Consider the following 57,671-nt stretch of genomic DNA (forward strand, 5'->3'; position numbering starts at 1 on the left):
TTCTGTTCCCCAAAGTGCCCCGGAGGTCGTTAGTATTCTAAAATTAGGATTTTCCTTTTGAGAATACAGAAAATCTACCTTATGCTGTACTTTTTCAAGCGTTTTATACTGCTTTAACTCCTCTAATTCGCCAAAATGATAATCGGTTTTCGCTGTGTCCCATAGCCCCTTTTCCTTTAAAAAATGAATGAATAATCCCGAATAATAATCCAAACGCGGCTCCTCTTTCGCAAAATCCATTTTAGAAATGATATAAAGTCCTCTTACCGCTCTAGTGAGTGCTACGTACAAAATATTAAAGGCGTCTAACTCTAGCTTGCAATGGTCTTCTTGATACATGCCTTCTGCCACTTGCCCGTAGTGCATTACTTCTTGCTTTTTACTTACCAAAACTTCATCAAACCCATGAAATTGACTTGCCTCTACGGGTAACCATAGTTTGGGGTCGGACTCTTCGTAAATGTGGGTATTTGCGTACGGAAAAATAACAATAGGAAATTCTAGCCCTTTTGATTTGTGTACTGTCATTATCTGTACCGCATCTACATTTTCGGGAGCCACAATACTGAGTTTTCCTTGATTTTGATCCCAGTATTCCAAAAAGAGGGGCGCATTTACTCCAAAGCGTTGCTCCACATTGAGTACCTCATCCATTAAAAAGGTAAGGTAGGCATCCGATTCGTCGGCAAGCCTAAATTGCCGTATGGCGTATTCCAGCCCGTCATAAACGGTAGCCTTTGTAAAAAAATCAATATCAAATTGATACTGATTTCGTAGAAAATCCGGTAGTGTCTTGAGATGTTTCTCAATTAAGGTATGGCGCAATGGAGCGACGGAACTGAGGTAAAGCAAGAGTTCGAAGGAAGTTTCAAGGTCTTTGGGGTTGTCGCTATACCGAAGAAGATTAATAAGAAATTTCACTTTTGCATAGCTCGACAGCAATAATGTCTCTGAAGAAATAATGGGGATACCTTCTTGCATAAGCTGTTTTGCCAGTAGCACCCCATGTTTGTTTTTTCTAACTAAAATGCAAATGTCTTTTAGATGATACCCCTTTTTTACCACTTGGCGTATGCGATTCACTACGGCTTCGGCATAAAGATCGTCCTCGTGTTGTAATTCGTCTTTTGGTGTAAATTGAATGCTTACGACTCCACCCTTTAAGGTATTGTACGCTTGTTGATTGCCCTCTAAAAACAATTCCCGATATGTAGTGTCATTTAAAAATTGACTTACCGATGAGAAAAAAGCATTATTAAATTTTATGATCTCTTCATGACTTCGATAATTTTTTGGAAGACGGTTTGTATTTGGAGGCATTACGAAGGAGCTATTTTCATTTTTTGCCAATTTCAGGAACTGTTCGGCCTTACCGCCCCGCCAACGGTAAATCGCTTGTTTGGCATCGCCCACTAGCAATAGAGATCCTGTGTTGCCGTTCTCGTCCAAACTGTCCAATGCATTTCCTATCAGCGGAATAAGGTTATTCCATTGCATCTCTGAGGTATCCTGAAATTCATCTATAAAATAATGGCGGTATTTCTCTCCCAATCGTTCAAAAATAAAAGGCACCGGTTGGTCTTTTATCTCGTTAGCTATTATTGAATTAAACGATGAAATAGGTACTAAATCCTTCTCTTTTTCCAAATGAGACACTTCCTTTTGGATGGCATTTAGCACCGAGAGCGGCACTATATTGCGGTAACTGTTTCTTAGAAACTGTACCTTGTAAAAGGTTGCTTTAATGGAAAGGAATATAACACTAAATTCAGGGTGTAGACGATCTAGAATTGCTTTGGTTGCCGGCGGACACGATTTCGTATAAAGTATGGTAGTCTCAAAATTTTTCTTCCATTCAGAATTAAAATCCAAATCAAATTCTCCTGCCACAATATTTTGCAGAAATTTTGGGAAAGAAGCACGAATAAAATCTGTAAAAACCAATCTGTTTTTGCGAATTAAAGTTAATGCCCGAGACGCATCTGCGGTTAATTGGTTTTCTAAGATTGCTATTTTTTGCTGCAGGGTACGTTTCAGCCGTAGAAAATCTTCTAAGGATTTTGTTTCAAGACGCTTTAAGTGCGGTCGCTGATCTTCTTCAAAAAGTAACTTTCCTACCACATTTAAGTCATAAGCTATATCCCAGCTTTTATCCCCATCTATTTTTTCCAATGCAAAATCGACCAATACTTTTGTAAGTTCATCGGTACTTCCTGCTTTATCTAATAGACCATCAACAGCTTGTCCTAAAAGGGCATTGGTATCTAATACTACCTCAAAATTTTGCGATAATTGTAGATCTCTGGCGAAAGTGCGAATAAGACGATGGGTAAATTTATCAATCGTAGCAACGTCAAAAAAAGAATAGTTATGTAATATTTCCTTGAGCATGATTTTAGAACGCTCTTTTAATAGAACATGCCCTACTTCTAAATCGTTCATGATTTCAAGAAATAAGGCCGGTGCAGTGTCTATTAGGGCCACTTGACTAAAAGTATACAGACTCCCTAAAATACGCTGCTTCATTTCGTTTACAGCCTTATTGGTGAAGGTGATGGCCAGAATTTGACGGAAATTGCTACTATTGTCCGTTGCTAGAATGATTTTAAGATATTCCTTGGTAAGGATATACGTCTTTCCAGAACCGGCAGAAGCATCATATATTTTAAAGGCATTAGACATCCTTATATTTTAACGGGTAAAATACGGAATATTAAAGGGTTCTTAACAAATAATTAGGGGAAATTGTTTGAGAAATGCCGTATTTTTGAAAAACATAATTTTTAACCTAAAAACTCTTTTATTATGCCTTTTGAATTACCAAAATTACCCTATGCGTACGATGCATTGGAACCCCATATTGATGCCCGAACTATGGAAATACATCATTCCAAACACCACAATGGATACACCACAAATTTAAATAACGCTATTGCCGGAACGGATTTGGAAGGCAAATCGATTGAAACAATCTTACAAAATTTGGATTTAACAAATGCAGCCGTACGGAACAATGGCGGCGGGTTTTATAATCACTCCTTATTTTGGGAAATATTAGCTGCGAATGGTGGCGGTGAGCCAACTGGTGAACTAGCCGATGCCATAAAAACCGCTTTTGGATCTTTTGATGGATTCAAAGATGCCTTTTCCAAAGCAGCAGCAACGCGATTTGGTTCCGGATGGGCCTGGCTCTGCGTACACAAAGGCGGCAAGGTAGAAATTTGTTCTACCCCCAATCAAGACAATCCATTAATGCCGGCAACCGGCTGTGGTGGTTTTCCTATATTAGGACTAGATGTTTGGGAACATGCCTATTATCTTAACTATCAGAACAGAAGACCAGATTATATTAGTGCCTTCTTTTCACTCATCAATTGGCCTAAGGTTTCTGAACTATACGCTAAAAACAAATAGTATACTTAAGTACTACTACGGATGCTATTACCATAGCTCCATTTTAAAAAGACCACTGCGTATATGCGCAGTGGTCTTTTTATTTTATTCTATAGAAAAGGGCGGATAAATCCGCCCTTTTCATCCCAAATCTTACCATAAACTTAACCTACTTATGCTATGGCAATGCTAAAATACTTGTATTGCAAGAATTTTCAAAGAAAATTGATGAATTTTACGAATAAACTGACTTTTGCTAATGACTCTACCGAAACAAAATCGTTTAGTATTAGATTTAATTTGCTGTATTTGTGTAGGTTATAAGAACAACGCCCATTTGTATCACAATTTGCTGAATGATGCTATTTCCGGAAAAGCGATATACGTAGTTACCAAAGCACTGGGCAATCGTATTAATTTTGGTTCTACTTACTGGTTTATAGCTACTTAAAAGTTAAAAGAACCTCGGATCTACCTAAGCGGGGATTAGAACTAAAATAAAAGGCGGATAAATCCGCCTTTTTCCCCAAATCTTACCATGAACTTAACCTACTTATGCTATGGTTCTCCAAAAGTAGCGCATTAGTATCGATGAGGTAAAAAGATTTAGATGAGTACCGTTATAAAGCGTTGAAATGCATTTTTGATCCGTATAAAATCGTAAAAAGGAATGCATCAAGGGAAAACCGTAGATCTACTACATAAAAAAGGCGGAGTAACCTCCGCCTTTTTTGCCCCAAATCTTACCATGAACTTAACCTACTTATGCTATGGCAATTCTAAGGTAGGCGTGATTAACGCCTAAATAGTTAAAAATCCGATGAAATGCTATTTTCATCGATAAAATGCATTATTTTAGCTACTACGTACGGCCTTTTTAATAAGCACGCTGGCTCTTACCTTCATAAAAATTGATAAAAGCCCGGTTTACCACCCTATTCCCGCCCGGTGTAGGATAATCGCCTGTAAAATACCAATCGCCTAAATTTTTAGGGCAAGCCAAATGTAAATTAGCCACGGTTTGATAAATAATTTGCACTTGGGCTTTAATGTCAGCGGGGCTCAATAACGTGCCTATCATTTCAGATAATTCATCCGTTGTAAAGGGTTCGTAAAACTCCTTAACGTAATTTACAATGTCTTTATCATTGGTATTTACTTGTGCCTTACATTTTTCATATATGGCATCGATTAAGTGAAGGGAATTATTTTTACGGTGCAATTCGTAAGCTGCCTTAAATGCAATAAAGTCCTCAAGCTTGGCCATATCTATGCCGTAGCAATCGGGAAAACGAATTTGAGGTGCCGAAGAAACTACCACAATTTTCTTGGGTTCTAAACGGTCTAGCATTTTTAGGATACTTTTTTTAAGCGTAGTACCACGCACAATACTATCGTCTATAATTACAAGAATATCGCCTCTTTTTACAGAACCATAGGAAATGTCATAAATATGTGCCACCAGATCGTCTCTGCTACTGTCTTGTGTAATAAAAGTACGCAACTTGGCGTCTTTTATAGCCACCTTCTCTATGCGAGGTCTTATCTCTAGAATTTCTCTCAATTCCTGTGGCGTTATTTTGTCGCCTATAGCGAGTATTTGTGCCTCTTTTAAACGGTTCATATAGTTCTGAGCTTCTTTTACCATTCCAAAAAAAGAAGTCTCTGCGGTATTTGGAATATATGAAAAGACCGTGTTTTTGATGTCATTGTTAATGGCCTCAAGGATTTGTGGAAAAAGCAGTTTTCCGAGATCCTTTCGTTCTTGGTAAATTTCCTTGTCACTGCCTCTAGAGAAATAAATACGTTCAAAAGAACAGGCTTTTCGCTCTCTTGCCGGTAATACTTCTTTTATAGACATTGTCCCGTTCTTTTTTATAATGATTGCATGACCGGGATTTAATTCTTTAATATCTTCGTATTTTAAATTAAATACGGTTTGTATAGCGGGTCTTTCTGAAGCTATAACCACCACCTCATCATCATTATAATAATAGGCGGGTCGTATCCCCGAAGGATCGCGAAGCACAAACGCATCTCCATGTCCCAAAAGACCTGCCATGGCATAGCCGCCGTCCCAGTTCTTGGACGCACGTCTTAATATTTTTGCAATATTGAGTCTTTCGGCAATAAGTGGCGACGCCTCTCTCTTACTGTATCCTTCCTTTTTTATATCCTTATAGAGCTTGGCCACAGCATCATCTAAAAAATGACCTATTTTTTCCATGACGGTAACGGTATCGGCCATTTCCTTGGGGTGCTGCCCCAGTTGCACCAAATTATCGAAGAGCTCATGAACATTGGTCATGTTAAAATTACCTGCTACGATTAAATTTCGATGCATCCAGTTATTTTGCCGTAAGAAGGGATGTACATTTTCAATGCTATTTTTTCCATAAGTCCCATACCGTAAATGGCCCAGCATTACTTCGCCTAAATAAGGGATATTCCGCTTTTGCAAAGCCACATCCTCTCTGAGTTCGGGATGCGCTTCAAAAGCGTTGTTTACTCTTTGGTTAATTTGGTCAAAAATATCCAGAATGGGTTGGGAGGCCACGGAGCGTACGCGGCTCATGTAGCGTTCTCCCGGAGCTACATCTAACTTTATGCTTGCAAAACCGGCGCCGTCTTGCCCCCGGTTGTGCTGCTTTTCCATCATCAGGTACATTTTGTTAAGACCGTACAAAGAAGTGCCGTATTTTTCCTTGTAATAAGATAGTGGCTTTAACAATCGGATAAGTGAAATACCACATTCGTGTTTAATGGAATCGCTCATATGCTTTGCTCATAAAAAAACCCCGATCCCGAGGTCTTGGGACAATGCCCTATTTTAGTTCAATATCAAATTGTGTTAACGCTTTAAACTGAAAAAGCCTGCGCCTAACCTCCTCCTTGTCCAAATACTGCATACGTTCTGTGCCAAATTTTTCTACACAAAACGATGCTAAATTGGATCCGTGTATTACGGCTCGTTTTAAATTATGAAAGGATATATTTTTGGAAGCCGCCAAATATCCAGTAAACCCACCGGCAAATGTATCTCCTGCTCCGGTAGGATCAAAAACTTCTTCTAGTGGCAGTGCCGGCGCAAAAAAGATGTTCTCTTTTTTGAACAGTAAGGCACCGTGTTCCCCTTTTTTGATCACCACATATTTGGGGCCCATTTTTCGAATATCTTCTGCTGCCTTTACAAGAGAATATTGTCCTGTTAATTGTCTTGCTTCTTCATCATTAATGGTAATAACATCTACCTTGGCAATAACCTTCATAAGCGCATCCAAAGCGTGTTCCATCCAAAAATTCATCGTATCTAACACAATAAGCTTTGGTTTTTGTGTCATCTGCCGAATTACACTCATCTGGACATTTGGGTGAAGATTCCCCAACATAACTACGTCTGCATCTTTAAAGTGCACCGGTACTTTGGGACTAAAGTCGGCAAGTACATTCAATTCGGTGGCCAAGGTAGTGCGTACATTAAGGTCGTTCTGGTATTTTCCACTCCAAAAAAAAGTTTTCCCCCCTTGGACAATCTCAATGGCCGATATATCGATGTTGTGATCTCTTAATAAATCAAGATGTTCTTTAGGAAAATCTTCCCCTACAACAGAAACTATGGCAGAACTTGTATTAAACTGCGAGGCAGCGAGACCTATAAAAGTGGCGGCGCCTCCCAAAATCTTTTCCGTTTTTCCGAAAGGGGTTTCAATGGCGTCGAAAGCTACGGTACCAACAATCAATAATTTACCCACTTAACACTAAATTTGGTGCAAATATAAGGGTAACTTTTGGAGTTTTTGATGTCTAAGCCAAAAGAATTAAAGGCTTTGCTTTACCTAGAGACCTGCCGCTTTAAATTGACTAAGCCGCTGTAAACCCAACATCTGTTTTTAAAGTATGTCCTTTGGCGGCTGCCACGGCCAGCGCATCGCAACGTTCGTTTTGCGGATGATTGTTATGCCCTTTAATCCACTTAAAACGAACCCTGTGCTTTTTGGCTTCCGTTAAAAACTTCCTCCAAAGATCTTCATTCTTCTTTCCCTTAAAGCCGGTTTGTTCCCAACGCGATAGCCATTTTTTTTCCACCGCATCCACCAAATACTTAGAATCGGTAAATACGGTAATCGTAAGGTTTTCTTTTTTAAGTTTGGCCAAGGCCTCTATAACCGCCATAAGCTCCATCCTGTTGTTCGTCGTATGCTTAAACCCCTCTGAAAATTCCTTACGGTACGGTTTACCCACCCATTCCATAACAATACCGTAACCCCCGGGTCCGGGATTACCTAAGGCGCTGCCATCGGTATAAATATGTACATCAGACATTGCCATATAACACGTTTTCTATAAACTTTGGATAGTGTACATACTCTAATTGATGTACCTTTTCTGCAATCTGCATGGCGCTATCATTGAGGTCTATTTGGGTGGTAACCTGACCTATTATAGCACCCTCATCATAGTTTTCATTCACGTAATGTACCGTAATTCCGGTTTCATTTTCTTGGTTGTCTTTTACAGCCTGATGCACGTGCATGCCATACATTCCTTTGCCACCATATTTAGGCAACAAAGCCGGATGAATATTGACAATTTTCTTAGGAAATGCTCGAATTATATGTTCCGGTATTTTCCATAAAAAACCGGCCAATACAATTACATCTGGATTAAATGTCTTTACTACAGAAAGGATACAGTCCGACTCGTAAAAAGATGTCCTATTAAAGCACAATGAGCTAATTTTAAGTCTATTGCATCGATCTAAAACTAAGGCTTCTCTATTATTTGTAAAAACACAATCAATAACTACTTCCTTGTTTTTACTAAAATAATTGCTAATGTTTTCAACATTAGATCCGGAACCTGAAGCAAAAAGAACAATATGTTTCATGCATTTGGGTGCTTAAAAGTCAATTTTTTTGTGCTAAATTAGTACTCTTACATTTATATTTATTAAATTACCGTACATTTTGCCGACTAATGGTGTTATTAATCCAAAGTTTTTTATTTTTGCCAACAAATTAAATTTAAAAACCAATAATATTATGTCAGACATTGCATCACGAGTTAAAGCTATCATCGTAGACAAATTAGGTGTAGATGAAAATGAAGTGGTATCAGAAGCTAGCTTTACTAACGACTTAGGGGCAGATTCATTGGATACTGTTGAACTGATTATGGAATTTGAAAAAGAATTCGATATTCAAATTCCGGACGACCAAGCAGAGAACATCGCAACAGTCGGTCAGGCTATCAGTTATATAGAAGAAGCGAAGTAATTTATGTTCTTTTAGTAGAATTTTGAAAATTATCCATGAGGTAATCAGTCCGCATGGATAATTTTTTTTAATTTACGCTGGGCTTGATTATTAATTTAAATGTAGTCTAATGCAATTAAAGAGAGTAGTAGTTACAGGCTTAGGGGCATTAACCCCCATTGGAAACACCGTAAAGGCATATTGGGAAGGGCTAGAACACGGTAAAAGTGGCTCGGCCAATATTACCTATTACGATACCGAAAAGTTTAAAACGAAGTTTGCTTGTGAACTAAAAAACTACAATTCCGAAGATTTTTTTGATCGAAAGGAAGCTCGCAAATTAGATAAGTTTACGCAGTATGCGTTAGTGTCCTCCGATGAAGCCATACGTGATTCAGGATTAGACCTAAATGAACTTGATAAATTTCGTGTAGGTGTCATTTGGGGTGCCGGTATTGGCGGGTTAGAAACCTTTCAAAACGAAATGTTGAACTTTGCTCAAGGAGACGGAACACCAAGATTTAATCCTTTCTTTATTCCTAAAATGATAGCCGACATTGCCCCGGGAAATATCTCCATAAAGCACGGTTTCATGGGGCCAAACTATACTACCGTTTCGGCTTGTGCCTCCTCTGCAAACGCTATCATCGATGCCCTTAACTATATTCGATTGGGATACTGCGATGTTATTGTGAGTGGTGGTAGTGAAGCAGCGGTAACCATTGCAGGTATGGGAGGTTTTGGTGCCATGCATGCCCTTTCTACCAGAAATGAAAGTCCCGAAACGGCTTCGCGACCCTTTGATGCTACTAGAGACGGGTTTGTTTTGGGTGAGGGTGCCGGTGCGCTCATCTTGGAAGAATACGAACATGCCAAAGCTAGAGGCGCAAAAATTTATGCCGAAGTCGCCGGAGGTGGCTTGTCTAGCGATGCCTACCACATGACTGCTCCTCATCCGGAAGGAATAGGGGTAGTTCGCGTTATGGAGAATTGTTTGCGAGATGCTGGACTTAGGCCAGAGGATGTAGATACCATAAATACGCACGGCACATCTACCCCTTTGGGTGATGTGGCAGAACTAAAAGCCATAACGCAGGTTTTTGGGGCACATGCCAAACATATCAATATCAATTCTACCAAATCCATGACCGGACATTTGCTGGGAGCAGCAGGAGCCATAGAGGCTATCGCTTCCATTTTAGCCATGGAACATGGCGTGGTGCCGCCCACCATAAACCATACCGCGGTAGATCCAAATATAGATCCGAGTCTAAATTTAACCCTTAACAAGGCACAAAAAAGAGACGTTACGGTAGCCCTAAGTAATACGTTTGGCTTTGGTGGTCATAATGCGTGTGTCATTTTTAAAAAAATAAGTTAAGGATCACATGAATTTTCCCTCCAATATATTTAATTCCCACTCTAAAGAAGATGGGGATTTTTTTTTGGAAATAAAGAAAATTTTGGGATTTAAACCCAAAAAACTGGAAATATACCAACGTGCCTTTTTGCACCGTTCCTTAAACAAAAAAGATGCACAAGGGATTCCTATGAGTTACGAACGCTTAGAATTTTTAGGAGATGCCATGTTGGGAACAATCATCTCTAAATTCCTTTACAAAGAAGTACCGGAAGGCGATGAAGGTTACCTTACCAAAATGCGATCCAAAATTGTAAGTAGAGAACATCTCAATGAATTAGGGAAAGACCTAAACCTTATTAAGTTTGTGGAGAGCAAAATTCCAAAATCGCACTTTGGCGACAATATATATGGCAATGTGTTCGAGGCGCTCATTGGTGCCATTTGCTTAGATAGAGGTTATGATTATTGCGAGCAATTTATAAACAAAAGAGTCATTGAACCCTATGTCGATATTGAGCAACTTGAAGGAAAAGTGATTAGCTACAAAAGCTTGGTGATAGAGTGGTGTCAAAAACAAAAAAAAAGTTTTCATTACGACATCTATGACGACACGGGCAATGACATTGTAAAGCATTTTGCCGTAAAACTTTCGATTTCTAACAAGATTATCGCAAAAGCTAGAGCTACATCCAAAAAAAAAGCAGAAGAAAGAGCCTCCAAAAGGGCCTATTTTGCACTACAAGATAAAATGAAAAATACCTAACCGCACCAGATGTTAAACTTAGCCCAAATAAAACAACGGCTACCCTATAAGCAGGTAGCACACTAGGCTATTTTCGTTATTAATCCTATCTTTACCTTTTAGATTGTAAAATGGCGGCAATCCATAAAATTTTAACTAATTCACTTACAGTAGACACATCATACGTGCTCATCGCCTTGCATAGTGATTTGGACGATTATGCCATAGCCTATGGATTGAATGCTTTTCTAGGATCTGCCTTAACACGATGTAGAACGGATTTGGATTTAACTGAAGATCTCTCTTTTCCGGCTTTTGAGTGGCACGATCAATTTAATGACACCGTGTGGTATCTGTTTAAAAACGAGAGTATTCAACAACTTAACACTATAGAAACCGGTCTTTTTAAGGATGAAGTATCAGTAAAAAAAACGCCCTTACTACCAGAATTTAAAGTAGCAGACTATTTTTTAAAAATTGAAAATGATGAAACCGATGCCGCAGAAGCCATATTGCAGTCTCTTTTAAAAATTCCCAACATAGTAACCGCATACACCGTACCTTTAAGCAAAATAAAATCAAAAAATAATTTAATTTTTCCATAGAATGCCAAATCAAAAGAAAACCAAAATAGTGGCCACATTAGGGCCAGCAACCAGTTCTAGGCAAGTACTAAAAGACATGATTCTTGCCGGTGTGGATGTGTTTCGCATAAACTTTTCGCACGCAGACTACAACGACGTAGCAGAACGTATTAAAATGATTCGGGAGCTTAGCGAAGAATTAGAAGCGAACACCTCGATTCTTGCAGATCTTCAAGGCCCCAAATTGCGTGTTGGTGTCATGGCAGAAGAAGTTTTTGTTTCCCCAGGTGATGAAATCACCTTTGTAACCGGCAAAGCCTTTGAGGGAAATGCAGAAAAAGTCTATATGAACTATGCTACTTTTCCTAAGGATGTAAATCCCGGGGAACGTGTTTTGTTAGATGACGGCAAGCTTATATTTGAAGTTATTGCTACCAACAGAGACAATGAAGTAAAAGCAAAGGTTATACAAGGAGGTCCTTTAAAATCAAAAAAAGGAGTTAATTTACCCAATACCAATGTATCTCTCCCTGCCCTGACCGAAAAGGATATAAAAGATGCTATTTTTGCTATTTCACAGAAAGTAGATTGGTTGGCGCTTTCATTTGTTCGTTTTAGTCAAGACCTAATAGATCTTCAGAATTTGATTAAAGAACATGCAGATTACAAAATACCCATTATTGCCAAGATTGAAAAACCAGAAGCCGTAGAAAACATTGATAAAATAGTAGCCTATTGCGATGGCCTTATGGTAGCACGAGGAGACTTGGGTGTAGAAGTGCCCGCAGAACAAGTCCCTTTAATTCAGAAACAATTGGTGCTACGAGCCAAAAAAGCAAGAATTCCGGTCATTATTGCGACCCAAATGATGGAAACCATGATTACCAGTTTAACCCCAACCCGAGCGGAGGTGAATGATGTAGCCAATTCTGTTATGGACGGTGCCGATGCGGTCATGTTATCCGGAGAAACATCGGTAGGAAATTATCCTGTTCAAGTAATACAAAAAATGGCAAGCATTTTGGCTGCCGTAGAAAACTCCAGTTTAATTCGCGTTCCTTTAGAGCCGCCACAAATTAGAACCAAACGCTATATTACCAAGTCTGTCTGTTATCATGCAGCCATCATGGCCAATGAAATACAGGCCAAAGCGATATCTACTTTAACCAATAGCGGCTATACGGCCTTTCAAATATCTGCATGGCGACCTAACGCACACATTTTAGTATTTACCTCTAACAGAACCATTTTAACGCAACTCAATCTTTTATGGGGGGTACGTGCCTTTTATTATGACAAATTTGTTTCTACCGACGAAACTATAGAGGATGTAAACGGTATGGCCTGCAAAAAAGGCTTTTTAGAAGTGGGCGATATGCTTATCAGTTTGGCTGCAATGCCAATTAAAGATAAGGGAATGGTAAACACCCTAAGAGTAACCGAAATTGAGACATGTAACTTTTAATTAGGGAAGAATACCGCCCTGTACGAATAGCTCACCTTACTGTAAGGTGAGTTTTTTTTGCTATGCCACTTCCTTTTCAAAAGCAATAAAATTGACCAATTCGCCTGCACTATCAAAAACAGGCTCTCCTTTAATCCAACAATTATAAGAAGTTCCATTTTTTCTATAGTTAAGAATAGTAGCTTCAAAGGGAATTCTATTTCGAACGGCTAACCCAATGCTAGCCAAAGTGGATTTACAGGTTCCTTTGCCTTGAAACAGTTTAGGTTTTTTACCCAATACTTCAGCAGGCCGATATCCGTTCATTAGAAACATATTCTGCGTGGCATACACAATGTCTAGCAATGGGTTGGTTACTACAACAATTTGTTTGCTTTCCAGGAGCTCGGTTTGATTCGGAATAGGATAATCCCATTTGTTCTTTTTTGCCAATTCCGAAAGAAGCACCACATCAGAACCGTGTTTATAAATCTGATCAAGAGTATCCTGATAAAAATCCCATGAAAGCAACGGCAACCCCTTAATATCCTGACGGGCATAGTATTGGTTCGCTGCCAAATTATAAGCATCTAAATTTTTCATTGAAAGCGAAAGGATTACTTAATAAATAAAGATCAAAGGTGAATAAAATATTGGAAACTATAGTTTTTGTTGAAATATTTAACATTAATGTTTAACAAAATAGCGATTTGTAGCCATTTCACCTCGACAAAAATGAATAAAAAAGCGATTTAAAAATCGAATAGCAATTGTACTTGAAGTGGTCTTTCTGCCTCGGAAACCCTTTTACCGGTATTTAGCTGCCCCAAAGAAATTCCCAACAAGCGCACCGAATTATCCATCTTTTCTTGATAGAGCAAATCTTTGGCAGTTTCCAAAATAAGAGCCTCATCCGAGATAAAATAGGGTACGGTTTTGCTTCTGGTTTGCAGGGTAAAATCGCTGTACTTAATTTTTAAGGTCACTGTTTTTCCGGCGATATTGTGCTTCTTTAGACGCTGCGCCAATTCTTTCGCAATCTGCGTCAAGCGTTCTACCATAAAAATCTCGCTGCTTAAATTTACATCAAAGGTTCGTTCTGCGCCTACCGACTTAGGTAGGCTATTTGGTTTTACTTCACTCTTGTGCGTTCCGCGAACAACATCGTAGTAATACATACCACTTTTGCCAAAGTGTGTTTCTAAAAACTTCAAGGACTTCGATTTAAGATCTGCTCCTGTAAAAATACCCAATTGATACATTTTATCTGCCGTTACCTTACCTACTCCGTAAAATTTACGAATATCCAGATTTTCCAAAAACAAAGGCACCTCTTCCGGATTTATAGTTTTTTGTCCGTTGGGTTTGTTGTAATCGCTAGCTACTTTGGCGACAAATTTATTAATTGAAATGCCTGCAGAGGCGGTTAGCCCAATATCTTCATAGATGCGCTTCCGTATCTCCGTTGCAATAAGACTTGCCGAAGGATTCCCCTTTTTGTTTTCGGTAACATCTAAATAGGCCTCGTCCAAAGACAGTGGCTCTACCAAATCGGTATACTCTAAAAATATGCGCCTAATTTGCATAGAAATTTCCTTGTAGCGCTGAAATCGTGGTTTAATAAACAGAAGCTCCGGGCAGTTTTTTCTAGCCAAATAGCCACTCATCGCACTACGTACGCCAAATTTACGCGCCTCATAACTTGCCGCAGCAACAACGCCTCTATGCTCTCCGCCGCCAACGGCGATAGGTTTCCCTTTCAAAGCAGGATTGTCTAACTGCTCTACAGACGCATAAAAAGCATCCATATCTACATGAATAATTTTTCGTATTGGAAAATCAAAAGTCACACCCAAATTTAAACTATATTTAACTATATGAACAAAGTAACCCAAACAGCTATACTCTTGGGAGCCACCGGCCTTACAGGGGGCTTACTTTTGCACAAATTATTAAAAGATAATTCCTTTTCTAAGGTTACCGTTTTTTCTAGAAAACCACTAGCAATAACCCACGGCAAATTAGAAGTGCATCTCATAGATGTGCTACAATTACAAGAATATGCCACAATTTTTTATGCAGATGTCGTCTATTGTTGTATAGGCAGCACGAAGAAAAAAACACCTGACCATGAAGTTTACCGAGCTATTGATTATGGTATTCCGGTAGCGGCCGCCCAACTTTGTAAAAAGAACGGAATTCCTGTTTTTATAGTTGTTTCTGCCCTTGGGGCAGATGTGAAAAGCACCATTTTTTATAGTCGAATTAAAGGTGAAATGGAAGAAAAGGTATTGGCCATGCACATAGAAAAAACACATATATTGCAGCCCTCTTTAATTGCAGGTAATAGAGAAGAGCGCAGAAGCGTAGAATGGATATCTATCCAAATGATGAAATTGTTAAATTACATGTTAGTGGGTTCTTTAAAAAAATACCGGAGCATTTCTCCGGAGGTAATAGCGGATTGCATGCTCTGGCTTACAAAAAATTCATTTCCTTGGAGCCGTATTGCATCAGATCAAATTGGGCACATTGTACAAACACATAAAGAACTGTAGTGATAGAAAACGGATGTCTTTTAAATACTTACTTGTAAATTAAAATACCTTGTGATAGAGATAGAACGTAAATTTTTAGTCCTTTCCGAAGACTATAAGCAACAAGCCACCACTAAAATTTCAATGGTACAAGGGTTTCTAAATACGGATGCCCAACGAACGGTACGTGTTAGAGTAATGGGAAATAAAGGGTTCCTTACGGTAAAAGGGAAATCTTCAGAAAATGGCACCACGCGTTTTGAATGGGAAAGGGAAATTTCGCTAGAAGATGCACGGCAACTTTTACCTTTGTGTGAAGACTTTATCTTAGATAAAACGCGGTATATCGTCCCATTTGGAGGTCATACATTTGAAGTAGATGCGTTTCATGGGGTACATAAAGGTCTTGTAATTGCAGAAATAGAGTTACAGAGCGAGGACGAAGCGTTTGAAAAACCGGATTGGTTGGGACAAGAAGTTACGGGAGATGTTCAATACTACAATTCAGAATTGAGTAAGAGAAAGCATCTTTAATTCATCTAAGCAATATTCTTAATTTATGCCAATTATTGCCATCCTCCACCCAGAGCCCGGTACAAAGTAACAATGGATTGTAATTGCTGTAATTTGTTGTCTACCACATTAAGTTCGGCGTTGAGTGCATTTTGTCTGGCTGTTAATAAGTCTAAATAGGTTCCAAAACCATTGTTTAACAATACTTCAGAATGTACTTCAGCTTGCCTGAGTGCCGCCACTTCTTTTTGACGAAATTCAAACTTTCTGCTTTCGGCATCAAACTCAAATAGCGCATCAGAAACCTCTTTACCCGCCGTCAATAACGTTTTTTGAAAATTTAAAAGACTCTGTTGCTGTTGTGTTTTGGCTTGTTCGTATTGTGTTCTAATTTGTCTTCTGTTAAAAATTGGTTGGGTAATTCCACCGACTAGCGTAGAAAAAATTGAACCCGAACTAAACCATTGATCGAAGCCTAGGCTTTGAAATCCGCTGGTGGCAGAAAATGTGAACGAGGGGTAAAAACTACTCTCCGCTACATTCGTTAATTCAAAAGCATTTACAAGATTATATTCTGCCGCAATTACATCGGGCCTATTTCTCAACAACAGGGCTGAAAATCCAAGGCTCAATTCCGGATTCAGCTGTTGTTCTTCCAATGTACTGCGTTCAATTTCTTGAGAAGGTTTTCCCAATAAGATGCTCAGTAGGTTTTCTGACCAAAATATATTCTTTTCAATATCTATTAAAAGCGCTTGTGCATTATATAGCTGTGCCGCAGTTTGATCTACCGCTACCTGATTAACATTTCCTGCCTCTTTCAACGCTTTAATGGTTTCTAAACTTTTTATTCTATTTTCAATGGTTTCTCTCGTAATTCTTGCCTGTTCATCAAGAGCCAATAGTTGGTAATAAGAGATCGTAATCTGCGCTATCAGTTGCGTTTTTATGGCCTGATGACTTGCCACCTGATGCAAATAATTGGCTTGAGCCGCCCTTTTGGTACTTCGTATTTTTCCCCAAATATCTGCTTCCCAAGACAAAACGCCGGAAAACTCATATTGATCTAAGGCGCCACTAAAAAAGGAACCAAACTGGCTATTTCTTGCCAACTCCAGATGGGTTAGCGTGCCTCTTGTGGTAAGGGAGGGTAAATATCCGGCCTTTCCTTGCTTTACAAGAGCGTCCGCAGCTACGATCTGTTGCAAGGCAATACGAACATCTAGATTATGTAACAAGCCTTCTTCTATATACCCCGAAAGATAGGGGTCTGTAAACAATTGCTTCCAAGAGAGTGACGCCATGGAAATGCTGTCTTTAGGAAGTTGGTCTGTTCGGTATAAATTGTTGATTTCATTTAAACTGGGTCGCTCATAATTTTTAGAAACAATACAAGATTGAACAGTACCTAGGATAAACACCAAGGGAAATGAAAAAAAGAAATATTTCTTCATAAATAGTACCGTCATTTTGAAGGGTTATTTCTAGGTTCTACGGCTTTTGGAACCCCCGTAATGCGCTCTTGAAGATGCTGAAAAACGATAAATAGGACAGGAATTATAAAAAGTCCAAAAATGGTACCTATAAGCATTCCGCCCGCAGCACCGGTTCCTATAGAATTGTTTCCGGCGGCTCCCACGCCTTTTGCGAGAACTAGCGGCATCAATCCTAAAATAAAAGCAAAAGAGGTCATTAAAATAGGCCGTAAACGCGCTTTAGCTGCCTGAATGGCGGATTCTGCCAAAGAGAGTCCCTGGCGTCTGCGCTGCAAGGCAAACTCTACAATAAGAATAGCATTTTTGGCTAGAAGACCAATAAGCATAATAAGCGCTATTTGAAAATAGATGTTATTTTCTTGACCGGAAAATTTTGTGGTTAAAAAGGCCCCCGCAACCCCAATTGGAAGGGAAAGCAACACCGCAAACGGCACTAAATAACTTTCGTATTGGGCAGCAAGAAAAAAGTAAACAAACACAATACTCAATAAAAATATGACGCCTGCCTGTCCTGCTGAGGCAATCTCCTCGCGGGTAATGCCTGAAAAGGCAACTTCATAATTGTTGGGCAAATAGGATTTAGCCACTTCATTTACGGCATTAATGGCGTCTCCGGAACTATATCCGGGGTTTGCTGCCCCATTAATGGTAACGGAGTTAAAAAGATTAAATCGATTTACCGTTTGCGGGCCATACACTCTATTTAAAGTAACAAATTCCGAAATAGGAGCCATTTGTCCTTGGTTATTCTTAACAAACATACTATTGAGGCTTGCCGCATCCTTCCTTTCACTGGGCTCGGCCTGAACCACCACTCTGAATTGTTTCCCGAAACGGCTGAAATCTGTAGCAAAGAAGCCACCGATATAGACCTGTAAGGTAGCTAAAATACTGCTTACACTAACCCCCGCTTCCTTTGTTTTGGGAATATTAATTTCCATTTCCAACTGCGGAAAATTAGTACTGAACGAATTGGATGCGAAGGCAACTTCCGGTCTTTCTACAAGCGCATTTACAAAATCTATGGCCGTATCATCTAATTCCTTTAATGTTCCTGCACTGCGATCCATCAACTGCACTTCAAAACCGTCTGAAGTACCAAAACCTGGAATACTTGGTGGGGTAAAAAAGATAATCTTCGCTTCGGCTAAATTCGCTGTTTTGGAAGTTAATTCCGCAATAATTCCTTGAATGGAAGTATTGTCGGTTTCTCTTTCTGACCAATCTTCGAGAATAATGAACCCCAAGGCATACGAACTGCCTGCTCCCGAAAAAAAGTTTCGTCCATTAATCAAGGAAGCGGTTCGTATTCCTTCTACCGATTTCATTATTTCATACAATTCCTGGGTTACGCTGTAGGTTCTATCCAAAGAAGCGCCTTGAGGAAGGTCTATATTAATAAAAATAACGCCACGGTCTTCCGCAGGAACAAATCCGCTTGGCGTCGTATTGTTTGCCCAAACAATACCGAGAATGGCAATTAATAACCCCAATGCCGTAATCCACTTATGCGTAACAAGAAAATCTAATGATTTAATATATTTCTTTGTAGTAGCATCAAAGCCCGTATTAAAAGCCATATAGAACCGTTGAAGAAAGCCTTTCTTCTTGTCTTCTTCTTTATGTGGTTTTAAGAAGATAGCACATAAGGCCGGACTTAAGGTAAGCGCATTTACGGCGGAAATAAGAATGGCTACGATAAGGGTAACGCCAAATTGCTCATAAAACACCCCTGAAGGCCCTTTGATAAAAGTAATGGGAATAAAAACGGCGGCCATAACCAACGTTATAGAAATAATGGCGCCACTTATCTCGCTCATGGCCGAAACGGTTGCCTCCTTTGCCGAACTGTAACCTTGTTCCAATTTTGCATGTACCGCCTCCACTACTACAATGGCATCATCAACAACAATTCCGATAGCCAAAAGAAGTGCAAATAGGGTAAGTAAGTTGATAGAATACCCTAAAAGTCCGAGAAAAAAGAAGGTTCCAATAATTGCAACAGGAACGGCTATGGCCGGTATAAGGGTAGATTTTAAATCTTGTAAGAATAAAAATACCACTAAAAATACGAGCAAGAAGGCTTCAATTAACGTAGTTTTTACCTTATCAATAGACGCGGTAAGAAATTTATTGGTGTCGTAATTGATGAGATAATCTACGCCTTCCGGGAATCGCTTTTTTAAGCTTTCGAGGGTTACGTACAATTCTTCTATAATTTCCTGAGCATTAGAGCCCGGAGTTTGGAACACTCCGAAATTGATACTCGGGTTTCCCTTAGAGCGCGAAATAGAGGTGTATGAAAAAGCATCCAGTTCAACTTTAGCAATATCCCTTAGAAGTAAGAACTGCCCGTTGTTTAATGCCTTGATAATAATATTTTCATATTCCTCAGCTGTTTTGTATCTCCCTTTATATTTAATTACATACTCAAAAGATTCTCCAATATTTTGCCCCAACGATCCGGCTGCGGCTTCTAAGCTCTGTTCTCCAATGGCACCAATTACATCTGCTGTGGTAACGCCAAATGATGCTAATTTAACAGGATCTATCCATACCCTCATTGCATAGTCTTTTGCTCCAAAGACAGTTAACGCCCCAACACCATTAATACGCTGTATTTCGGGTTTTATGTTAATATTGAGATAATTCTGAATATAGGTATCATCATATTCAGGGTTCGTGGAGAGCAAGGCTACATACATTAATGCCGAACTCTGTTGCTTTTGGGTAATTATTCCGGCGCGAATTACTTCAGAAGGGAGTAAGGCATTAGCCCGCGAAACCCGATTTTGCACGTTTACCGCTGCGATATCCGGATCGGTACCTTGTTCAAAAAACACCGTAATGGTTGCACTACCCGTATTACTGGCAGAGGAAGTAAGGTAGGTCATCCCTTCTACGCCATTAATTTGCTCTTCTATAGGAATAACTACACTTTCTAAAATAGTCTCGGCATTGGCGCCGGGAAAACTAGCGGTAACCTGAACCGTAGGTGGTGCAATATCGGGGTATTGTGTAACCGGAAGCGTACTAAGTCCAAGAACGCCTAAGAGCACAAGAATTATGGATATCACGGTGGAAAGTACCGGTCTCTCTATAAAAGTTTTTAACATCTTTTTTTATTTAAAAACCGTTTGAAAAGAATTGATAATGCTATCCATACTTGTAGGTTGGGGAATAATTTTCATTCCGGGTCTTGCTTTTCCAAGCCCTTTTGCCAATATCTCATCTCCCTCTGCTAATCCTTCAATTATAGATAGCCCATTTACCTCAGCTATTTCTATCACGGATCTTGTGACCAATGAATCTCCTTTAACCAGATACACTAATTTCTTGCCTTGTTGTTCAAAGGTAGACATGGTAGGAATGGCCAAAACGTTTACGTAATTTTTAGGGAGTTTTATAGTGGCGCTACTGCCATTTCTCAAATAGCCTTTGGGATTATTAAATGTTGCACGAAAATTTACCGTTCCGGTACTCGGATTTACTCCTCCTGTGATGGACTCTATGGTGCCGGTTTCCTCATAAAAAGAACCATCGGCTAAAACCAATTGTACCGGCGGAATATGTTTGGCCTTTTCATCCAAAGAACTGCCTTCCAAACTTTTCAAAAAACCAATGACGTCTTTTTCGTTCATGGCAAAGTAAACATATACTTTTTCTATACTTGAAACAGTAGTTAACGGCAGGGGGTCATTGGCACTTACCAGGTTACCTTTTCGATAAGAAATAGTCCCCACTACCCCATCCACCGGACTTTTTATATTGGCATAGTCAATATTTGCCACAACACTTTGGTAGGCGCTTTTTGCCTGCTCAAGATTCGCTTTTGCAGTTTCTAATTGTACGTTGCTAATAATATCTTTTTCAACCAATGGAGCTAATTTGTTTACTTCTACCTGAGCAGCATTAATACGCGCTTTTGCAGCAGCTGCATCTTGAGTTAAGGATTGGGTTTCTAATCTAAATAGCAATTGCCCCTTTTTTACTTGCCGTCCTTCATCTACCAAAACATCAATAATATATCCCGGGATTTTAGCTCTAACCTGACTATTTACAAGCCCCTCCACACTTGCCGGATATGATGTAAAACTTTCAGTGGATGTTTGAATTACCTTGACCGTAGGAAAAGGTGATGCTTTTTGAGTAATATCGCCTTTGTCGGAATTTCCGCAGCTACTCAAAAGGGCTATACAAAAAGAGTATACGAATATTGATGCCGATTTCATTTTGCTTGGTTGTTTATCGCTCTGTGAACAGGAAATCGAAAGGTTAATTGGAACGTACTGTATTTCAAATACTACTTTGATTGTTAAAGCGAACCACAAAAGTACGATTGGCGTTGCTTCTAAATAAAGAAGGATAGTTAATAGAATGTTAAAACCTTATGTTATGGCTCTTGTGTAACAACAGAGGCTTTATTAATTTGGGAATACCCGGTTTAATACTGTATTTTTAAAACAAATTAGAGGCTTATGATGATCCATCATTTGGGTGAAGAAGGTTCCATATTAAATCGATTTATAGCCGAATTGAGAGCTGTTCATACACAAAACGACCCCATGCGATTTCGCCGTAATATAGAACGTGTCGGGGAAATTTTAGGCTATGAAATGAGTAAAACCCTTAACTACAAGACGGAAACTGTTATTACCCCACTGGGAAATAAGGAAATAGAACTGCCCGATTCTAATTTGGTACTCTGCTCGGTGTTACGCGCCGGTTTACCTTTGCACCAAGGGCTTTTAAATTATTTTGATACGGCGGAAAATGGGTTTATATCCGCTTTCCGGAAGCATCGTGGAGACGAGGACGCTTTTGAAGTAATAGTGAATTATTTTGCTGCACCCGTATTAACCAATAAAATATTAATCCTGACAGATCCTATGCTGGCTACAGGAAAAACACTAGAGAACGTGTTGAAAGCCATAAACAAACATGGAACCCCGAAACAAATACACCTTGTTTCGGTCATTGGCTCTACAACAGGAATAGCACACATTACCCCTATTTTCCCGGAAAATACGCACTTGTGGATCGCAGCCATCGATGAAGAACTTTCTACAAAAGGCTACATTGTTCCCGGTTTGGGTGATGCAGGAGATTTGGCCTTTGGTGAAAAGCTGTGATACCCCAGAGTTTTTTCAATAGTTCTAATTGCTATGGCGGCGTTTCATCCATTTTACCCCTTCATACCAGACGACCGAAACAAATCCGGTTGCGATGCTTATCAGCAAGGTACTACCATATAAGGGTTCAAATTGAAAAAATTGCGATAGGGGTCTAACCACTACTAAAAGTACTGTAAGCGCCAAAGTTACCCCAATAATAATAGGTACTAAGGTATTTTTATAGCGCAGCGTGGTTATAATACTGTAGTAAAATGATCTGTTCACCAGAGTTAAAAACAGGTTTGCCGTAATTAATACGATAAATACCATAGTGCGTGTTACATTCTCATTCAAATCGTTATATACAGCGTATTGATAAACCCCTAGAGCGCCTAATGCAATAACCAAACCTTGTACAATACTGGTAACTAATTCTTTCCAATTAAAAAAAGTAGTTGCAAAAGGACGCGGTTTTTGCACCATCGTATTTTTCTCCATAGGTTCGTTTTCATAAATAATAGAGCATGTAGGGCCCATTATCAGTTCTAATAAAATAATATGTGCCGGTGTAAAAATATTGGGGTATAGCCAACCTAAGGTCAAAGGCATCAAAACCGTAAGTATAATGGGTATATGTATTGAGATAATATATTGAATGGCCTTTTTTAGATTTGAATATATTTTCCGTCCCATGGCAATGGCATCGACCATTTTTGCCAAATCATCTTCTACCAAAATTAATGAGGCTGCTTGTTTTGCAATTTCGGTTCCTTTTTTGCCCATGGCAATCCCTATATGAGCCGCTTTAAGTGCCGGCCCGTCATTAATGCCGTCTCCGGTCATGGCTACAATTTCATTATTGGCTTTAAGGGCATTAATGATTCTGAGCTTTGCCTCCGGAAACATGCGGGTAAATACGGACGTCTTGCACACCTTTTCTTGCAATTCAGCATCGCTTAATTGCATGAGTTCATCTCCAGATATAGACGTGTCATAGCCTTTAAACCCTATTTGTTGCGCAATGGCAGAAGTCGTTGCCGCATTATCTCCCGTAATTAATTTTACCACAATTCCCGCAGCATCAAAGTCTTGCAACACCTTTTTAATATTCTGTTTAGGAGGGTCATAGAACGCTACCAAACCCTTAAACTGGAACTGCAAAGCTTGTTGTTCTTTCGGAAAATGAGCACTAGAGTTATGACCTTCGGCAACACCTAATAAACGATACCCCTTTTTACCTAGCTGAGAAATGGCTTCTGTTATCTTATTTTTATCAGTATCAGATACCGGTGCAATGTTTAAAAATGCCTCTGGGGCGCCCTTGGCTGCAATAATCCTTTCACCTGTGCTACCCTGAAAAATATGTGTCATCATTGGTGGTTTTCCTCCCAAAGGATACTCATGGATCATTTTAAAATGTGGTCGCTCATCTTTATTTGCCAATTTAGAATACGCCTCGTGTAAGGCAATCTCCATAGGATCGAACGGGATGGGTTCACTGGCCCACATGGCAAGCGTAACTATTTCTTTTGCAGTAAACGACAAATTGGTTGATGGGTCTACTATTTTATTGGCAGCCAGATCATAGAGTTTCACCAAACTCATTTTGTTTTCCGTTATGGTTCCGGTTTTATCGCTACAAATTACCGTAGCACTCCCTAAGGTTTCTACTGTTTTCATTTGTTTTACTACAATCCCCATTTTCATGAGTCGCCATGCCCCCAATGCCATAAAGGTGGTAAAAGCCACCGGAATTTCTTCCGGTAAAATACTCATGGCCAGCGTAAGTGCTTGCAGTAAACTATGTAAAACTGTTCCGGAATTGAGAAAATTAATCCCCCAAACCAGCAGAAAAACAACACCCCCAATAAAGGCCATTTTCTTTACAAAATTTGAAATTTGTATTTCTAAAGGTGTTTTTTCTTCCTTTATGTCCTCTAAACTTTGCCCTATTTTTCCTAAGGCAGTAGCGTTGCCAACAGCCTTAATGGTTACAATAGCCAAACCACTGGTTACCGTAGTACCGCTAAAGACATTATTTTCTTTACTTTCAGCGTCTTTATATACCGCAAGTGATTCTCCGGTAAGCAAGGATTCGTTTACCGAAAAGTCGTTAGAGTGCACAATAACGCCATCTGCGGAAATAATGACACCTTCTTCTACGATAAGAGAATCGCCCACTACAAGTTCTTCGTTAGCGAGCTCACGGATGTCCCCGTTTCGGATTACCTTGCAGTAAGGTTGTGTAAAGATTTTTAATTTTTCTAAGGCATTTCTGCTGCGAGAGTCCTGATATAAGGAGATGGAAGCCACTAAAAGAATCGCCACCGATAAAAACAAGCCATCTCCTAAATTACCACTAATAAAATATATGGTAGCGGCAACAAACAATAGGACCACCATAGGTTCCTTAGCACTGCTTTTTAGTGCGTTTAAAAAGCTATTTTCCTTTTTATAATCCAGCCGGTTTCTTCCGTGTGTTTCTCGCGATTGAATTACCTCTGCATCGGATAAGCCTTTTATATCGAAATTATGAATAGACATGGTAATTGTTGTTCTTTTACGTACTACATGAGTGGCTTGATACACATAAAAAAGGGGTTCAGGTTCCATTGCCTGACATAGCAGTACCCTCCCATAAAATAAACTTATGACAAAAGCCCAAACGCCTGTTTGGCAATCTCCAGTTCTTCATTGGTGGGCACTACTAAAATCTTTACGCGCGCATCCGTTGCATTAATTTCGCGCAGTGTCTTATGTGGCTCCCTATTTTTACCTTCGTCCAAAATAATTCCTAAATAGTCCATATCCCGACAAATCATAGCCCGCAATACGCTAGAGTTTTCACCAATGCCCGCCGTAAAAATAAGCGCATCTAGGCCGTTAAGTACCGCAACATATGCCCCAATATATTTTTTAACACGGTACGCATTCATTTCCAAAGCCAATCTACACACATCGTCTCCATTGGCCGCATGTGTTTGTATCTCTCTTAAATCGGCATATCCGGTAAGTCCCAGCATCCCGCTTTTTTTTATTAAAAGTGTATTCACCTCCTCCAAACTATAGCCCAATGTGTGTACCAGATAAAAAATGATAGCGTGGTCTATATCGCCACTTCTAGAACCCATAATGAGCCCATTAGAAGGCGTAAATCCCAAACTATGATCTACACTTTGGCCATTGGCTACTGCTGTAATACTGCAGCCGTTTCCCAAATGTACGGTGATAATTTTTGAAGCTTTCTTTTGCAAATACGCACGTGCTTGTTCAGAAACATATTTATGACTGGTACCGTGAAATCCGTACAGTTGAATGCCGTGATCCTTATAAAATTCATTAGGAATCGCATATTTCTTTGCTTTTTCTGGAATAGTTTGATGAAAGGCAGTATCAAAAACAGCCACCTGATGCGCTTTTGGAAAAACCTGTTCTGCTAAAATAATGCCTTCTAAATTATGGGGGTTGTGCAAGGGAGCCAACGCAGAAAGCTCGTGTATTTTTTGTTTCACCGCCACATCAATCAAGGTGCTATTAGAAAAAGTAGTGCCTCCATGTACAACTCTATGCCCTACCACATCAATTTCGGCCGCGTTTTTAATAATGCCGTGCATCGCATCTAACAAAAATCCGGCAATACGTTGTAGACCTACCTTATGGTCCGGAATGTGCTGTACTTCCTTAATATCTGCTGTATCAGTTTTGTAATGCACAATAGCATCCTTTTCACCAATGCGCTCTATAATTCCCTTAGCTCTAAGGTTTTCTGATGGCATGGCAATGACCATAAACTTTATGGAGGAACTTCCGGCGTTAATAATAAGTACGTTCATAGCGTATAACTCCTTTTAAAGGCCCTGCGCCTGTATGGCTGTAATTATTACCGTATTAAAAATGTCATTTACTGTACAGCCCCGACTAAGGTCGTTTACCGGTTTATTTAATCCCTGTAACATGGGGCCAATAGCTAAAGCACCCGTTTCTCGCTGTACCGCCTTGTAGGTATTATTTCCTGTGTTTAAATCGGGGAAAATAAAAACACTGGCTTTTCCGGCTACAGAGGAGTGAGGCAGTTTGCTTTTGCCAATTTTTTCATCTACAGCGGCATCATATTGAATGGGGCCTTCTATTTTTAAGTCGGGGCGTTTTTCTTTTACGATCTCTGTTGCACTTCGCACTTTATCTACATCGGCACCTTGGCCGGACGCCCCCGAAGAATAGGAGAGCATGGCTATTCTGGGTTCTATATCAAAAGCCAAACTGGTTTCTGCTGAAGAGATTGCAATTTCGGCAAGTTGTGCTGCCGTTGGATTCGGGTTTATGGCACAATCCCCAAAAATGGTAACCCTATCTTCCAAGCACATAAAAAAGATAGAAGAGACAACAGATACGTGGGGTTTTGTTTTTATAAATTGTAATGCCGGGCGAATGGTATGCTGGGTGGTATGTACTGCCCCGGAGACCATGCCGTCTGCATGCCCCTTGTAGACCATCATGGTGCCAAAATAGGAAACATCTTCCATAAGGTCTTTGGCCATTGCCAAGTTTACCTGTTTATGTTTACGCAGTTCATACAACGTTTGCGCATAGTCATCAAAATAAGGTGATTCCTTAGGATTTATAACGGTAATCCGAGCTAAATTCAGGGGGATATCTAAGCGGGAAAGGCTTTCCTCTATTTGCTTTATATCTCCAAGAAGCGTAATGTGTACCGCGTTCGATTCTATTAAATCATGAGCTGCAGCCAATATGCGCTCATCCGTGCCCTCTGGGAGTACAATGTGCTTTTTATTTAATTGTGCCCTTTTTAGAAGGTTGTACTGAAACATTCTAGGAGTAATCCCTTTGGATTGAAAGGTAATTAACCGTTCGGCAAGTTCTTCTAAAGGTACGTATTTTTCAAAATCATGTATAGAGGCAATGATCTTTTGTGTGTTCTCGGCATACATCATAGGCTTTATAGCGCCTATTTTGTTTGTTATCGTAAAGGTGCCCTCTTCTACGGAAATTATAGGAACAACATCCGAAAGGCCTTCAATCAGCTTTATAATGGACTCTTCCGGAAGCAGACCCCCTGTAAGTACAATACCAGAAATAGTTGGGTAATTGGCAGAACTATTGGCCTGTAGTGCACCCAAAATAATATCTGCCCTATCGCCTGGGGTAATGACCAAGCTGTTTTCCTTTAAATGTAAGAGATAATTACGGAGCTGCATGGCACCCACACTAAATGCACCTGCCTGATTATTGATATAGGATGCACCAAAAAGGATTCTTCCGTTTAACTCTTGCACTATTTCTTTAATGGTGGGGTTGTCCAAGATCGGATTTAAGGGAATGGCCGTTGCAAGTACTGTTTTTGGTAATTGTGCCTGAAGTCCGTCTATAACAACGGAAATGTTTTTTTCTTGTACTTTGTTTGCAATTACTGCAAGTACTTCTACTCCTTTATCCTTAAAAGAGTCAAATGCCATATGCATGGTGCCCACAAACTCTTCAAGCGTTTTCCCAACTCCACTGCTAATAATGATGGCAGGGATGCCTAGGTTTTTGGCAATCAATACATTAATGTCCCATTCAATAATAGTACCTTCTCCTGAAAAATTACTGCCTTCTACCAGCACAAAATCAAAACGATCCTCTACTCCTTTATATTTTGAGATAATGGTGCTGATAATCTCTTCGTCTCTATCTTGGTTTTTCTTGCTAATGACCTCGCTGCGTGTATAGGCATAAGCCTCTTCAAAGGTCAGCTTTAAATCAAAATGCCGTATCATGGTATTGATATGGTTATCGATGCTACCCGGCTTAAAGTCGTCTATAATAGGCCTAAAATAACCCACTTTGGCTGTTTTCCCTAATAACATGTGCATGAGGCCCAGAGAAACTATAGACTTTCCACTGCGAGGACTCGTAGTGGCAATATAAACGGCTTTACTCATAATTATAAATAACTGTTCAAAAATACGGGATACGCTTGCGGGGCTTTATATACCATGTGCTATCCCGTTTGTTCCCAAACGACAAAATTAACCAAAAAGAGGGGAACTTCCGCAGGGAGCCTACCTGATCCATATCATTTTAAAAAGCGCTATTTGGTACTATCTTGCTGACCTATTTAAAGCCGATGCTGTTACAAGCTCAAAAGGCGTTTTTAAAAAAATAGACGCTCTAAACCGATATAAACCAAGCCATAGTAGTGGCTTACGGTTTTCCGAAGCGATAAAAATAGGAAGGTCTGCAGGTATAAGGTGCATGGATCCCAAAAGATCATCTCAATTTAGCGTTAGGGCGTATTCCGGCCACTGTCGTATCCTTGTCCAACACCGGATTTAAGGTAAGTGTTAGTATCTTTGACATGATAATGTTAAATCAATTTGTTTTTAATGCCTATTGAGGAGGTGTGTGAGGCATACCCAAAAATTTGGACTAGAACATACTATCCTTCCGTACATCATCTGAGCTGACTTTTAGCTTATGCATCCCGAAATTTGCCTGTAATCTCTTCAATTTTTATATGATATACCGTGGGAATGTGCTCTAAATCAGTACTTATAGAAAAATCTCGAATAAATTTTGGATGTGTATTGTCCTTCTGTGCAATTACACTTTTGACCCCTTCCGAGAACTTGTGCAGGTAATACTTGGCATCACTTCCGTGCAGCTCTTCAAACACGCCATGTGCCAACACAGAGCGCCACTGGTTACCGGAAGTAATTTCATCTACTGCTAGACTTACGTTATTATTTTTGCGCATAGACCGCAACTTATGACCGTCGGAAGCGTAACTAATAATGCTTTTACTATCTGCATCATAAAAATAGGTGATGGGCAGGCAAAACGGACTGCCATTGGCTATAAAACTAACATGTCCGATATAATTATCGGCCAATAATTGCAACGCCTCCTTAGGCTCTAATTTTTTTATCATGTCTCCTTTTTAGATTATATATTTTCCAAAGATCCTTTGTATGATTCGTACACATGCAACTCCTTTCGGTATAAACTACAAGATAAGCAAAATTAAAATCTGTAACGCAATTTATAGATGACAATGGTCATCTTACGTCTTTATTGCTCTGAAATTGTGCTGAAATAAAATGGAGCAAGGATGGTCGCAAAGTACTATTTCGGTTTAAAAAAAGGTAATGATTCCGAGTACTTCGCAAAGCACACAAAACCAAGGCAATAGCTATAAAGGTGTCCCTGCTTGTTCGGAAATCATTACCATTAAAATGGGATAAAACAGTAGTCTGGGGGCTAAACCAGCCGGCTTTTTAAATTGGTGTAAGGCGTAGTTTCGGGAGCCGATTTAAATAGCTGATATGAGAGGCTTATATACCGCGATTTTCGTTTTAATAGCTGTGTAGCCGCTACGGGGATGGTCATCATTTCTTTTTTACCGTTCGTTTTAGATGTCATTGTAGTAGTACCAATTTGGTTTAGGGGTTTAGGCGCAATAGTTTTCATGATTCTTAGTTTAGCTGTTAGTACCTTTTGAATTATACTGTCTTAAAATACACTGATTAAAATAGCTCATACACCGCAACTCATTTCAATGAATTATTCCTGTGATGCGCACGGATAAAAGTGTATCCCAAATTAGGTACTAATAAAATGAAAGCCTATGCTACCCAAATAAAAATCAGCTACTTAAAATAGTGATTCCACAAATATGTAGCTCAATTAATATCAAAATACAACCTTATTTATAGAATCGAAACAAGCAGACAAAGGGTATCTTGTTCATTGTGAGGCTGCTACTTCTAGGATTTTTCGATTATCAATACAAACCACGGTACATACTACCGTTAGTTCAGGTATGCCTCTACGTACGCATAGAAGAAGCCCACAAAAGATGCTGTTCTCTTAAACCTGTGCGACTGGAATTGGAAAGGCAAGCGATAAAGCAACGAACTCAGATTAAGAGCTTCTTAAAATTTAGTTCGCTGAAACTGAAATTTACAAATGGTTACGATCTATAAGGCACTTTTAAACTGTTCCAAAAAGCGAACATCGTTCTCGCTAAATAATCGTATATCTGAAATTTGATGTAGTAAAAGTGTAATCCGGTCTATACCCATGCCAAAAGCAAATCCGGAATACTCACTAGGGTCAATACCACAGTTCGCAAGCACATTGGGGTCTACCATCCCGCAGCCCATGATTTCTAACCAGCCCGTTCCCTTGGTCATTTTATAGTCGGTCTCCGTTTCCAGTCCCCAATACACATCTACTTCTGCACTAGGTTCGGTAAAAGGAAAATAAGAAGGACGTAAGCGTATTTTTGATTTTCCAAAAAGTTCGGTTGTAAAAAATTGTAATGTTTGTTTGAGGTCGGCAAAGGAAACATTCTTGTCGATATACAGCCCTTCTACCTGATGAAAAAAACAATGCGACCGTGCAGAAATGGCCTCGTTTCGATACACTCTACCCGGAGAAATAGTTCGTATGGGCGGTTTATTGTTTTCCATATACCGCACTTGTACGGAAGACGTATGGGTACGCAGCAATATATCCGGATTGGTTTGTATAAAAAAAGTGTCCTGCATATCTCTTGCAGGGTGATATTCCGGCAAGTTTAATGCGGTAAAATTATGCCAATCGTCTTCAATTTCAGGGCCTTCAGATACATTGAATCCAATTCTTGAAAAAATATCGATAATTTGATTTTTAACAATAGAAATAGGGTGTCTGGCTCCCAATAGTACCGGAATGCCCGGACGCGTTAAATCCCCATAAACCCCGATTTCGGAAGTTCCTTTATTGAAGGATTCCTTTAGGGTATTTACCTTTTCGGTTGCAACAGCTTTAAGTTCGTTAATTGCCTGCCCAAACTCTTTTTTCTTTTCGCTAGGAATATTTTTAAATTCGGCAAAAAAGTCATTTAAAAGACCCTTTTTGCCCAGATATTTAATTCTAAAAGCCTCTATTTCCTCGGATGAGTTGGCCGTAAATGTTTTAATATCGGCAATTTCCTTTCGTATTTGGTCGATCATGGTGCTTCAATGAATCTTCAAATTTAAGACAAAAGTTTAGTTCACCCTTTATTTGCCCTCAGGTAAATTTAAAATCGCACTTCATGAAAACATCCGATGGTCTAAAAACAGCAGTTTATTTCTAGTTCCCGAGTGTTAACCCTCTGTTTTCTCCAAATTGTAATTTTCCTTTAACCAGTTTGTGAAAGAAAGTAGGGTGTCAAAAATATACTTTTGAGAAACCAGATTAGGAATTATTTTAATGCTTTCCATCATATACTTAGGTTGTTCGTGCAAGCTTACGAACACCACGGTTACTTTTCTATTTCTAAGTTCTGTTAGTAGATTCTCCATTACATACAGCCCGGATTGATCCATATATTCCATTCTACGAAGTTTCATGATTACCCATGTGGCATTTTTAGGTATGGTCTCGGCCAAGGCTTGAAATTCATTCGTAGCTCCAAAGAATAAAGGACCATTGACCTGTTTAATAACTATCTTTTTCTTGAATTCCTCGGGGAGATCCAGTTCATCCTTTACTAAGTTGGATTCCGCTAAGGAACTCACCAAGGATCGTTTTGAAGTTAAATCACCCATATTCTTCATAAACAGCAAGGCGGCGACGACTAAGCCCAAACCAACGGCAAACACCAAGTTCCAAAAAGTAGCTAAAAACAACACCAAAAACATTATAAAAACCTCTCCTTTTGGCATATTAGGAATTGCTTTTAAGCCTTTATAATCCATGACCCCAATGCCTACGGTAACCAAAATGCCAGCTAAAACAGCGGCCGGAATTTGAGAAGCAATTGGGCCAAGGGCTAATAACACCACCAATAAGAACAAGCCGGCAATCATTCCGGAAAGTTTGGTTTTTCCTCCGGCATTTATGTTTACTACGGTTCGTATCGTTGCTCCTGCACCGGGCAAACCTCCGAATAGGGCGGCAAAACTATTTCCAATACCCTGACCAATGAGTTCTTTATTAGGACTGTGTTTGGTCTTGGTCATATTATCTGCCACTACGGAGGTAAGAAGCGAATCTATGGCGCCTAACAAAGCCAATGTTAAGGCGGTTAAAATATAAGGCTCTATTTGGGTAAAACTAAATTCAGAAAAAATAGCCAAATTTGGCATTGGTATGCCTTCCGGAATTTGTTCTATAGGACGATAATTTAGATTAAAACCGTAGGCTACCGCAGATACGGCTACTAGGGCTACTAGGGCACTTGGAATTATGGTGGTAATTCTCTTAAATCCATAGATTATAAAAATAGTGGTCAACGTAAGTATAAGTTCAAGCCAGTTAATGTCCCGCAACGCCCGCGGTAAGACTTTTAGGGTTCCGAGAACTCCCGAAGCTTCGTTTGCCGCAAGGCTTCTTGCCTCTCGTAGCCGATCCTCTTCGGTAAGTGCTCTTGCACGTGTAATGGACTCCTCAAAATCTTCTATGACCAGCCCCCCTTTTTCTGCTTCTTCTTTTAGAATGTTTTCCAAAAGCAGCTCTTGTGCCTTAGGCCTAAATGTATCTACAAAACCGGTATCCTCCTTGGGATAATATCCCAAAGCCGGTAAGAGTTGCGTAATTAAAATAATAACCCCAATGGCCGTCATAAACCCTGATACTACCGGATACGGAATGTATTTTACATAAATCCCAAGGCGGCTGAATCCCAAAATTACCTGTATTATTCCCGCCATAAGAAAAACGGTTAGGATGGCGGGTAGAGCCTTGTTGAGATCGCCATTATTGGCTGCAACGATCCCTGCAATTACAATCATACTTACTGCGGTCATTGGTGCCGTAGGGCCCGAGATTTGAGTATTTGTACCTCCAAATAGTGCCGCAAAAAAACCGATAAAAATAGCTCCATAGAGTCCGGCACTCGGCCCAAGTCCGGAACTAACGCCAAAGGCAAGCGCTAAAGGCAAGGCTACTATTCCGGCGGTAATGCCGCCAAAAGCATCACCTTTTAAATTTGAAAAAAACGCCACACCCATAAAAAGGATCTATTACAACAGGTTCAAAAAAAATGTAAGTGATCATCTTTGTATAATCCGTTAATAATCACTTTGCGCCAAGATACAATGATTTTTTAATTTGGCAACATCAATTTTATTGAATACGCGCGTTCCCTTTTTATGAAGAAATGAACCATTGTGGGGGCAATTACTATGACCTTTGGTCCACAAAAAAAATTCCTTGAATCTTCTCCTCCAGCGAGCATTTAATTTAGGGGCGTAACAAAGGAATCTTATTTAGTAGAGTGAAGAATTAAGATTCGGAAGTAATGGTATTCCACCTTGGGGTAATAGTCTTTCTTGCTCTTACGAATCGGGCAACCTTTAATTTAGAATAGTCATAAACTAAAATAATCAGAATGACAAAGCAAACTACAAAGAACACCTTAAACTGTATGTTTAAATACAGAATTCCAGACAGAATTCCACCAATGAGATAAGAGCTTGCAATAGTCATTAATAATTGGGCTTTCCCCACGAGCTTTTCATTTTCGCGAAACACCCTTTTAGTGAACATGGCAAGTAATATGCCTAAGTCTGTCGTAAGACCTGTTAAGTGCGTTGTTTTTACTGCAAAATTTGAGATCGTAGCAGTAAGACCATTTTGGATGCCCATAGCAAATAACAGTAAACCTATCATAATTTCGGTTTCGGTTAATGTTTCCTGATAAAAATATTGTCCGTAAATACCAACCGAAAGAAGGCATATAATCTCTATACATAAAGGAATGGCATGAGACAATGACCTATTTCGTTTATTGGAATGAATAACAATAAAATTAGATGTAAAATTTCCTATAAAAAAGGAAAAAATCCAAGTAAATACTACCGCCGCCTGATACCAGTTTTTCTTGGCAATTTCTTCCGCAAGTATGGCAAAATGACCGGTTACATTGGAGGTAAATGCAAAAAACACAATAACAGAAGCAACATTTACCATTCCCGCAGAAAAGGCGGTTAAGGCGCCTAATTTTTTATTATCTCCCAGTGTTCTACTATTATTATATTTTCTCAACATGGTTTACCCGTTTATTTTTCTAAATGTCATTTTTACAATCCCCTTGGCATTAATGTCGGAATTAAAATAAAGGACCATTTCATCATTGTTAATACGCTGTAAAGTGTAATGCTCCGTCTTTTTATCGGCGTGTTTTAACTTTAAAACATGTCCTCTGCCTTTTAAATTCCATTCTAATGGTACTGCCTCATTATTGTCTTTCCCAGATAAATTTAAAGTGCCGTCCGGTAAAAAATTCCAAGTTTCGGCCTGGTGAATTATGAGGCTTTCTATTATTTCTTGTTTAATACCTTCAGAAATTTGTTTGGTGAAAGGCTTGTTTTCAGATTCAATTTTATCGACCTTTTCATATTCCCATGCCACTTCTTCCCACAATCCCAAAATGCGTTCATCAGGGCTTATACTTTTAAGGGCTAAAAAAGACACAGCAAGAACAAGCATTGCGCTTATAAAAAGGTAATAAAAGCCTATATGAAATGTCTTCATTGTTTTCATGTGCCGACTAAATTTAGGATACTTATGCAAAAATATTAGCTAGGGAGCCGCCTACATAAACACCATTAGTTTCTTCCAAGTTCACCTCATGAACCAATGGAATGGCCTTTTTAATATACGGAAGAATATCTTGACTGTCTTTATTCGCCTTTTTAAGATTGTAGTTTGCCGGAATATATGCTTCTTCAATTTTGTTGCCTTCAACATAATTTTTAAAGGCATTTAAATTATACCCTATAAACACATCAGAAACCAAACTATTGATATTGGAAGCGAATTTATTCTTTAAAATATCGTTTGCCTCACAAAACTCGTTGTTTTCTAGGCTGGCAATATATTGATGCCTTCTAAAGAATAAAAGATCTGTAATGGCATTTGAAAAAGAAACGCCGTGCACCAATAGAATGTCAAGTTTTTCATTTGGATTGTTTTCTAGGGCTTTCTTTAAAATGCTTAACGATTCAACTGTAAAATCCGTAGGAACTAGAATTTTTTTCATAATGTTTTATTTTTTTTACATTACGAAAGTATAACGAAGGCATTAGAACGGTTTAAGGATGAAATTAGAATCAGATTAAAATTTTAAAGGGTGTAGTTTCCCAAGGGTATTTTAATTTTAACCGATGTTCCTTTATCTTGTTTAGAAGTAACTATTATTTCGCCCTCATGAATTTTAATAACATTTTTGGTTAAGGGTAGCCCAATACCGTAGCCGTCAAAATTATTGGTATTCGAGGCTCTAAAAAAGGGATCGTATATATACTGAATTTCATTTTCGGGTATCCCAATGCCTATATCGGTCACTACAACAACTACTTCCTTTTGGGTAGCCCCTAAGGAAACCCTCACTTCTTGATGATTAGAATATTTGCACGCATTCATTATCACATTGGACAAAGCCAAGTGGAGGAGCTGCTCATTGCCTTTAACCTTTAATTTGGTAGGTGATTCTGGGAGTAGACTAAAATCTAATGTAATTTGCGATTGAGGCCTTATTTTTATCACCGTATCTTTTACATCCAAAAGCAATTGATCTATACGAACCTTATCAAATTTTTGTACTTTTCCGTCGTAACCGGTTTGTGCCAAAAACAAAAGTGCCTTCGTTTTTTTATCTAACTTTTCGGCTTCTTCCAAAATGGTTTGTAATGCTTCCACGTACTCTTCGGGCTTTCTTAATTTAGACAAGGTTACGTCGGCTTCCCCTATAATAGAAGTGAGCGGAGTATTTAACTCATGGGAGGCATTGCTTATAAAATTCTTTTGAGTTTCAAAAGCGGTTTCTAACCTGCTTAGCATATTATTAAATGTTCTTGCTAATTGACCTAACTCATCGTTTTTCTCCGTAACATGAAGCCTTAAGTGCATGTTTTCTGAGCTAATGTTGTTTACACTGCGCGTTATCTCCTTTAAAGGTCTTAAAATCCTCTTGGAAAACCAAAAAGCTGTACCCAAAATAGTGATGATAGCCACGACGATCGATATGGTGAGCAAATTGAGTAAAAAAGCATTGTGATGGGTGCTGTAATAATTTTCGGCAGATACCACGGAAATATATTCTTTTTGTGCTATTCTATAAATAACTCCGGCATAAAAGGTGTTATTCACTTTTGTAGTAGCAAGTTCTTTATTTCTAATCTCTTTGAGAAATGCTACGGAGACGCCCATCCTTTGCGCCTCATTTTCAAGGTTTGAGGTTGCTGTGTCAAAAATGAAGCTTTTTTCGCTAGGTAGTTCTTCTAAGTATCCTGTACGAAACTCCTTTATGGTTAGTGCATCCGTTTCCGGTCCTTCTAATTCTATTTTTGCGGCTGTAATGGCGCGTAATTCTAACCGCTTATAAAAATCGGTATATGAATATCTTGAAATAGAATAATAAATAACTCCGCTGAACAACAGCGTATAAAAAATAAAAATGCTGGCTAAATAAAGTACAATTCTTGTTCTTGTTTTCATCCATTTTCCTTTAGCACATAACCCATGCCTATAACCGTATGAATAAGCCGAGACCCGCCATATTTTTCCAATTTTTTTCGAAGATAATTCACGTAAACGTCTACGACATTAGTACCCATATCAAAATTAACACCCCAAACGTCTTCTAACAATTCAATCCTAGAAAATACCTTTTTTGGACTTTGCATAAACACTAAAAGAAGCCTATACTCGGTAGATGTAAGGGATATTTCTTGACCATCTCTGGTTACAGTCTTGGTGTTGTCATCCTGTATAAGATCTAAAAAGGTATAGATTTCCTCTACTGTTGTGAGCGGTAAAAAAATATCGGAACGGCGAAGTAAATTTTTTATGCGAGCCACTAATTCGATGAATTTAAAGGGTTTTACCAAATAATCATCGGCTCCGGTAGTTAATCCTTGTACCACATTCTCTGCACTACCTAAAGCAGTTAAAAAAAGGATTGGAATTTTGGTGTTATTGCCTCTGATTTTTTTACAAACTTCTAAACCGTTAATATTTGGGAGCATAATATCTAGAATGATTAAATCATAAGTTGTTGTTGTTAAAAATTCTAAACCTGTTTCTCCATCAAAAGCAATGGTCAAGGTAAAGCCCTCCTCGGTTAGTCCTTTGTTTATAAAGGAACACACCCTGGGGTCATCTTCAATGAGTAAAATAGTCCTTTTTTTCTCTTTGCTCATTTAAACAGGTATGAAGCACATCAGTGAAAAGGTCTTCCGGTTTAGGGCAGCAGCATACAAAACGGCCACCTTTCGGGAAACCTTAGTTGGCTTTCTTAGTCTAGATGATAGATCTCCATAATGTTATGTAATATCGTATCAAAATCAATTTTTAAATCTATAAGTTCTCCAGTATGAAAATCGAAAACCCATCCATGGACTTTAAGGTTTCTGTCTCGATAAGCCTTTTGCACCGCAGCGGTTTTTATAAGATTCACACATTGCTCTTGCACATTGAGTTCTACCAAACGATCGTATTTTTTTTCTTCATCAGTTATGGTTTCTAATTCTTTTCTATGAATGCGATATACATCCCTGATGTTGCGTAACCATGGATTAAGAATTCCCAAATCTGCAGATTGCATGGCCGCTTTTACACCCCCACACGAATAATGGCCGCATACCACGACGTGGTTTACTTTCAGATGCTGCACGGCATATTCTACTACCGACATCACACTTAAATCAATACTGATCACCATATTGGCAATGTTCCGATGCACAAAAACCTCTCCCGGACCTAAGCCCATAAGGTCTTCTGCAGTTACCCGGCTATCGGAGCAACCAATGTAGAGTAGTTCCGGATTTTGTCCCTTTCCTAAATTACTAAAATAGGATGAATCTAATGCTAATTTGTTTTTTATCCATTCCTTATTGTTTAAAAATACATGATCTAAATTCATCTTGTAAGGTGTTACCTTTTATGTGCTTATACCCATTTTGATAAAATAGAAGCGCAATGCAGGGCAGTGCGCTTCTAAAGGTCTTTAAATTGCCGTAATATACGGCTAGTTTTTACTCAAAAAAAGTAACCTCCCCATTGGAAAGATCATACATGGCTCCAACAATCATAATTTCGTTTTCCTGTTCCATTTCGGCCAAGATAGGGCTCTGTTGTCTTATATTTTTAATAGTCATCACCACATTTTGAGCGGCTACCGCATCTACAAATTCTAAATTTTTTGAATTTCTTAGATGCGCCTCCGCAGGTGCTGTAACGGCATCTACCGCAGGCTCAATTTTATTAATGAGTGCCGTAAGGTTCCCCAATCGCGCATGGTCGCAGGCTCCTTTAATAGCGCCACAACTGGTGTGTCCTAAAACCACAATGAGCTTGGTTCCTGCCAATTTACTGGCAAACTCCATGCTTCCAAGGATGTCTTCATTAACAAAATTCCCGGCAATGCGTATACTAAAAATATCGCCCAAGCCTTGATCAAATACCAATTCGGCAGACACACGGGAATCTATACAACTTAATATAGTGGCAAACGGAAACTGTCCCTCACTTGTATCATTTACCTGTTCTAAGAGGTTTCTATTGGCTTTTAAATTGTTCTGAAATCTTTTATTGCCTTCCTTTAAATAGTCTAAGGATTTTTGAGGCGTCATGGTTGCCTGTGTTTCTCGTGTATGTGCTTTCATATATTTCTGTTTATTTGTTTTAGGCGGTACTATATAAACTATACTTCACTCAGATATGCAACGCCTACAATACTATTATTTATGCCTAACTACTGTATAAAGGCATTTCATTTTGTTGATTTAATTATGCTTAAAAGCCCTTTTTTTGGTCTTAAATTGAAAAATTCGATATAACTGGTCGGGTTTTCTACCGTACCCTTGTCTGATATTAGTTTTATATTAATATTCCTATTTTGTGCTTTAATGACAAAATCTTCCAAGATTTCTACAACATCATTGTCTAAATAGCGCGTTTTTCGAACGTCTATCTCCAAAAAGGCTCCTTCCGGAATCCCATCTAACTCTTTAAGAATAGCTGCTTTATTGATAAAGGTTACTTCCTCTGCAAATGTCATTTTTAGTTTTTGCCCATTGCCGTTGGTGCTTTCTTTATGTAAAAAGTGAGAGTTTTGGTAACTTTTTATAAGTACAATAACAATCCCCACTGCCAATCCGAGACCCACACCCACTAAGAGGTCTTTAAAAATAATACCCAAAATAGTTATAATAAAGGGAAGGAATTGCTTCCAGCCTAGACCCCACATGGTGGCAAATAACTTGGGTTTTGCCAACTTATACCCTACAATAAAAAGTACAGCGGCCAAAACAGAAAGAGGAATCATGTTAAGGATGGTAGGAATGGTAATTACAGAGATTAATAGCAAAAAACCATGAATAATGGCCGACATTTTGCTTTTTCCGCCCGATTGAATATTGGCAGAACTGCGCACAATAACCTGTGTAATAGGAAGCCCTCCAATTAATCCGGAAATAATATTTCCGGTTCCTTGTGCAAATAATTCCCTATTGGGTGGTGTCACATTTTTTGAAGGATCTAATTTGTCTGTAGCTTCCACACTCAAAAGGGTTTCTATACTGGCTACCAAGGCAAGGGTAATAGCCACCGTCCAAATTTCCGGATTGCCAATTACACCAAAATTAGGTAAGGTAAACTGTCCTAAAAATGAGGCCATATCATCGGGTACGGGTACCGATACCAAATGAGAAGACCCAATAGACAACACCGGGTGCGAAAGCGTTATAAGGTAAAAAACAACCCCTAAAAAAACGACAACCAAGGGTCCTTGTACCAATTTGAAAAACTTATGCTTTTTAGAAAGGACGCTCTCCCAAAGAATTAAAATAGCGAGTGCAATGATCCCTATTAGTGCGGAACCGGGCTGAATGTTGTTGACGGTGTTTAATAATTCAGAAAAGGTATTTCCACCATCGATTTCAAAAAATTCGATATCCCAAGCAGACTCTTCGTCATATCCAAAGAAATTTGGAATTTGCTTTAAAACAATGATAATCCCTATCCCCGTAAGCATCCCTTTTATCACAGACGAAGGAAAATAATAGCCAATGATTCCTAATTTCAGGGCGCCAAAAGCCAATTGTATGACACCTCCTAGTACCACAGCCAACAAAAAGTTTTCGTAAGACCCCAACGTACCTATAGCAACCAATACTATGGCTGCTAAACCTGCCGCAGGACCACTTACACCAAGATTGGAGCCGCTTAGGGCTCCCACAACAATACCCCCTACAATACCTGCAATGAGCCCGGAGAAAAGAGGGGCACCACTAGCAAGGGCAATACCCAAACACAAAGGCAAGGCTACAAAAAAGACGACAAGACTTGCCGGCAAATCATTTTTTAAATTTTTGAACATATTACATACCCGATTTTAGACACTTAACGAAACACGTTAGGAGCCATTTTTAGAATTCAATACCTGCTAAGATTAAATAAACTAGGATATGTTTTTGGGAGGAGGTACTACAACGTCTACCAAAGAAAAGGAATAATTTTCCTCCTGAGGATAGATATTAACGAGTGAAGCCAATGATTTAAAACTTGCTATAGCTATACTATACGAGGTCAATATTTTATTGACCTCTTTTTCTTGAAGAGAACTTTGATTTTCTTCTTCTTCACTTAAAGTATAAAAAATAGATATATCAGATTCCGGATGTATTACCTTAATAATGGATGGTACAAACAGAAAGCTGCAAAAGCTGTAAAGCAAAAGATAAACTATTATTTGTTTCGAATGACTCAAAGGCTGGTTGCGATTAAAAAAACAAAGATACGCTTATTCAATACATGTTTTGTTAAGGAATATTTAAAAGTCTTTTAAGGCTTTTATACTATCCTTTGGCAACCACCCTGTTTTTCCGTCGGCTATTTGGATACGTTGCCAGTTGTTGAGTTCTTCTACAATATTTACCTTTGTGCCTTCATGGAGCGTAAACACCTCTTCACTACGCTCGTTAGGTTCCGACGTGATCACCACTTCTTCGGCAAATACAATAGCCGGATTTTCATTCTTAAAATCAGTATGCCGCAAATATGCCAATACGACAGCAACAACTGCTGCCAAAGCGCACGCCAAACTGGTGATAAAGGCAACCCGTTTTTGTGTTGCATAGCGCAAATAATAGAACACTATGTAGGCCATCACAAAAAACACCACAAAAAACACGGCAGTATACGCCCACTGATCAAACGTTAACCACCCTGTAACTTGAGTATAGAATTTACGCATAGCTGTTTCGGGTAATTTTTCAATGACATCTATGGTCATGTTTTGCGCATATCCCAAATTGGTGTTTATCTCCGGATCATGAGGTGCCAGTAATAAGGCTTTTTCAAAATAGTATATGCTTGGCGCAATCTTATTTATTTTGTAATAGGAGTTACCCAAATTATAATACAGCTCTGAAGAATGTTGCCCACTTTCTAAAATCTTTAAATAGTTGTCTATCGCCTTTTCATAATCTCCTTCATTATAGGCCGTAGTGGCATCATCAAAAAGCCTACTTTCCTGAGCCAAACCACCCCACAAAGAAAAAAGTAAAACAATCAGGATTTTGCTTCTCATCTTATATAGTTTATCATTCTTTTAATGGATTCTGCTTTAACTTTATTGGTAAGGGAATGCTATTCGTGTTAACCCTTTTCTTTAGATATCCAATTCCTTGTGATCACATTACGCTCCAATATGTGCACGTTCCATATAGCGTGTTCCTATTTTAAAAAAAAACATTTTAATACGCAATCCCCCTGCTTCTCATTTATTTTTCCCAGGGTCAAGGTCTCCGAATTACTAGCAATACTTTTTTGTAAGCCACAACAAAGTATTCCATGGAGATTTTGTCCTTATAACTGTTTATCCATTTGCGAAATTACTTCACTTGCTTTCTCGTAATCCTGATGCATCTGAACTTCTGAAAAAGGACTATATCTGGCCAATTCACAATTTTCTAATAAGCCAATAAACCCTTGTCTTGTGGCATCGTCTACCCTTTTTTCGGCCAATAAAGACGCTATTTTCTCTTTGCTAAAATCTGCTGTTTCAATTTTTAGCTTGGCTTTTAAGTAATTGTGGAGCGCCTTTTCTAATGCCACATAGAACTGATCCTTTTCACCCAACGCCTTTTTAGCTTCAGAGAGGTATTTTCGAGCCAATTTGTTGGCTCTTTTAATTTTGTTACCTTCTACATCCCCTGCAATTGCTTCTCTATTCTTTACAAACAGGATCACCAGCGGAATTAACAATAGGGGCGCGGTAAGTCCTATGTAAAACCAAAGCGAACCAAAGAAATAGGTTTGGCCAACAGGACGCAGGTTTGGTGTTAATTTTATGAAGTTGAATTGCGTATCTGCCCCTAAGACGCGTTGTTTGTTTGATGTTGCTATATCGGCTGCCTCAGAGGCAGTTGCGTTGGGTCCGCTTAGCACATTAATTAGGATTTCTTCTGAAGTCAACGTGATGTACTTTCCCGTTTTAGGGTTAAAATAACTGAATGCAATACTGGGGATTGGATAATTACCACGACTCGACGGCACAATGGTATAATTATTGCTAACTTTTCCATCCATTCCGGAGAATGTAGTTCGGACATTTTCCTGAAACTCCGGTTCGTAAACTTCCAAGGCCTTAGGAAGGGTCAGGGTAGGCATTTCAAATAATTTTAGATTTCCCTGCCCGCTAATTTCTATTTTGGCCTGTAAGGATTCTGATGCATTTAATGCCGTTTTGGTGGTGGTTACGTTAAACGTAAACTCCCCTACAGCTCCTGTAAAATTAGCAGGCTTACCTTCGATGGGCAACGATTTTACCTGAATACTGCGTTGACCGGCCGAGACCGTTTTGTTCGTTTCCGTGTACACCCTACCTCCAAAAAAGTCCCTTCTGTTTGTAGGCACCTGTAAACTAACATCCAATGATAAAGGTTCTATTTCCAAAGTGCCCGACTTTTGAGGGTACAGCACCACTCGTTTTAAGACTACAAATCGATACGCTTTGCCCTGATACGTGCCATTCTGCACATCGTACTTGGTTACCGGCATATCCTGACTCCAAAAATTATTATAGGTGGGGTTATCTAAGGGACGGAAGTTCGTTACATTAATAGAGGGACTTACGTATAACTTGTATACGACGCTTACGGCTTCATTGAGATACGGATTAGATTTAGAGACTTCGGCCACCAAGTGTAGGCTTTCGTCTGCCACATCCTCCGGCGTCATTTGATCGCTAGGCTTATCTACCGCTGCGGTAACCTCCACTATTTTAGGAAGTGATTTGTAGGTGTTTCCGTCGATAACAATGGTTGCCTGTTTTATGGTAAACTTTCCTCTTGCCGTGGGTGCAATGGTATAAGAATAGGTCTTAGAGTAGCTTCTTACCCCATTTATCCATGAAGAACTGATAGATTGTGATGGCCCCATAAGGACTCTAAACCCTTCAAAATCCGGAGGTGTAAAATTGTCGCCGTCCTTATTCATCGTAAAATCTACCCTGATGCGCTCATTGATACCCAATTTGTCCTTACTAAGTTTCATTTCAAATGTCACGGCCGCATCATCCTGACCCCTCAAAAGCCCCGTGAGGAGCATAAGTGGAATGCATAGAGACCAACATTTAAATTTAGAAGACATTACCAATCCTTTTCGTTTTTAACCTTTACCCCTTTTACTTTTTGGGCATCTAATTTTTCTTGTACTTTCCGTTCTTCATTCTGCATGGCTTCTAAAATATTTTTAGCCTGCTGTGGTGAAAGTTGGTTGGGTCTAGGTTGTTTTTGTTCTTGTTGCTCTCCTTGCTGCTCGCTTTGGTTGGGTTGCTTTTGTTGTTCCTCTTCTTTATCCCCTTCGCCCTCTTTATTGTTTTCTTGTTGATCATCGCCTTCATCGCCCTTTTCCCCATCTTCTTGCTCATCATCCCCTTGATCGCCATCTTTCTCATTATCGCCTTGGTTTTTTTCTTCCTGATCCTGTTGGTCGTCCTGATCTTCGTTATCTTGATTTTGATCGTTATTCTGATTTTCGTCTTGATCTTTTTTCAACATTTCTTTGGCCAATGCCAAATTATACCGCGTTTCTTCGTCGGTAGGGTCATTGCGAAGTGCTTCCTTGTAGGCGTCAACGGCCTTTTGATACTCTTTATTTTTCATAAAAACATTGCCCATATTGTGATAGGCTCTATGCTTATCTTTTTTGGTAGTGGCACGCTCACCCGCCTCTTTATACCGAGTAAAAGCTTCGCTGAAGGTCTCATTTTCATAATAGGCATTTCCTAAATTATAAGGCGCTATAGCGTTTTCGGAACTTTTGGCAATCGCCTTTCTAAAATTGGCTTCTGCATTTACAAAGTCATTTTCCGCAAGTTCTTTGTTTGCCTCCCAGGTAAAGGTTTTGGAAGCTTTAAGTGCCTTTAATTTTACCTTATCCTCTTCTTGAGCATAGGTACAAAAACAAACCAAAAAAAGTACGTACAACCATTTCATTTTATGCCGCTTGTTTTTCGTTAAACAAATCCAACTTTTTGAGCCATTGCGTTTTTCTTTCCAGAAGGAAAATATCTAAAAATAACACTAAAAGTGCCGCCCCCAAAAACCATTGAAACTGATCTTTAAATTCGGCAAATTGTTTGGACTCGAATTCCTTTTTATCCATTTGATTGAGTCTGTCTTTTATCTGAGATACTGTTTCTTCAGTATTCATGCCATAGAGGTACTCTCCGTTCCCTTCTGTCGCAATTTCTTTCAATATATCCTCATTTAATTTGGTAATAACCACTTCTCCTTGCTGATCTTTTTTAAGACTTTCTACCACCCCATTTCTTTTAAGTGGAATGGGAGCTCCTTTGGCAGATCCTACACCAATGGTAAAAATACGTATTCCTTCATCCAATGCCTTTGCTACGGCTTTACTTACACTTTCTTCCGAATGATCTTCCCCATCAGATATAATAAATAAAACTCTATTAGTCTGTTCTTCATCGTTAAAATAGGTAGCTGCCAATTCCAGTGCTTCGCCAATTGCTGTGCCTTGCGATGATAACATATCGGTATTCATACTTTGCAAAAACATCTTTGCCGCCCCATAATCTGTGGTAATTGGCAATTGGGGAAAGGCTTGCCCCGCATAGGCGATAATACCGATTCTGTCGCTGGCAAGTTGATTTATAATTTCGGACACCAAACGCTTTGCTTTTTCCAGACGATTTGGTGCCATGTCCTCCGCCAACATGCTTTTAGATACATCTACGGCAAAAACAATATCGACCCCTTCTCTTTTAACGGTTTCTAACTTGGTGCCTACTTTAGGGTTTACAAGACCTAAGACCAGAAAAGAAAGTCCTAGGATAAAAAATAATAATTTAAGCGTGCTTTTAAACTTCGATTTATCGGGTGCAAGCTGTTTCAATAGCGCATCATCTGCAAATTTTTTCTGTGCTTTTCTTTTCCAAATTTGAAGGAATATGAACAAGACAATCACCACCGGAATGATGAAAAGCAAATAAAAATAAGATGTGTCCTCTAATTGTACCATCGCTTAAATAAAACTTCTAAATACTGTATTTCGCAATAACCACTCTAAGATTAGCAAAGCTCCTGCCAAAAATAGTAAGGGTCTAAATTTTTCCTCGTACCTATAATACTTAATTTCTTCTATTTCGGTTTTTTCTAATTTGTTAATTTCATCGTAAATTGCTTCTAAAGTTGAGTTGTCTGTTGCCCTAAAATACTTGCCACCCGTTACCTCTGCAATATTTTTAAGGAGTTCTACATCTATTTCTACCTCTCGCATGCCATATCTAAAGGAGCCATCGGGATTGTAGGCAATAGGTGAAAGTGCATTGCCATTTGTACCAATAGCAATGGTATAGGTTTTTATATTGTACTCTATGGCTAACTCGGCGGCAGTTGCAGGCTCTATAAAACCGGAATTATTAACCCCGTCGGTAAGTATAATAATGACTTTGCTAAGTGCCTTGCTGTCTTTAAGTCTATTTACCGAAGTAGCCAAGCCCATGCCAATGGCAGTGCCGTCTGTTAGTTGCCCATACGTAATTTCCTTTAATCCGTTGAGCACTATGGCTTTATCGCTGGTAATGGGCGTTTTGGTGTAGCTTTCACCTGAAAACGCAACAATTCCGATACGGTCATTAGGACGTTCACCTATAAAATCGGCAGCCACTTCTTTAAGGGCAGCAAGTCGATTGGGTTTAAGGTCTTTGGCCAACATACTCGAAGAAACATCTACCGCCATAACAATGTCGATGCCTTGCGTGGTTTTGGTTCGGCTAGAGATATCCTCGGACTGTGGTCTTGCCAAGGCCGTAATTATGGCCGCTAGTGCCAAAAGGCGCAGGGCAAACAGAATAGGTTTTAATTTTGGAAGCATACTATACGAGGAAAACCCTGCCAAACTTGGCATAGTAACCGAAGCAACTTCTTGTTTTCTTTTTAAAAAATACCAGAGCACAGCTACCGGAAGTGCTAAAAGCAACCAGAAAAACTGGGGATTTGCAAATTGTACTTGCTCTAACATTTATACATTTAATTTTACGTCTACCGACCTTAAAATGCGTTCTACCATTTCCTCGGCATAGCTATCGCCATCTAACCAAGTTAAAATAACCTGTTGCTGAAAGCCATTTCCGCCAAAAAAAAGGATCGTATACTGGCCTTTTTCCAATGCTTTTGATGTAGGCGTTGCAAATTGCCCACTACCGTAAATTTTAAGCCCTTTAACCCCGGAAAGGGTACTAAAGGCCTCTTGTTTGGTAATAATGTTTTTGGCACCCTGCGCTTCAAAACCCTTTAAAACTTGTTCTATTGCCTTGTCTACTTCCGCTTCTACCGGTTGGGTATAGGTTGCCGAGGTTGCCGCTACGGTAAACAATCCTGCCGAACTACGGTACATAAAGGCCTGTATTTCTTTAAAATTAGCCATGTCCTCCGGCGAAAGTTTTACTTGCTGCCGGAGCAATACTTGGGGAGTTTCAAGTGTTATTGGCGGAAAACCATAGGTACTGCTAATCCATTCTCCCTCGAGCAATTCCTTGGTAGGATGCCCCAAAACGGTATCTTTTACATAAGCAAACCCATAGTATGCTCCCGCAGCTATGCCAAGAACCAAAACAGCAGCGACGGCCGCTGCGGCTGTAAGCCAAACCTTCTTTCGCTGTTTTTTCTTGGCTAATTCCATTTGATATTCCTCACTTCTACTAATTTCTTCTTCGGTAGGCTCCGGTAACGCTTCTTTGGTTTTTATCACGATTTGCTCTATCGCCTTTCGGTCTTCCTCGGCAGCGGACATCTCAGGCTTAGATTTTGCAAATTTTACCAAATCCGAGGTCATCAATACTTTTTTAAATTGATTTATGGTCTCTTCTTCCAACTTTAATTCACCGGCATCCTTCATCAATTCTAATTTGGTAATCAACTGGTCGGTGGTGCTTTCTAAGGCGGAAACGTGTACATCTTCCTCCAAATAAGACCTTACGATATCGGTTAGCTCCGAATAATATTGTTTGTATTCATCTTGTATAAGGTACTTGGAGTTTTCGAGTCGCTTTAACTCTAGCAAGGCGCGATCAAAAGGAGGTAATAGTGCTTCCTTTTCTTCCGGCGATAATGGTTTTTTACGAAACACGAACCAATATACTAATGCGCCGAGTACCAAGAGTGTCAAAACCACCCACAAGAGAATCCACCACAAATCGGACCAAGGTTTATCTACCGCCACCAGAGGTTTAATATCGTACATTTTTTGAGTCAGCGTATCTACCGGTACGGTGGCTACTGCAATTTGGAGCGAATCGGTAAAAAACGGTTGTTCGTTAATGGCTATGCGTTGCCGTGGCACAACGTAGACACCGGAATCAAACTGGGTGAGTAGGTAGGACTTTTGCAACAACAGCCTATCTGCTTTTTTTACAGTGTCTGCGGCAAAAGATTCCACCATTTCCAGTGGTGAAAATGTTTGCCCCTCCGGAAAGATTACTTGTGCCGTACTATCCATTTCTACATGGATATCAAACCGTATTTGTTCGCCAATCTTAATAAAGGTGGTATCTACAAAAGAGGTAACCTTGGGTTCACTTTGTGCAAATAAAGAGCCGCTACCAAAAAAAATCGCCGCACAAAACAGCATCAAAAAATAGGTCTTTTGATGCGCATGCCGTCTGATATTTCCTTGTGTTCTCATACGCCTTATCCTCGTCTCTTAAAATAGCCCAACAATTTTTTTACATATCCTTCATCTACCCCACAACTTAGCACGCCACAACCCGATTTTGTAAAAACATCCTGAAAGTAATCTACTCTTTGCCGGTATGCAATTGCATAATCTGTTCTTACTTTTTTTGATTGGGTGTTCACTAACCGGATTGCTCCTGTTTCAGCATCTCGCATTTGTACCATCCCTACATTGGGAATGGTTTCTTCTCGCTTATCATACACACGAACACCGGTAACATCGTGCTTTTTACCTATAATGCGAAGGGTTTGTTGATAATCATCGGCGATAAAATCGGAAAGCACAAACACAATAGCTCTCTTTTTTAACACATTGGTAAGGTATTTTAGGGTTTCCGCCACATTGGTCTTGGTGCTTTTCGGTTCAAACTCTAATAGTTCCCGAATGATGCGCAACACGTGGCTCTTTCCTTTCTTGGGGGGTATAAACAGTTCTACCTGATCAGTAAATAATAATAACCCTACTTTATCATTGTTTTGCATGGCTGAAAACGCCAAGGTTGCGCAAATTTCCACAATGATTTCTTTCTTAAATTGGTTGGAGGTGCCAAAAAGTTCGGATCCGCTGACATCGGCCACCAACATCATGGTGAGTTCCCGTTCTTCTTCGAACACTTTTACAAAAGGTTCGTTGTATCTTGCCGTAACATTCCAATCAATGCTGCGCACATCGTCTCCAAATTGGTACTGCCTTACTTCGCTAAAGGTCATACCTCTTCCCTTAAAGGTAGAGTGGTATTCCCCGCCAAAAATATGGTTGGAAAGCCGTCTGGTCTTTATTTCAATTTTACGAACTTTCTTAAGTAATTCCTTGGTATCCATTTAGTTTAGTAAACAGTTTTCAGTGAGCAGTATTCAGTAGCCATACCTACACTAAAACCATGACGTCCTGCGTATGCCAACTGCCCACCTTTTAGGGTACTTCAATCTCGTTAATGATTTTGTTGATAATGTCCACAGAGCTTACATTTTCGGCTTCTGCTTCGTATGTAATTCCTATTCTGTGGCGCAAGACATCGTACACCACGGCACGCACATCTTCGGGAATTACATAGCCCCGCCGCTTAATAAACGCATAGCATTTAGCAGCATTGGCTAAATTGATGCTTCCTCGGGGCGAAGCACCAAAACTAATTAGAGGTTTTAAACTTTCCAGCTTATATTTTTCGGGATATCTGGTGGCGAAAATGATATCCAATATATATTTTTCTATTTTTTCATCCATATATACTTCGCGCACTGTTTTTTGGGCGCTAAGTATTTGTTTTGTGGTAATTACAGGTTTTACCTCTGCATATTCCCCCTTTAAATTTTGCCGGATGATATGCTGTTCCTCGTTCATTTTTGGATAATCTATAACCGTTTTCAACATAAAACGATCCACCTGTGCCTCAGGTAACGGATATGTACCTTCTTGTTCTACAGGGTTTTGAGTGGCCATTACCAAAAAAGGCTTGTCTAAAATAAACGTTTGATCGCCAATAGTAACCTGCTTTTCTTGCATGGCTTCTAAGAGTGCCGATTGCACTTTGGCCGGCGCTCTGTTAATCTCATCCGCCAAAACAAAATTGGCAAAAATGGGGCCCTTTTTAATAGAGAAATCATTCTCTTTCATATTGTAAATCATGGTACCGACCACATCGGCAGGCAACAAATCCGGTGTAAATTGAATCCTGCTAAAACTGCCTTTAACGGCTTTAGCAAGGGTGTTAATTGCCAATGTTTTTGCCAGTCCGGGTACCCCTTCAAGCAAAATATGGCCTTGACCCAAAAGACCGATCAGCAAGCGCTCTACCATGTGTTTTTGGCCTATAATGACCTTGGACATCTCCGGGATAAGCAAATCTATAAAAGCACTTTCCTGAGAAATTTTCTCGTTTACTGCACTAATATCGACTGTAGTATTTTCTTCCATAGTAAAACTCTATTTTGCGCACAAACGTACACGTTTTTAAAATGCATCGCAAATTCAAAATTTATTTACGTATTGCTTGTTAACAATTGGTTAAAAAATACCTTGAAGCCTAAGTTTTATGAAGGATTTAAGGGATTAATTTTTAATTTCACCAAAGTAAACCTAATCCTTAGACATTACTTCAAAAAGACTAAAGAATTGCAGTAACTTCTGAGGATGCGATTTTTGTTTTTGTAGATTTGAAAGTGGATTCCCTGTTTTTTAAAGATTCCATTACCGCATATTACTTTGGTCTACATAGAATAACAGCTGGTACTATGACACCAAAGTGAGGGATCTAATGAGCCCTCTGTAGGTATGTAAAATGGTATAAAGAACCCATTCCCAAGTCGTGGGATCGCGATGATATAAACAAAGCCTTTTATTGGCTTACAATTTTTAGGTTGATGAAAACGTACAAAAACGAGCCACAGGAAACTCCCATAGCACTCATAACCGGTGCTACCAGCGGTATAGGATTAGCCACTGCACGCCTCTTTGCGCAACATGCCGTTCCTTTGGTTCTTTGTGGCAGAAGAAAAGACCGATTAGCACTTTTGGAAAAGGAACTTGGCCAACAAACCCAAGTACTTACCTTGCATTTTGATGTTCGGGACAAAGAAAGTGTTTTTAAAGCCATCGATTCCTTACCACTTAATTTTTCCGCTGTTTCTATTTTAATTAATAATGCCGGAAATGCCCATGGATTAGATCCTATTCAGGAAGGAAGTACCGACGACTGGGACGCCATGATTGATATTAATGTGAAAGGACTGCTTTATGTAACCAAAGCTATTCTTCCCAAAATGATAGCAAATACATCCGGACATATTATCAACATAGGATCTACAGCAGGGAAGGAAGTTTACCCTAAAGGAAATGTGTACTGTGCCAGCAAACATGCCGTAGATGCCATTACCAAAGGGTTACAGCTAGATCTTAACTCGCATGGCATACGCGTAGGTGCCATAAATCCCGGATTGGTGGCAACAGAATTCAGCAATGTACGCTTTAAAGGAGATACCGAACGCGCCGATAACGTATACAAAGGCTTTATGCCTTTACAAGCAGAAGATATTGCAGACATCATCTATTTTGTGGTAACCAGACCCGCCCACGTAAATATCGCTGATCTCGTTGTGATGCCTACGGCACAGGCTAATAGTGTTACAGTGAATAAAAAATTATGATTAACAAGCGGCTTCTCGTAAAAAATTTGCTGGCGCATAACGATGAAAATAGCTTTTACGACAAGAAAAGACAACTCGATATTGGCCAACGAGAGGGTAAAGCCAAATTTTTAAAGCATGTATGTGCCTTGGCCAATAGCAATCCCGAAAACAATTCCTTTATCGTCATTGGCGTAGAAGATATCGATAATAGCATCGTAGGCGTCGACTTTTTTGACGACAGCAAAATACAAAATTTGGTGAATGCCTATTTAGACAATCCGCCGCTTATTTCATACGAAAATATTCCGTTTCCTCATTTGCCCGAAGGAAAAGTTGTGGGTCTGGTAACCATAAAATCTACAGGAAAAGTCTGTGCCTTGCGCAAAAATATATGGAAATATTACGGTGGTGCCGTATTTTTTAGAGAGGGCAGCATTAGCCTTCCTAAAGCCTACGGGATTTCTCTAAAAGACCATAACTCGGAGACTGTTGCAACTATTGAACTTCATGCAAAAAACAATATTGAACTCACCCTAGACGGTGTGCTTGATTTTATCAATCACCGACATAAAGATTTGGTAAGTCATTATAAAGTTTTTAAAGAGCAATTTGTACTCTGTTGGGCTGGCCATCAGAAAAAAGTTAAAAATGAAACCTACTACTCCAGAGTAGATATCGAACTTATTAACGAACAAGTAAAGCTTTTTTATTCTGCTTTGGATGAAATAACGGTTACGTATGACAATACTACCTTTACCACGGTAGAATATGTGCAATTAGGATTAGGATCGCAACAAAAGTACTATCCCTTAGAAAAAGTAAGCATTACATTTTTAGATAATGGAACCTATCAGATTCATAGCGATCTTCTTTTTGAGCCCCCGCAGTATGACAAAAAAACACTACGGCATATTTTAAATTCCAATCTGAGTTTACTTCAAAAAATAGAAAAAAACATCCCTTTAAATCCTATGGAAATACGCGATTTGGAACAACTTCCAGATACCTATTTAATCTGTTATTTAAACGGTTTCGAGGAAGCTAAAGAAGCAATGGAACAGGCTAGATCTGTTCTTAAAAATTATGATTTCCTAAGATATCAATCATTAAAAGAAGCCCTGCGTATTCTGCGTAAAGTGAAATACAATTAATATTCTTGGAGCCACATACTCTGATAAGGAAGCAACGAAATATAAGGCGTACTTATCCCAATTTTGCGATCCGAAACAAGATCTTTAAGATTTTCGGCATGAGCAAATTCGCTGTGTGCCAACCAGAATAAAGCCACCTTCTGAGCTGCTTCATCTAAATTACAAAGTACCAAAATGCCCTTTCCTTTAGCACCGGTTCGTTCATAAACCAACACGTGCGGATTGGGAATGTGGTGTATGGTAAGGTTGCCTTGGTCGGCAAATACAACAAGCCTTTTTCGTACTGTAATTAATGTTTGAAGTCGGTAAAAAATTTCCGAACGGTACGACGGTTTCTCTTCCAATTCGGCCACCGCTTTCCAATCCTGAAAAGGTCTGTTCACCCATCGGCTATCGCCTCTTTTAGTAGCATCCTTTAAAAAAGAATAGTCATTAAGGGTACCTATTTCATCTCCCGCATAAATAAGCGGAATACCTCCAAAAGAAAAAATAATACTGTGCAAAAGAACAATTTTATCGATTGCTTTTTGAATCTCCTTAGAATTTCGTTCTTCCAATGCCCTTTCTAAGCCCAATAAGGATGCCGCACTGCCCGTAATGCGACCATCTCCATTCCTTGGGTTGTACATAAAAATAAGTCCCTTAGATGGCGACCAAGACAGCCCTTGGCAATAATAATCCAGCAGAAATCGGCGATGCATAGACGCATTCCAGCCAATTTCATAAATAAAACGATCCTCAAATCCGAGACCGATATCGTCGTGGCAACGGATGTAATTGATCCAGGTGCCTTCTTTTGGCTTTTCGGGTAAGGCACCTAAACTCTTGGTAAGCAGTAGCGTCTTTTTAGTGGCTATAGCATCCCAAAGAAGTGCCATGAGTGTAGCATTATAGGCTACCTCGCATTCGTTACCTTTCCTTTGGTCTTCCCCGAAATATTTAATGATTTCCGGCGGCGATACAATAGCCTCAGCCAAAAAAATAGTGCCGGGAGCTACCACTTGCAAGCACATCCTAAACAAGGATACCAATGTATGAGCCTCCTGAAGATTTTGGGATTGGGTTCCCAATTTTTTCCATAAAAACGCCAGCGCATCTAGCCGTACCACATCTACCCCCGTATTTACCAATTTCATAAGGTTACCCAACATTTCGAGAAAAACCTCCGGATTGGTATAATTTAGATCCCATTGATAGCGATTAAATACCGTCATCACCCAACGCTCCATTTTCTGATTAAAGGTAAAATTTCCGGGAGCAGATTCCGGAAAAATTTCCGGAAGCGATTTTTCAAATTCATCGGGAACCAATCTGTCAGGATACGTGTAATAGTAAGCTTGGTATTTTTTATCGCCCTGCATCGCTTTTTTTGCCCACGGATATTCGTCAGAAGTGTGATTTACGACAAAGTCGAGCATTAAAAACATTTTTTTTGCCCGCATTCGTTGGGTAAGCGCCAACAGGTCTTCCTTGGTGCCAAAACGAGGATCTACTTCGTGGTAACTGTTTACTGCATAACCGCCATCATTTTCGCCTCTAGGTCTCGGTGTAATGGGCATAAGGTGTACAAAGTTTACGCCCAACTTTTCCCAGTACGAAAGTTTTTCGGAAAGCCCCTTTAAATTTTTACTAAAGCGATCTACATAGAGCTGTGTACCCACCAATTGTTCGGATTGGTACCAGTTTCCCGCTTTAATTCTTTCGATATCCTGTAGTTGTAATTCCTGAGATCGTTCCCGAAAAAGACGTGGTAAAACAACCCATAGTTTTTGAAAAGATGCGGTATGCGCCTCTTCGGGATATAACCTAAAAAAAAGATCTTTTATCAGCGTTACATTGGTTGCTAACCGAAGCTCGAATAGCTTTTGAAGGTTTTTTGCGCCGTCCTTTTTTTCGACTCCGGCAGCCATTAACCGGTGCAATTCTGCTTGGTTCATAAAATTAATCGAGTTGATGTTGGAAAGGTAATGCTTCTATGGCGCCATATTTTGTGGTTGTAATAGCCCCTGCTTTATTTGCCCTTTCCACCATTTGAAGCAACAATTTGGTGTCTGTAACTATAGCATGCGGGTCATTTAGCGTTGCTATTTGCTGTAAAAGACAGCCAATGAATGCATCTCCGGCTCCGGTGGTATCTACCGGCGACACCTTAATACTTCGAATGGTTTCCTTGACTGTTGCAGTACTCACCAAAGTACCATCTTTACCCAAGGTGATGGCAATTATTTTTACACCCATTTCGTGCAATACGCTACAGGCATTATCTAGATTTGAAGTTCCCGATAAAAGCAATGCTTCTTCCAAGCTAAACTTACAGAGCTGCGATTTTTCAATATACGATGTGCATTTCATAATAAACATGGCTTCGTTGCCCTTCCAAAGATCGCCTCTAAAGTTGGGATCAAAACTTACAAATGCATCTTGCGCTAGGGCATCAAAATAATAGTGCTTATAGGTGTCTTCCAAGTTACCTCCTAACAAGGCCGTTGCGGCACCAAGGTGCACCATATTGCCCTTAAAGTCATTTTTTAGTTGGGTATCGTATTTCAGTTCCTTATCCGCGCCCCTGCTAAATACAAAGTCCCTTTCACCATCTTCGGATAAAGAAACGAAAGCCAAGGTAGTAAACGTTTTGGAGCGCTCCGCCCTACGAACATCAACCCCGGCATCCTGTAACACCTGCAACAAGAAGGTGCCAAACGGATCTACGCCCACACAGCCCACAAAAGCACTGTTTCCGCCCAGTTTTGCAATAGCGCAAGCTACATTCGCCGGTGCACCACCCGCTTTTTTAGTAAATACGGTAGCTTTGGAAAGATCACTGCCCTGCTTTTCGGCTACAAAATCGATCAATAATTCGCCTATGCAAAATACTTTTTTCATGTGGGGTTTGCTTATGTTCGATAAAGTAAAAGGAAATACTAGGGTTTTCCAAAAAAACGAACCAATTTATTATGAAATAAAGAATGTTGAGGCCGGTAATGAATGATGTACTTGGCTTTAATGAAGGCTATTTATTTGAATGTCTCCTACATACCATGTCCTTTGTCCTATAAAATCAATTCCATCTTTGGTCAATTCCAATAAGAATTCCGATTTTTGTCCCATGCGAACATTGGTCATAGGTGATATACATTCCGGATTAAAAGCTTTAGAGCAGGTTTTTGAACGCTCTCATGTAAACAAAGACGATCATCTTATTTTTTTGGGAGATTATGTAGACGGTTGGAGCCATGCCGTAGAAACGATCGACTTTCTTATTGCCTTAAAAGCGGACTATAAGTGCATTTTTTTAAGAGGAAACCACGATGAATTATGTCATGATTGGTTAGCCTTGGGAAATGATAATCCTCTTTGGCACAAACACGGAGGTTTGGCCACAATAGCTTCCTACAAAAGAACAAATGGTGCTACGAGAAAAAAGCATATATCATTCTTTCAGGAGTTAAAAAATTATTATTTAGACCCACAAAACCGTTTATTTGTCCATGCCGGATTTACTAATTTAAACGGGGTACATTTAGAGCACGACGCCAAGACCTTTTATTGGGATAGAACATTGTGGGAAATGGCCTTATCACTAGACCCCAATTTAACTCCGGAAGACCCCTTTTATCCAAAACGCCTTACACATTATCGTGAAATCTACATTGGGCATACTCCGGTAACACGGATTGGACGTAGCGTACCACATCAATCGGCGCAAATATGGAATATAGATACGGGTGCTGCATTTAAAGGCCCTTTGTCTATGTTAGACATCCATAGCAAGCAACTGTGGCAAAGTGATCCGGTACACCTTCTATATCCAAATGAGAACGGAAGAAACTAAAATTAACGCATATTTAGCTGCCATTTTAAATATAATTAGGGATATTTGTTAAAAATTGAAATTATGTCTTCTAAAAACGTACGAATAGAAGTGATGAAAGCCATTGAAGGCAAGGTAGACGGATTTATAAACAGTTTCCTTATCCCCATAGAAGATATTTGGCAGCCTACAGATTTTCTGCCAGATTCTCAGCACGATGGTTTTTTTGATGCGGTACACCAACTGCGCGAAGAGGCCAAAGAATTAGGATACGATTTTTGGGTTACCATGGTGGCCGATACCATTACCGAAGAAGCACTGCCTACTTATGAATCTTGGTTGATGGATGTAGAGGGTATAGACCAACATGGCGAGAATAAAAATGGTTGGTCTAAATGGGTTCGACACTGGACTGCTGAGGAAAACAGACATGGCGATGTGCTTAACAAGTATCTATATTTGGCCGGTCGGGTAAACATGAAAGAAATGGAGATAACCACTCAGCATTTAATAGCCGATGGTTTTGATATTGGAACCGACCGAGATCCTTACAAAAATTTTGTGTATACCTCTTTTCAAGAATTGGCCACTAACATCTCGCACAAACGTGTGGGTCAAATGGCTAAAAAGAAAGGAAACGTATTATTGGGAAAGATGTGTACTATCATTGCGGGCGATGAAATGCGCCACCATTTAGCATATAGGGAGTTTGTAAAAACTATCTTTGAGCACGATCCCAGTCAGATGATGCTGGCCTTTGCCGATATGATGAAGAAAAAAATCGTAATGCCGGCCCATTTTTTGAGAGAATCTGGCGGGAGTATCGGTGCCGCCTTTGAAACGTTTTCCAATTGTGCCCAAAGATTAGGAGTATACACCGCTCAGGATTACATCGAAATCTT

Annotated in this window: 49 protein-coding genes (2 of these 49 cut by a window edge); 14 read left to right on the forward strand and 35 right to left on the reverse strand. The window is 39.5% G+C overall.

Features of this window, described 5'->3' with window-relative positions:
- Positions 1–2,682, reverse strand: the 5' portion of a protein-coding gene (locus tag U1E44_RS06095) for a UvrD-helicase domain-containing protein (RefSeq protein WP_322930170.1). The gene continues 432 nt to the left of window position 1, outside the view; the window shows 2,682 of its 3,114 coding nt (coding positions 1–2,682); it begins with the start codon at positions 2,680–2,682; the stop codon falls past the left edge of the window.
- 123 nt (positions 2,683–2,805) lie between these two features.
- Here U1E44_RS06095 and U1E44_RS06100 point away from each other — a divergent pair, with 123 nt between their 5' ends.
- Both U1E44_RS06100 and U1E44_RS06105 read left to right on the forward strand, forming a co-directional pair.
- Entirely contained in the window at positions 2,806–3,414 is a 609-nt protein-coding gene (locus tag U1E44_RS06100; RefSeq protein ID WP_322930171.1) for a superoxide dismutase, read from the forward strand.
- A 238-nt stretch (positions 3,415–3,652) separates the two neighbouring features.
- On the forward strand, positions 3,653–3,844 hold the full coding sequence (locus U1E44_RS06105; protein WP_322930172.1) for a hypothetical protein: 192 nt from the start codon (positions 3,653–3,655) through the stop codon (positions 3,842–3,844).
- Between the two features lie 426 nt (positions 3,845–4,270).
- Here the strand turns inward: U1E44_RS06105 and U1E44_RS06110 are convergent, their stop codons facing one another.
- From U1E44_RS06110 to purN, 4 genes are all read right to left on the reverse strand, one after another.
- Positions 4,271–6,169, reverse strand: a complete 1,899-nt coding sequence (locus tag U1E44_RS06110; RefSeq protein WP_322930173.1) for an amidophosphoribosyltransferase — start codon at positions 6,167–6,169, stop codon at positions 4,271–4,273.
- 49 nt (positions 6,170–6,218) lie between these two features.
- Complete coding sequence (locus U1E44_RS06115; protein WP_322930174.1) at positions 6,219–7,145, reverse strand: PfkB family carbohydrate kinase; 927 nt, start codon at positions 7,143–7,145, stop codon at positions 6,219–6,221.
- Between the two features lie 109 nt (positions 7,146–7,254).
- Positions 7,255–7,722 (reverse strand): ribonuclease HI, encoded by a 468-nt coding sequence (gene rnhA, locus U1E44_RS06120; protein WP_322930175.1) that lies wholly within the window; start codon positions 7,720–7,722, stop codon positions 7,255–7,257.
- The gene (gene purN, locus U1E44_RS06125) at positions 7,709–8,281 is read right to left on the reverse strand and encodes a phosphoribosylglycinamide formyltransferase (protein ID WP_322930176.1); all 573 of its coding nucleotides are present in this window, start codon (positions 8,279–8,281) and stop codon (positions 7,709–7,711) included. The genes rnhA and purN overlap by 14 nt, the downstream gene beginning before the upstream one ends.
- Positions 8,282–8,435: 154 nt before the next feature.
- Between purN and U1E44_RS06130 the strand changes: the two genes are divergently transcribed.
- From U1E44_RS06130 to pyk, 5 genes are all read left to right on the forward strand, one after another.
- A complete protein-coding gene (locus U1E44_RS06130; protein WP_047247024.1) occupies positions 8,436–8,669 on the forward strand; it encodes an acyl carrier protein in 234 nt (77 codons plus the stop codon).
- A gap of 109 nt (positions 8,670–8,778) precedes the next feature.
- Positions 8,779–10,029 carry a beta-ketoacyl-ACP synthase II gene (gene fabF, locus U1E44_RS06135; protein WP_322930177.1) on the forward strand — a complete coding sequence of 417 codons (1,251 nt, stop codon included), beginning with the start codon at positions 8,779–8,781 and terminating at the stop codon, positions 10,027–10,029.
- A gap of 7 nt (positions 10,030–10,036) precedes the next feature.
- Positions 10,037–10,774: a ribonuclease III gene (gene rnc, locus U1E44_RS06140; protein ID WP_322930178.1), complete on the forward strand. Its 738-nt coding sequence runs from the start codon at positions 10,037–10,039 to the stop codon at positions 10,772–10,774.
- A gap of 110 nt (positions 10,775–10,884) precedes the next feature.
- A complete protein-coding gene (locus U1E44_RS06145; protein WP_322930179.1) occupies positions 10,885–11,358 on the forward strand; it encodes an IPExxxVDY family protein in 474 nt (157 codons plus the stop codon).
- A gap of 1 nt (position 11,359) precedes the next feature.
- Positions 11,360–12,802, forward strand: a complete 1,443-nt coding sequence (gene pyk / locus U1E44_RS06150; RefSeq protein WP_322930180.1) for a pyruvate kinase — start codon at positions 11,360–11,362, stop codon at positions 12,800–12,802.
- Positions 12,803–12,862: 60 nt separating this feature from the next.
- On the opposite strand, the gene U1E44_RS06155 is transcribed toward pyk, so the two are convergent.
- Together U1E44_RS06155 and dinB are read right to left on the reverse strand one after the other, a co-directional pair.
- Positions 12,863–13,384, reverse strand: a complete 522-nt coding sequence (locus U1E44_RS06155; RefSeq protein ID WP_322930181.1) for a PAS domain-containing protein — start codon at positions 13,382–13,384, stop codon at positions 12,863–12,865.
- Positions 13,385–13,533: 149 nt separating this feature from the next.
- A complete protein-coding gene (dinB, locus tag U1E44_RS06160) occupies positions 13,534–14,631 on the reverse strand; it encodes a DNA polymerase IV (protein WP_322930293.1) in 1,098 nt (365 codons plus the stop codon).
- A gap of 27 nt (positions 14,632–14,658) precedes the next feature.
- Between dinB and U1E44_RS06165 the strand changes: the two genes are divergently transcribed.
- Both U1E44_RS06165 and U1E44_RS06170 read left to right on the forward strand, forming a co-directional pair.
- The gene (locus tag U1E44_RS06165; RefSeq protein WP_322930182.1) at positions 14,659–15,339 is read left to right on the forward strand and encodes an NAD(P)H-binding protein; all 681 of its coding nucleotides are present in this window, start codon (positions 14,659–14,661) and stop codon (positions 15,337–15,339) included.
- Between the two features lie 51 nt (positions 15,340–15,390).
- Entirely contained in the window at positions 15,391–15,852 is a 462-nt protein-coding gene (locus U1E44_RS06170) for a CYTH domain-containing protein (protein ID WP_322930183.1), read from the forward strand.
- Positions 15,853–15,884: 32 nt separating this feature from the next.
- Here U1E44_RS06170 and U1E44_RS06175 read toward each other — a convergent pair whose 3' ends face one another.
- Genes U1E44_RS06175 through U1E44_RS06185 form a run of 3 tightly spaced genes read right to left on the reverse strand, consistent with a single transcriptional unit; the run spans position 15,885 to position 21,559 of the window.
- Complete coding sequence (locus U1E44_RS06175; RefSeq protein ID WP_322930184.1) at positions 15,885–17,285, reverse strand: TolC family protein; 1,401 nt, start codon at positions 17,283–17,285, stop codon at positions 15,885–15,887.
- Between the two features lie 11 nt (positions 17,286–17,296).
- A complete protein-coding gene (locus tag U1E44_RS06180) occupies positions 17,297–20,443 on the reverse strand; it encodes an efflux RND transporter permease subunit (RefSeq protein WP_322930185.1) in 3,147 nt (1,048 codons plus the stop codon).
- Between the two features lie 6 nt (positions 20,444–20,449).
- A complete protein-coding gene (locus U1E44_RS06185) occupies positions 20,450–21,559 on the reverse strand; it encodes an efflux RND transporter periplasmic adaptor subunit (protein ID WP_322930186.1) in 1,110 nt (369 codons plus the stop codon).
- A gap of 246 nt (positions 21,560–21,805) precedes the next feature.
- On the opposite strand from U1E44_RS06185, the gene upp reads away from it, so the two are divergent.
- Positions 21,806–22,459, forward strand: coding sequence for a uracil phosphoribosyltransferase (gene upp / locus U1E44_RS06190; protein WP_322930187.1), 654 nt, complete (start codon positions 21,806–21,808; stop codon positions 22,457–22,459).
- A gap of 24 nt (positions 22,460–22,483) precedes the next feature.
- Here upp and U1E44_RS06195 read toward each other — a convergent pair whose 3' ends face one another.
- The 23 genes from U1E44_RS06195 to U1E44_RS06305 all read right to left on the reverse strand — a co-directional run bounded on the left by U1E44_RS06195 (position 22,484) and on the right by U1E44_RS06305 (position 50,596).
- The gene (locus U1E44_RS06195) at positions 22,484–25,054 is read right to left on the reverse strand and encodes a cation-translocating P-type ATPase (RefSeq protein ID WP_322930188.1); all 2,571 of its coding nucleotides are present in this window, start codon (positions 25,052–25,054) and stop codon (positions 22,484–22,486) included.
- 35 nt (positions 25,055–25,089) lie between these two features.
- Positions 25,090–26,274, reverse strand: coding sequence for an acetate/propionate family kinase (locus U1E44_RS06200; RefSeq protein ID WP_322930189.1), 1,185 nt, complete (start codon positions 26,272–26,274; stop codon positions 25,090–25,092).
- Between the two features lie 15 nt (positions 26,275–26,289).
- On the reverse strand, positions 26,290–28,383 hold the full coding sequence (gene pta, locus U1E44_RS06205) for a phosphate acetyltransferase (protein ID WP_322930190.1): 2,094 nt from the start codon (positions 28,381–28,383) through the stop codon (positions 26,290–26,292).
- Between the two features lie 533 nt (positions 28,384–28,916).
- On the reverse strand, positions 28,917–29,372 hold the full coding sequence (locus U1E44_RS06210; protein ID WP_322930191.1) for a pyridoxamine 5'-phosphate oxidase family protein: 456 nt from the start codon (positions 29,370–29,372) through the stop codon (positions 28,917–28,919).
- 329 nt (positions 29,373–29,701) lie between these two features.
- A complete protein-coding gene (locus tag U1E44_RS06215; RefSeq protein ID WP_322930192.1) occupies positions 29,702–29,911 on the reverse strand; it encodes a hypothetical protein in 210 nt (69 codons plus the stop codon).
- Positions 29,912–30,420: 509 nt separating this feature from the next.
- Entirely contained in the window at positions 30,421–31,440 is a 1,020-nt protein-coding gene (pheS, locus tag U1E44_RS06220) for a phenylalanine--tRNA ligase subunit alpha (RefSeq protein ID WP_322930193.1), read from the reverse strand.
- A gap of 135 nt (positions 31,441–31,575) precedes the next feature.
- Positions 31,576–33,423: a SulP family inorganic anion transporter gene (locus U1E44_RS06225; protein ID WP_322930194.1), complete on the reverse strand. Its 1,848-nt coding sequence runs from the start codon at positions 33,421–33,423 to the stop codon at positions 31,576–31,578.
- A 274-nt stretch (positions 33,424–33,697) separates the two neighbouring features.
- The gene (locus tag U1E44_RS06230; RefSeq protein ID WP_322930195.1) at positions 33,698–34,462 is read right to left on the reverse strand and encodes a YoaK family protein; all 765 of its coding nucleotides are present in this window, start codon (positions 34,460–34,462) and stop codon (positions 33,698–33,700) included.
- Positions 34,463–34,465: 3 nt separating this feature from the next.
- Positions 34,466–34,957 carry a hypothetical protein gene (locus U1E44_RS06235; RefSeq protein WP_322930196.1) on the reverse strand — a complete coding sequence of 164 codons (492 nt, stop codon included), beginning with the start codon at positions 34,955–34,957 and terminating at the stop codon, positions 34,466–34,468.
- A gap of 22 nt (positions 34,958–34,979) precedes the next feature.
- Positions 34,980–35,456 (reverse strand): hypothetical protein, encoded by a 477-nt coding sequence (locus tag U1E44_RS06240; protein ID WP_322930197.1) that lies wholly within the window; start codon positions 35,454–35,456, stop codon positions 34,980–34,982.
- A gap of 83 nt (positions 35,457–35,539) precedes the next feature.
- On the reverse strand, positions 35,540–36,913 hold the full coding sequence (locus U1E44_RS06245) for a sensor histidine kinase (protein ID WP_322930198.1): 1,374 nt from the start codon (positions 36,911–36,913) through the stop codon (positions 35,540–35,542).
- Entirely contained in the window at positions 36,910–37,617 is a 708-nt protein-coding gene (locus U1E44_RS06250) for a response regulator transcription factor (protein ID WP_322930199.1), read from the reverse strand. Before U1E44_RS06250 ends, U1E44_RS06245 begins: the two co-directional genes overlap by 4 nt.
- Positions 37,618–37,712: 95 nt before the next feature.
- Complete coding sequence (locus U1E44_RS06255; protein WP_322930200.1) at positions 37,713–38,339, reverse strand: carbonic anhydrase; 627 nt, start codon at positions 38,337–38,339, stop codon at positions 37,713–37,715.
- Between the two features lie 112 nt (positions 38,340–38,451).
- On the reverse strand, positions 38,452–39,114 hold the full coding sequence (locus U1E44_RS06260; protein WP_323673857.1) for a carbonic anhydrase family protein: 663 nt from the start codon (positions 39,112–39,114) through the stop codon (positions 38,452–38,454).
- A gap of 74 nt (positions 39,115–39,188) precedes the next feature.
- On the reverse strand, positions 39,189–40,796 hold the full coding sequence (locus U1E44_RS06265) for a SulP family inorganic anion transporter (protein ID WP_322930201.1): 1,608 nt from the start codon (positions 40,794–40,796) through the stop codon (positions 39,189–39,191).
- 453 nt (positions 40,797–41,249) lie between these two features.
- On the reverse strand, positions 41,250–42,008 hold the full coding sequence (locus U1E44_RS06270; protein WP_322930202.1) for a tetratricopeptide repeat protein: 759 nt from the start codon (positions 42,006–42,008) through the stop codon (positions 41,250–41,252).
- Between the two features lie 278 nt (positions 42,009–42,286).
- The gene (locus U1E44_RS06275) at positions 42,287–44,071 is read right to left on the reverse strand and encodes a BatD family protein (RefSeq protein WP_322930203.1); all 1,785 of its coding nucleotides are present in this window, start codon (positions 44,069–44,071) and stop codon (positions 42,287–42,289) included.
- Entirely contained in the window at positions 44,071–44,919 is an 849-nt protein-coding gene (locus tag U1E44_RS06280) for a tetratricopeptide repeat protein (RefSeq protein WP_322930204.1), read from the reverse strand. The genes U1E44_RS06275 and U1E44_RS06280 overlap by 1 nt, the downstream gene beginning before the upstream one ends.
- Before the next feature lies 1 nt (position 44,920).
- Positions 44,921–45,967 (reverse strand): VWA domain-containing protein, encoded by a 1,047-nt coding sequence (locus U1E44_RS06285; protein ID WP_322930205.1) that lies wholly within the window; start codon positions 45,965–45,967, stop codon positions 44,921–44,923.
- Between the two features lie 3 nt (positions 45,968–45,970).
- A complete protein-coding gene (locus tag U1E44_RS06290) occupies positions 45,971–46,969 on the reverse strand; it encodes a vWA domain-containing protein (protein ID WP_322930206.1) in 999 nt (332 codons plus the stop codon).
- On the reverse strand, positions 46,970–48,577 hold the full coding sequence (locus U1E44_RS06295) for a hypothetical protein (protein ID WP_416242049.1): 1,608 nt from the start codon (positions 48,575–48,577) through the stop codon (positions 46,970–46,972). It abuts the gene before it with no gap.
- A 59-nt stretch (positions 48,578–48,636) separates the two neighbouring features.
- Positions 48,637–49,503, reverse strand: a complete 867-nt coding sequence (locus U1E44_RS06300; protein WP_322930208.1) for a DUF58 domain-containing protein — start codon at positions 49,501–49,503, stop codon at positions 48,637–48,639.
- A 91-nt stretch (positions 49,504–49,594) separates the two neighbouring features.
- Positions 49,595–50,596 carry an AAA family ATPase gene (locus U1E44_RS06305; protein WP_322930209.1) on the reverse strand — a complete coding sequence of 334 codons (1,002 nt, stop codon included), beginning with the start codon at positions 50,594–50,596 and terminating at the stop codon, positions 49,595–49,597.
- Positions 50,597–51,042: 446 nt separating this feature from the next.
- Between U1E44_RS06305 and U1E44_RS06310 the strand changes: the two genes are divergently transcribed.
- Both U1E44_RS06310 and U1E44_RS06315 read left to right on the forward strand, forming a co-directional pair.
- Positions 51,043–51,825, forward strand: coding sequence for an SDR family NAD(P)-dependent oxidoreductase (locus U1E44_RS06310; protein ID WP_322930210.1), 783 nt, complete (start codon positions 51,043–51,045; stop codon positions 51,823–51,825).
- Complete coding sequence (locus U1E44_RS06315; protein ID WP_322930211.1) at positions 51,822–52,958, forward strand: ATP-binding protein; 1,137 nt, start codon at positions 51,822–51,824, stop codon at positions 52,956–52,958. The genes U1E44_RS06310 and U1E44_RS06315 overlap by 4 nt, the downstream gene beginning before the upstream one ends.
- On the opposite strand, the gene U1E44_RS06320 is transcribed toward U1E44_RS06315, so the two are convergent.
- Positions 52,955–54,895: an alpha-amylase family protein gene (locus U1E44_RS06320; protein ID WP_322930212.1), complete on the reverse strand. Its 1,941-nt coding sequence runs from the start codon at positions 54,893–54,895 to the stop codon at positions 52,955–52,957. The genes U1E44_RS06315 and U1E44_RS06320 overlap by 4 nt on opposite strands.
- 4 nt (positions 54,896–54,899) lie before the next feature.
- Positions 54,900–55,841 carry a carbohydrate kinase family protein gene (locus tag U1E44_RS06325; RefSeq protein WP_322930213.1) on the reverse strand — a complete coding sequence of 314 codons (942 nt, stop codon included), beginning with the start codon at positions 55,839–55,841 and terminating at the stop codon, positions 54,900–54,902.
- A gap of 223 nt (positions 55,842–56,064) precedes the next feature.
- On the opposite strand from U1E44_RS06325, the gene U1E44_RS06330 reads away from it, so the two are divergent.
- Complete coding sequence (locus U1E44_RS06330; protein ID WP_323673858.1) at positions 56,065–56,790, forward strand: metallophosphoesterase; 726 nt, start codon at positions 56,065–56,067, stop codon at positions 56,788–56,790.
- Between the two features lie 63 nt (positions 56,791–56,853).
- A protein-coding gene (locus U1E44_RS06335; protein ID WP_322930215.1) for an acyl-ACP desaturase crosses the window boundary here: on the forward strand, positions 56,854–57,671 show its 5' portion. Its footprint extends 178 nt past the window's final position; the window shows 818 of its 996 coding nt (coding positions 1–818); it begins with the start codon at positions 56,854–56,856; its stop codon lies beyond the right edge, outside the window.

It is taken from the genome of Aurantibrevibacter litoralis (assembly GCF_034651555.1).
Classification (GTDB): Bacteria; Bacteroidota; Bacteroidia; order Flavobacteriales; family Flavobacteriaceae; genus Aurantibrevibacter; species Aurantibrevibacter litoralis.

Bases quoted from the DNA above. Each gene is read 5' to 3' on its own strand.
- U1E44_RS06320 (WP_322930212.1), bottom strand. From the start codon at position 54,895: ATGAACCAAGCAGAATTGCACCGGTTAATGGCTGCCGGAGTCGAAAAA.
- U1E44_RS06295 (WP_416242049.1), bottom strand. From the start codon at position 48,577: ATGCTGTTTTGTGCGGCGATTTTTTTTGGTAGCGGCTCTTTATTTGCA.
- U1E44_RS06330 (WP_323673858.1), top strand. From the start codon at position 56,065: ATGCGAACATTGGTCATAGGTGATATACATTCCGGATTAAAAGCTTTA.
- U1E44_RS06305 (WP_322930209.1), bottom strand. From the start codon at position 50,596: ATGGAAGAAAATACTACAGTCGATATTAGTGCAGTAAACGAGAAAATT.
- pta (WP_322930190.1), bottom strand. From the start codon at position 28,383: ATGAGTAAAGCCGTTTATATTGCCACTACGAGTCCTCGCAGTGGAAAG.
- rnhA (WP_322930175.1), bottom strand. From the start codon at position 7,722: ATGGCAATGTCTGATGTACATATTTATACCGATGGCAGCGCCTTAGGT.
- U1E44_RS06275 (WP_322930203.1), bottom strand. From the start codon at position 44,071: ATGTCTTCTAAATTTAAATGTTGGTCTCTATGCATTCCACTTATGCTC.
- U1E44_RS06300 (WP_322930208.1), bottom strand. From the start codon at position 49,503: ATGGATACCAAGGAATTACTTAAGAAAGTTCGTAAAATTGAAATAAAG.
- U1E44_RS06250 (WP_322930199.1), bottom strand. From the start codon at position 37,617: ATGAGCAAAGAGAAAAAAAGGACTATTTTACTCATTGAAGATGACCCC.
- U1E44_RS06100 (WP_322930171.1), top strand. From the start codon at position 2,806: ATGCCTTTTGAATTACCAAAATTACCCTATGCGTACGATGCATTGGAA.
- U1E44_RS06315 (WP_322930211.1), top strand. From the start codon at position 51,822: ATGATTAACAAGCGGCTTCTCGTAAAAAATTTGCTGGCGCATAACGAT.
- U1E44_RS06200 (WP_322930189.1), bottom strand. From the start codon at position 26,274: ATGAACGTACTTATTATTAACGCCGGAAGTTCCTCCATAAAGTTTATG.
- U1E44_RS06325 (WP_322930213.1), bottom strand. From the start codon at position 55,841: ATGAAAAAAGTATTTTGCATAGGCGAATTATTGATCGATTTTGTAGCC.
- U1E44_RS06130 (WP_047247024.1), top strand. From the start codon at position 8,436: ATGTCAGACATTGCATCACGAGTTAAAGCTATCATCGTAGACAAATTA.
- purN (WP_322930176.1), bottom strand. From the start codon at position 8,281: ATGAAACATATTGTTCTTTTTGCTTCAGGTTCCGGATCTAATGTTGAA.
- fabF (WP_322930177.1), top strand. From the start codon at position 8,779: ATGCAATTAAAGAGAGTAGTAGTTACAGGCTTAGGGGCATTAACCCCC.
- U1E44_RS06180 (WP_322930185.1), bottom strand. From the start codon at position 20,443: ATGTTAAAAACTTTTATAGAGAGACCGGTACTTTCCACCGTGATATCC.
- U1E44_RS06225 (WP_322930194.1), bottom strand. From the start codon at position 33,423: ATGGGTGTGGCGTTTTTTTCAAATTTAAAAGGTGATGCTTTTGGCGGC.
- U1E44_RS06230 (WP_322930195.1), bottom strand. From the start codon at position 34,462: ATGTTGAGAAAATATAATAATAGTAGAACACTGGGAGATAATAAAAAA.
- U1E44_RS06280 (WP_322930204.1), bottom strand. From the start codon at position 44,919: ATGAAATGGTTGTACGTACTTTTTTTGGTTTGTTTTTGTACCTATGCT.
- U1E44_RS06255 (WP_322930200.1), bottom strand. From the start codon at position 38,339: ATGAATTTAGATCATGTATTTTTAAACAATAAGGAATGGATAAAAAAC.
- U1E44_RS06270 (WP_322930202.1), bottom strand. From the start codon at position 42,008: ATGAGAAGCAAAATCCTGATTGTTTTACTTTTTTCTTTGTGGGGTGGT.
- upp (WP_322930187.1), top strand. From the start codon at position 21,806: ATGATGATCCATCATTTGGGTGAAGAAGGTTCCATATTAAATCGATTT.
- pheS (WP_322930193.1), bottom strand. From the start codon at position 31,440: ATGATCGACCAAATACGAAAGGAAATTGCCGATATTAAAACATTTACG.
- U1E44_RS06165 (WP_322930182.1), top strand. From the start codon at position 14,659: ATGAACAAAGTAACCCAAACAGCTATACTCTTGGGAGCCACCGGCCTT.
- U1E44_RS06110 (WP_322930173.1), bottom strand. From the start codon at position 6,169: ATGAGCGATTCCATTAAACACGAATGTGGTATTTCACTTATCCGATTG.
- U1E44_RS06215 (WP_322930192.1), bottom strand. From the start codon at position 29,911: ATGAAAACTATTGCGCCTAAACCCCTAAACCAAATTGGTACTACTACA.
- U1E44_RS06235 (WP_322930196.1), bottom strand. From the start codon at position 34,957: ATGAAAACAATGAAGACATTTCATATAGGCTTTTATTACCTTTTTATA.
- U1E44_RS06245 (WP_322930198.1), bottom strand. From the start codon at position 36,913: ATGAAAACAAGAACAAGAATTGTACTTTATTTAGCCAGCATTTTTATT.
- U1E44_RS06265 (WP_322930201.1), bottom strand. From the start codon at position 40,796: ATGTTCAAAAATTTAAAAAATGATTTGCCGGCAAGTCTTGTCGTCTTT.
- U1E44_RS06185 (WP_322930186.1), bottom strand. From the start codon at position 21,559: ATGAAATCGGCATCAATATTCGTATACTCTTTTTGTATAGCCCTTTTG.
- U1E44_RS06210 (WP_322930191.1), bottom strand. From the start codon at position 29,372: ATGATAAAAAAATTAGAGCCTAAGGAGGCGTTGCAATTATTGGCCGAT.
- U1E44_RS06240 (WP_322930197.1), bottom strand. From the start codon at position 35,456: ATGAAAAAAATTCTAGTTCCTACGGATTTTACAGTTGAATCGTTAAGC.
- pyk (WP_322930180.1), top strand. From the start codon at position 11,360: ATGCCAAATCAAAAGAAAACCAAAATAGTGGCCACATTAGGGCCAGCA.
- U1E44_RS06195 (WP_322930188.1), bottom strand. From the start codon at position 25,054: ATGGAACCTGAACCCCTTTTTTATGTGTATCAAGCCACTCATGTAGTA.
- U1E44_RS06155 (WP_322930181.1), bottom strand. From the start codon at position 13,384: ATGAAAAATTTAGATGCTTATAATTTGGCAGCGAACCAATACTATGCC.
- U1E44_RS06290 (WP_322930206.1), bottom strand. From the start codon at position 46,969: ATGTTAGAGCAAGTACAATTTGCAAATCCCCAGTTTTTCTGGTTGCTT.
- rnc (WP_322930178.1), top strand. From the start codon at position 10,037: ATGAATTTTCCCTCCAATATATTTAATTCCCACTCTAAAGAAGATGGG.
- U1E44_RS06105 (WP_322930172.1), top strand. From the start codon at position 3,653: ATGACTCTACCGAAACAAAATCGTTTAGTATTAGATTTAATTTGCTGT.
- U1E44_RS06145 (WP_322930179.1), top strand. From the start codon at position 10,885: ATGGCGGCAATCCATAAAATTTTAACTAATTCACTTACAGTAGACACA.
- U1E44_RS06175 (WP_322930184.1), bottom strand. From the start codon at position 17,285: ATGAAGAAATATTTCTTTTTTTCATTTCCCTTGGTGTTTATCCTAGGT.
- U1E44_RS06285 (WP_322930205.1), bottom strand. From the start codon at position 45,967: ATGGTACAATTAGAGGACACATCTTATTTTTATTTGCTTTTCATCATT.
- U1E44_RS06310 (WP_322930210.1), top strand. From the start codon at position 51,043: ATGAAAACGTACAAAAACGAGCCACAGGAAACTCCCATAGCACTCATA.